Annotated in this window: 50 protein-coding genes (1 of these 50 cut by a window edge); 21 read left to right on the top strand and 29 right to left on the bottom strand. The window is 72.3% G+C overall.

Features of this window, described 5'->3' with window-relative positions:
- Nucleotides 1-512 carry the 5' portion of an amidase gene (locus tag LQ222_RS10950; RefSeq protein WP_230166409.1) on the bottom strand. Its footprint begins 898 nt before the window's first position, so only the first 512 of its 1,410 coding nucleotides appear in the window; the start codon lies at nt 510-512; the stop codon falls past the left edge of the window.
- A 477-nt stretch (nt 513-989) separates the two neighbouring features.
- Between LQ222_RS10950 and LQ222_RS10945 the strand changes: the two genes are divergently transcribed.
- A complete protein-coding gene (locus LQ222_RS10945; protein ID WP_230166408.1) occupies nt 990-1,901 on the top strand; it encodes a polysaccharide deacetylase in 912 nt (303 codons plus the stop codon).
- A gap of 439 nt (nt 1,902-2,340) precedes the next feature.
- Here the strand turns inward: LQ222_RS10945 and LQ222_RS10940 are convergent, their stop codons facing one another.
- From LQ222_RS10940 to LQ222_RS10925, 4 genes are all read right to left on the bottom strand, one after another.
- On the bottom strand, nt 2,341-3,330 hold the full coding sequence (locus tag LQ222_RS10940) for a tripartite tricarboxylate transporter substrate binding protein (RefSeq protein ID WP_230166406.1): 990 nt from the start codon (nt 3,328-3,330) through the stop codon (nt 2,341-2,343).
- Nucleotides 3,331-3,464: 134 nt separating this feature from the next.
- Nucleotides 3,465-3,824, bottom strand: a complete 360-nt coding sequence (locus LQ222_RS10935; protein ID WP_230166405.1) for a hypothetical protein — start codon at nt 3,822-3,824, stop codon at nt 3,465-3,467.
- 60 nt (nt 3,825-3,884) lie between these two features.
- Nucleotides 3,885-4,304 (bottom strand): PilZ domain-containing protein, encoded by a 420-nt coding sequence (locus LQ222_RS10930; RefSeq protein ID WP_230166404.1) that lies wholly within the window; start codon nt 4,302-4,304, stop codon nt 3,885-3,887.
- A gap of 85 nt (nt 4,305-4,389) precedes the next feature.
- Entirely contained in the window at nt 4,390-5,961 is a 1,572-nt protein-coding gene (locus tag LQ222_RS10925; RefSeq protein WP_230166403.1) for a gamma-glutamyltransferase, read from the bottom strand.
- 448 nt (nt 5,962-6,409) lie between these two features.
- On the opposite strand from LQ222_RS10925, the gene LQ222_RS10920 reads away from it, so the two are divergent.
- Nucleotides 6,410-8,554, top strand: a complete 2,145-nt coding sequence (locus LQ222_RS10920) for a malate synthase G (protein ID WP_230166402.1) — start codon at nt 6,410-6,412, stop codon at nt 8,552-8,554.
- Between the two features lie 88 nt (nt 8,555-8,642).
- On the opposite strand, the gene LQ222_RS10915 is transcribed toward LQ222_RS10920, so the two are convergent.
- On the bottom strand, nt 8,643-8,810 hold the full coding sequence (locus LQ222_RS10915; RefSeq protein WP_230166401.1) for a hypothetical protein: 168 nt from the start codon (nt 8,808-8,810) through the stop codon (nt 8,643-8,645).
- Nucleotides 8,811-8,908: 98 nt separating this feature from the next.
- Here LQ222_RS10915 and LQ222_RS10910 point away from each other — a divergent pair, with 98 nt between their 5' ends.
- Nucleotides 8,909-10,144: an Hsp70 family protein gene (locus LQ222_RS10910; RefSeq protein ID WP_230166400.1), complete on the top strand. Its 1,236-nt coding sequence runs from the start codon at nt 8,909-8,911 to the stop codon at nt 10,142-10,144.
- A 60-nt stretch (nt 10,145-10,204) separates the two neighbouring features.
- Complete coding sequence (locus LQ222_RS10905) at nt 10,205-10,984, top strand: enoyl-CoA hydratase/isomerase family protein (protein WP_230166399.1); 780 nt, start codon at nt 10,205-10,207, stop codon at nt 10,982-10,984.
- 113 nt (nt 10,985-11,097) lie between these two features.
- On the opposite strand, the gene LQ222_RS10900 is transcribed toward LQ222_RS10905, so the two are convergent.
- Nucleotides 11,098-11,736 (bottom strand): glutathione S-transferase family protein, encoded by a 639-nt coding sequence (locus tag LQ222_RS10900; protein WP_230166398.1) that lies wholly within the window; start codon nt 11,734-11,736, stop codon nt 11,098-11,100.
- Nucleotides 11,737-11,741: 5 nt separating this feature from the next.
- Nucleotides 11,742-12,737, bottom strand: a complete 996-nt coding sequence (locus tag LQ222_RS10895; protein ID WP_230166396.1) for a tripartite tricarboxylate transporter substrate binding protein — start codon at nt 12,735-12,737, stop codon at nt 11,742-11,744.
- A gap of 153 nt (nt 12,738-12,890) precedes the next feature.
- Here LQ222_RS10895 and LQ222_RS10890 point away from each other — a divergent pair, with 153 nt between their 5' ends.
- Both LQ222_RS10890 and LQ222_RS10885 read left to right on the top strand, forming a co-directional pair.
- Entirely contained in the window at nt 12,891-13,094 is a 204-nt protein-coding gene (locus LQ222_RS10890; RefSeq protein WP_230166395.1) for a hypothetical protein, read from the top strand.
- Between the two features lie 197 nt (nt 13,095-13,291).
- Nucleotides 13,292-13,471 carry a hypothetical protein gene (locus tag LQ222_RS10885; protein WP_230166394.1) on the top strand — a complete coding sequence of 60 codons (180 nt, stop codon included), beginning with the start codon at nt 13,292-13,294 and terminating at the stop codon, nt 13,469-13,471.
- Nucleotides 13,472-13,480: 9 nt separating this feature from the next.
- On the opposite strand, the gene LQ222_RS10880 is transcribed toward LQ222_RS10885, so the two are convergent.
- Entirely contained in the window at nt 13,481-14,467 is a 987-nt protein-coding gene (locus tag LQ222_RS10880; protein WP_230166393.1) for a tripartite tricarboxylate transporter substrate binding protein, read from the bottom strand.
- 325 nt (nt 14,468-14,792) lie between these two features.
- Complete coding sequence (locus LQ222_RS10875) at nt 14,793-15,782, bottom strand: tripartite tricarboxylate transporter substrate binding protein (protein WP_230166392.1); 990 nt, start codon at nt 15,780-15,782, stop codon at nt 14,793-14,795.
- 170 nt (nt 15,783-15,952) lie between these two features.
- Here LQ222_RS10875 and LQ222_RS10870 point away from each other — a divergent pair, with 170 nt between their 5' ends.
- From LQ222_RS10870 to LQ222_RS10830, 9 genes are all read left to right on the top strand, one after another.
- The gene (locus LQ222_RS10870; protein ID WP_230166391.1) at nt 15,953-17,722 is read left to right on the top strand and encodes a glucan ABC transporter ATP-binding protein/ permease; all 1,770 of its coding nucleotides are present in this window, start codon (nt 15,953-15,955) and stop codon (nt 17,720-17,722) included.
- Entirely contained in the window at nt 17,722-17,967 is a 246-nt protein-coding gene (locus tag LQ222_RS10865; protein ID WP_230166390.1) for a hypothetical protein, read from the top strand. Before LQ222_RS10870 ends, LQ222_RS10865 begins: the two co-directional genes overlap by 1 nt.
- Nucleotides 17,968-18,139: 172 nt before the next feature.
- Nucleotides 18,140-18,571 carry a CBS domain-containing protein gene (locus tag LQ222_RS10860; RefSeq protein WP_230166389.1) on the top strand — a complete coding sequence of 144 codons (432 nt, stop codon included), beginning with the start codon at nt 18,140-18,142 and terminating at the stop codon, nt 18,569-18,571.
- Nucleotides 18,572-18,955: 384 nt separating this feature from the next.
- Nucleotides 18,956-19,708, top strand: a complete 753-nt coding sequence (locus LQ222_RS10855) for an SDR family oxidoreductase (protein WP_230166388.1) — start codon at nt 18,956-18,958, stop codon at nt 19,706-19,708.
- A 54-nt stretch (nt 19,709-19,762) separates the two neighbouring features.
- A complete protein-coding gene (locus tag LQ222_RS10850; RefSeq protein ID WP_230166387.1) occupies nt 19,763-20,287 on the top strand; it encodes a DUF1003 domain-containing protein in 525 nt (174 codons plus the stop codon).
- Complete coding sequence (locus LQ222_RS10845; protein ID WP_230166386.1) at nt 20,284-20,454, top strand: hypothetical protein; 171 nt, start codon at nt 20,284-20,286, stop codon at nt 20,452-20,454. Before LQ222_RS10850 ends, LQ222_RS10845 begins: the two co-directional genes overlap by 4 nt.
- A gap of 252 nt (nt 20,455-20,706) precedes the next feature.
- On the top strand, nt 20,707-22,275 hold the full coding sequence (locus LQ222_RS10840) for a Na+/H+ antiporter (protein WP_230166385.1): 1,569 nt from the start codon (nt 20,707-20,709) through the stop codon (nt 22,273-22,275).
- 143 nt (nt 22,276-22,418) lie between these two features.
- On the top strand, nt 22,419-26,948 hold the full coding sequence (locus LQ222_RS10835; RefSeq protein WP_230166384.1) for a DUF4011 domain-containing protein: 4,530 nt from the start codon (nt 22,419-22,421) through the stop codon (nt 26,946-26,948).
- Between the two features lie 213 nt (nt 26,949-27,161).
- The gene (locus LQ222_RS10830; RefSeq protein WP_230166383.1) at nt 27,162-29,477 is read left to right on the top strand and encodes a calcium-binding protein; all 2,316 of its coding nucleotides are present in this window, start codon (nt 27,162-27,164) and stop codon (nt 29,475-29,477) included.
- Between the two features lie 31 nt (nt 29,478-29,508).
- Here LQ222_RS10830 and LQ222_RS10825 read toward each other — a convergent pair whose 3' ends face one another.
- From LQ222_RS10825 to LQ222_RS10795, 7 genes are all read right to left on the bottom strand, one after another.
- A complete protein-coding gene (locus tag LQ222_RS10825; protein ID WP_230166382.1) occupies nt 29,509-29,904 on the bottom strand; it encodes a DUF4150 domain-containing protein in 396 nt (131 codons plus the stop codon).
- 12 nt (nt 29,905-29,916) lie between these two features.
- On the bottom strand, nt 29,917-30,504 hold the full coding sequence (locus LQ222_RS10820) for a DUF3540 domain-containing protein (protein ID WP_230166380.1): 588 nt from the start codon (nt 30,502-30,504) through the stop codon (nt 29,917-29,919).
- 22 nt (nt 30,505-30,526) lie between these two features.
- Nucleotides 30,527-31,582 carry a pentapeptide repeat-containing protein gene (locus tag LQ222_RS10815; protein ID WP_230166378.1) on the bottom strand — a complete coding sequence of 352 codons (1,056 nt, stop codon included), beginning with the start codon at nt 31,580-31,582 and terminating at the stop codon, nt 30,527-30,529.
- Nucleotides 31,579-34,185, bottom strand: coding sequence for a DUF2169 domain-containing protein (locus LQ222_RS10810; RefSeq protein WP_230166376.1), 2,607 nt, complete (start codon nt 34,183-34,185; stop codon nt 31,579-31,581). The genes LQ222_RS10815 and LQ222_RS10810 overlap by 4 nt, the downstream gene beginning before the upstream one ends.
- 63 nt (nt 34,186-34,248) lie before the next feature.
- Complete coding sequence (locus LQ222_RS10805) at nt 34,249-36,489, bottom strand: type VI secretion system Vgr family protein (RefSeq protein WP_230166374.1); 2,241 nt, start codon at nt 36,487-36,489, stop codon at nt 34,249-34,251.
- Nucleotides 36,490-36,517: 28 nt separating this feature from the next.
- Nucleotides 36,518-37,015 (bottom strand): large conductance mechanosensitive channel protein MscL, encoded by a 498-nt coding sequence (gene mscL / locus LQ222_RS10800; RefSeq protein WP_230166373.1) that lies wholly within the window; start codon nt 37,013-37,015, stop codon nt 36,518-36,520.
- Nucleotides 37,016-37,108: 93 nt separating this feature from the next.
- A complete protein-coding gene (locus LQ222_RS10795) occupies nt 37,109-38,422 on the bottom strand; it encodes a TAXI family TRAP transporter solute-binding subunit (protein WP_230166372.1) in 1,314 nt (437 codons plus the stop codon).
- Nucleotides 38,423-38,499: 77 nt separating this feature from the next.
- Between LQ222_RS10795 and LQ222_RS10790 the strand changes: the two genes are divergently transcribed.
- Together LQ222_RS10790 and LQ222_RS10785 are read left to right on the top strand one after the other, a co-directional pair.
- Nucleotides 38,500-38,907 carry a VOC family protein gene (locus tag LQ222_RS10790; protein ID WP_230166371.1) on the top strand — a complete coding sequence of 136 codons (408 nt, stop codon included), beginning with the start codon at nt 38,500-38,502 and terminating at the stop codon, nt 38,905-38,907.
- 201 nt (nt 38,908-39,108) lie between these two features.
- Complete coding sequence (locus tag LQ222_RS10785; RefSeq protein WP_230166370.1) at nt 39,109-39,678, top strand: DedA family protein; 570 nt, start codon at nt 39,109-39,111, stop codon at nt 39,676-39,678.
- A gap of 127 nt (nt 39,679-39,805) precedes the next feature.
- Here LQ222_RS10785 and LQ222_RS10780 read toward each other — a convergent pair whose 3' ends face one another.
- The 6 genes from LQ222_RS10780 to LQ222_RS10755 all read right to left on the bottom strand — a co-directional run bounded on the left by LQ222_RS10780 (nt 39,806) and on the right by LQ222_RS10755 (nt 45,958).
- Nucleotides 39,806-41,137: a TRAP transporter large permease gene (locus LQ222_RS10780; RefSeq protein ID WP_230166369.1), complete on the bottom strand. Its 1,332-nt coding sequence runs from the start codon at nt 41,135-41,137 to the stop codon at nt 39,806-39,808.
- Nucleotides 41,137-41,676: a TRAP transporter small permease gene (locus tag LQ222_RS10775; protein WP_230166368.1), complete on the bottom strand. Its 540-nt coding sequence runs from the start codon at nt 41,674-41,676 to the stop codon at nt 41,137-41,139. Before LQ222_RS10775 ends, LQ222_RS10780 begins: the two co-directional genes overlap by 1 nt.
- A gap of 88 nt (nt 41,677-41,764) precedes the next feature.
- On the bottom strand, nt 41,765-42,763 hold the full coding sequence (locus LQ222_RS10770; protein WP_230166366.1) for a TRAP transporter substrate-binding protein: 999 nt from the start codon (nt 42,761-42,763) through the stop codon (nt 41,765-41,767).
- A gap of 179 nt (nt 42,764-42,942) precedes the next feature.
- Nucleotides 42,943-43,923, bottom strand: coding sequence for a TRAP transporter substrate-binding protein (locus LQ222_RS10765; protein WP_230166365.1), 981 nt, complete (start codon nt 43,921-43,923; stop codon nt 42,943-42,945).
- A 99-nt stretch (nt 43,924-44,022) separates the two neighbouring features.
- Nucleotides 44,023-44,286, bottom strand: a complete 264-nt coding sequence (locus LQ222_RS10760) for a hexulose-6-phosphate synthase (protein WP_230166363.1) — start codon at nt 44,284-44,286, stop codon at nt 44,023-44,025.
- A gap of 250 nt (nt 44,287-44,536) precedes the next feature.
- Nucleotides 44,537-45,958 carry a mannose-1-phosphate guanylyltransferase/mannose-6-phosphate isomerase gene (locus LQ222_RS10755; protein WP_230166361.1) on the bottom strand — a complete coding sequence of 474 codons (1,422 nt, stop codon included), beginning with the start codon at nt 45,956-45,958 and terminating at the stop codon, nt 44,537-44,539.
- 126 nt (nt 45,959-46,084) lie between these two features.
- Between LQ222_RS10755 and LQ222_RS10750 the strand changes: the two genes are divergently transcribed.
- Nucleotides 46,085-46,525, top strand: a complete 441-nt coding sequence (locus LQ222_RS10750; protein ID WP_230166360.1) for a PaaI family thioesterase — start codon at nt 46,085-46,087, stop codon at nt 46,523-46,525.
- A 123-nt stretch (nt 46,526-46,648) separates the two neighbouring features.
- On the opposite strand, the gene LQ222_RS10745 is transcribed toward LQ222_RS10750, so the two are convergent.
- The 3 genes from LQ222_RS10745 to LQ222_RS10735 are packed head-to-tail and all read right to left on the bottom strand — an operon-like array spanning nt 46,649 to nt 49,799.
- Nucleotides 46,649-48,154 (bottom strand): tripartite tricarboxylate transporter permease, encoded by a 1,506-nt coding sequence (locus LQ222_RS10745; protein WP_230166359.1) that lies wholly within the window; start codon nt 48,152-48,154, stop codon nt 46,649-46,651.
- An 18-nt stretch (nt 48,155-48,172) separates the two neighbouring features.
- A complete protein-coding gene (locus LQ222_RS10740; protein ID WP_230166358.1) occupies nt 48,173-48,769 on the bottom strand; it encodes a tripartite tricarboxylate transporter TctB family protein in 597 nt (198 codons plus the stop codon).
- Nucleotides 48,770-48,815: 46 nt separating this feature from the next.
- Nucleotides 48,816-49,799, bottom strand: a complete 984-nt coding sequence (locus tag LQ222_RS10735; protein WP_230166357.1) for a tripartite tricarboxylate transporter substrate binding protein — start codon at nt 49,797-49,799, stop codon at nt 48,816-48,818.
- A gap of 302 nt (nt 49,800-50,101) precedes the next feature.
- Here LQ222_RS10735 and LQ222_RS10730 point away from each other — a divergent pair, with 302 nt between their 5' ends.
- The 3 genes from LQ222_RS10730 to LQ222_RS10720 all read left to right on the top strand — a co-directional run bounded on the left by LQ222_RS10730 (nt 50,102) and on the right by LQ222_RS10720 (nt 53,257).
- Complete coding sequence (locus LQ222_RS10730) at nt 50,102-51,277, top strand: M20 family metallopeptidase (protein ID WP_230166356.1); 1,176 nt, start codon at nt 50,102-50,104, stop codon at nt 51,275-51,277.
- A gap of 104 nt (nt 51,278-51,381) precedes the next feature.
- A complete protein-coding gene (locus LQ222_RS10725) occupies nt 51,382-52,170 on the top strand; it encodes a creatininase family protein (protein ID WP_230166355.1) in 789 nt (262 codons plus the stop codon).
- Between the two features lie 97 nt (nt 52,171-52,267).
- Complete coding sequence (locus LQ222_RS10720) at nt 52,268-53,257, top strand: ketopantoate reductase family protein (protein ID WP_230166354.1); 990 nt, start codon at nt 52,268-52,270, stop codon at nt 53,255-53,257.
- Nucleotides 53,258-53,402: 145 nt separating this feature from the next.
- On the opposite strand, the gene ppk2 is transcribed toward LQ222_RS10720, so the two are convergent.
- The 3 genes from ppk2 to LQ222_RS10705 form a co-directional block, all read right to left on the bottom strand.
- Nucleotides 53,403-54,302 (bottom strand): polyphosphate kinase 2, encoded by a 900-nt coding sequence (ppk2, locus tag LQ222_RS10715; protein ID WP_230166351.1) that lies wholly within the window; start codon nt 54,300-54,302, stop codon nt 53,403-53,405.
- A 35-nt stretch (nt 54,303-54,337) separates the two neighbouring features.
- Entirely contained in the window at nt 54,338-54,790 is a 453-nt protein-coding gene (locus LQ222_RS10710; RefSeq protein ID WP_230166349.1) for a hypothetical protein, read from the bottom strand.
- Between the two features lie 114 nt (nt 54,791-54,904).
- Nucleotides 54,905-55,660, bottom strand: coding sequence for a metallophosphoesterase (locus LQ222_RS10705; RefSeq protein WP_230166348.1), 756 nt, complete (start codon nt 55,658-55,660; stop codon nt 54,905-54,907).
- Nucleotides 55,661-55,840 lie beyond the last annotated feature (180 nt).

Genomic DNA, 55,840 nt, shown 5'->3' with positions numbered 1-55,840 from the left:
AGCGGCCCGAAGCAGGCCGCCCCCGCCGCGCCCGCGCCGGAACTCGACCCGCCCGGCGTGCGCTGCGGGTTCCAGGGGTTGCGCGTGATGCCGTGCAGCGGGCAGTCGCCGGGCGACTTCCAGCCGAATTCGGTCGTGGTCGTCTTGCCGATGATGACGGCACCCGATTCCTTCAGCCCCATCACCGCGGGTGCGTCCTCGGTGGCCGGCGTGGTGTCGGTGGTGCGCGACCCGCGGCGGGTCGGGAACCCCGCCATGTTGAGCAGGTCCTTCACCGTGGCGGGCACGCCATCCAGCGGGCCGATCGGGCGCCCGGCTGCCCAGCGCGCCTCGCTCTCGCCGGCTGCACGCAGCGCCTGCGGGTTCATGGCCGCGAAGGCATTGACCCAGGGGTTGTAGCGCGCAACGCGCTCCATCACGGATTTCAGTGCCTCCACCGGCGAAAGCCGTCGGCGGGCATACAGGCCGAGCAGCGTCTCGGCGGACATCAGGGCGGGATCGGTGTCGGGCATGGCCCATCTAGAGCAGATCCCGGTCGGAGGGAATCACCTGATCGGGTGAAGATGCCCGTGAAAACAACAAGCTACAGCGTGTGCCGCGCGCCGTGGCGATCGGTCCATGCGCCAGCGCCCGCGGTGCGCCGGCGCGGAGCGCTCGCCACCCCTCCGGCCGCGGCCGGCGCGGGAGATCGCGCGCCGCGCCGCGGGCCGGGGTGGCGTTCCGCGCGATCGGCTGCGGCAGGTGGCGTGCGCTCCCGGCTGCGTCCGCCACGGCCTGCACGGCGCCGGGGCTGCCGCAGGTCGCCATCCGCGCGGCAGCGACGCTGCAAGGGGAGGGGTCGCGGTATCGATCGCACCAGCCCGTGCAGGCGCGCGCCCGCGCCCGGTGCGGCTGCCAAGGCCGGAGCCCGCGCGACATGCCCGCCGCCCGCGCCGTTGACGGCGCGCAGGCCAGGGGTAGCGTGCCACGAGCCAACGCGGAGACCACCGATGAGCGATGCGAAGCCTTCCCCCTGGGACTGGAGCGAGCCGCAATGGCGCCACATCGTGGGCCGCGCGCGCGCCGGGCGGTCGCTGGCGCCGTCGACCTGGCCTGGCGGGGCGCGTTGCGCCGTCAGCCTGTCCTTCGACGCCGACCACGAGACCATCCCGCTGCGCGATTCCGACGAGAGCCCCATGCGGATCAGCCAGGGGCAATACGGCGCGCGGCAGGGCATCCCGCGCATCCGCGCGCTGTTGGCCCGCCATGGCGTCAAGGCGTCGTTCTTCTACCCGGCGGTCTCGGCGCTGCTGCACCCGGATGAAATCCGCGCGGTGGCCGATGAGGGCCACGAGATCGGCATCCATTCCTGGATCCACGAGGCGAACACGCAACTGCCGCCGGGTGTCGAGCGCGACCTGACCTTCCGCGCCGCCGACACGCTGGAACGCCTGTCCGGCCGCCGCCCCGTGGGCATCCGCACGGCATCCTGGGATTTCTCGGTCGACACCATGTCGATCATCCAGGAGCTCGGCCTGCTCTACGATTCGTCGCTGATGGCCGATGACGATCCCTACGAACTGGAAGTGCAGGGCGAGCCGACCGGCATCGTCGAGCTGCCGCCCGAATGGATCCGCGACGACGCGGTGTATTTCAACATGCTGCGCTTCTCGGGCCTGCGCCCCTACACGCCGCCCTCGGCGGTCGAGGAGATCTTTCGCGCCGAATTCGAAGGCGCGCTGGCCGAGGGCGGCCTGTTCCTGCTGACCATGCACCCGCACGTGATCGGCCACCGCAGCCGCATTGCGCTCCTCGATCGCCTTGTCACGCACATGAAGGGCACGCCCGGCGTGTGGTTCGGCACGCATGAGGAAGTGGCGCGCTGGTGCGCGCAGCAGGCGGGCATGACCCAGCGCGCCTGACGCACGCGAACTCCCTTCTTCGGATCGCGCCCATGCGCGATCCGGGAGCGCACGGCGCGACCGCGCCCAGACTGCCAGCCGCCGCCCGCGCCGCAGCGCATGGCGCGAAGGCAAGGGCCGCGGATGCGGCCCGCCCGCCGTCTGAGGGCCATCACGAAGACTCGGATCGCGCCCATGCGCGATCCGGGAGCGCACGGCGCGACCGCGCCCAGACTGCCAGCCGCCGCCCGCGCCGCAGCGCATGGCGCGAAGGCAAGGGCCGCGGATGCGGCCCGCCCGCCGTCTGAGGGCCATCACGAAGACTCGGATCGCGCCCATGCGCGATCCGGGAGCGCACGGCGCGACCGCGCCCAGACTGCCAGCCGCCGCCAGCGCCGCAGCGCATGGCGCGAAGGCAAGGGCCGCGGATGCGGCCCGCCCGCCGTCTGAGGGCAGAAAACTACGTCACGACGATGTTGAACTGCCGCGCCACCGCGGTCCATTCGCCGATCTGCTGGTTGATCAGCGCGGTGAAATCCGCCCCCAGCGGCGGCGGATTGCGCGGCAGGGTCTGCAGTTCCTCGAAGCGCACCATCAGGTCGGGGCGCGCGACGATCTGCGGCACCAGGGCCGACAGCCGCTCGACGATCGGCGCCGGCAGCCCCTTCGGCCCCGACAGCCCCAGCCACTGCGCCGAGGTCAGCTTCGGGAAGCCGAGCTCGGCAAAGGTCGGCACGTTCGGGAAGGCCGGCAGGCGCTGCGGCGTGGAGACCGCCAGTGCCCGCAGCACGCCGTCCTTCATCAGCTGCACATTGGTGGTGATCGGGTCGATGAAGGATTCGATCTGGTTCGCCATCAGGTCCTGCATCGCCGGCGCCGAGCCGCGATAGGGCACGTGGTCGAGGTTCGTCACGCCCGTCTCGCCGGTCAGCATGGCACCCAGCAGATGCGGCGCCGAGCCGATGCCCGACGACCCGTAGCGCACCGGCCGCGTGCGCGCCGCCGCGATGTACTGGTCGAGCGTCCGGAACGGCGATTCCGCCTTCACCAGCAGCACGTTCGGCGCTTCCACGAGCTGCCCGATATGCGTGAAGTCGTTGACCGGCTGGAAGGGCAGCGTGGGCATCGTGGCCGCCGAGAAGACATGCACCGAGGCATGGCTGACCAGCAGCGTGTAGCCATCGGCCGGCTGCTTCGCGACGAAGTCGGTGCCGATGACGCCGCCGGCGCCCGCACGGTTCTCGACCACCACGGTCTGCCCCAGCGACTGCGACAGGATCGGCGCCATCAGCCGGCTGATGGTGTCGACCAGCCCGCCCGGGGGAAACTGCGCGACCAGGCGGATCGACCCGCGGGATGGCCAGGCGGCTTGCGCCGAGGCGATGCCCGGCAGCGCGAGGGGGCCGACGGCGCCGGCTGCGGCGAGCCCAAGAAATGCGCGACGATTCATCGATCTGCTCCCTGTTCAGGCGCAAGGAGGATGGAAAGGTCGAAACGCGGGCAATCGCCGCCCGCGCCGGCCCCGTCTCCTGCGATGCCCAGGGTGTTCAGCAAACGCCGTGCCGCCGGCACGGCGACACGCCATCAGGCGGCGCGGAAGCCCCCGTCGGTCATGCCGAGCAGCGCGTGGCGCCATTCCGCCCCGCGATCCGCCGCCCGCAGCTCCAGCATCAGGCCCAGCACGCCGATCCCGGCGATGCGCGCGCGCAGCCGCAGCCCGCCACGGCGCGGCAGCACCAGGTCGACCTCCTGCCCCAGGTCGAGCCCACCGATCCCGGCCACGATCGCGCCCGCGGCGCCGGCCTCGCGCACCAGCCCGTCGCGCACGCGCCCGCCGGCGGATCGCAATGTGCAGGGTTCCGCCACCGGATGCAGCGGCTGCGCGACCGCGGCCGGCGCCTCGACCCCCGCGCCATGCCCGGCCGGTCCCCATCCGCGATCCATGCTGACCTGCCCTCCGACCCCGCCCTGGTGGCGGCGCCGTCGCAGGCTACGGGAGCGGCGTTAACGCGCGGCTTCCGCGCCGTCATCCGGCAGCAGGTCGCCGATCGCCTCGCGCCAGCGCGCCTGCTCCGCGCCCGCGCGGACCGCCAGGTGCACGCCGAGCAGGCTGACGCCACGCACCTGCGCCTGGAACATGTGGTCGGCGAAGCGCGCCAGGCGCAGCCGCACCTGGTCCCCCGCCAGCATCCCGCGCACCCCATGCACCATGCCGCCGCCCGCCGAGACATCGCGCAGCATGCCGTCATGCACATGCGATCCGATGAACACGGTGCAGGGCAGCTGGACCTCGATGCGCGGGCCTTCGCGGCGTTCGCCGAGCCCGTCGAGGATCACCGCCGCCGGGTCGCGACGACCCGCGCCGGCCGCCGCCGACCCGCCTTGCCCCGCCAGGGCCCCCGGCCCCGGAACGGTATCGGACATCCCGCCTCCGTTCTCGCGCGAGTCGAACGGTAGCGCAGCAGGGCGCCTGCGGGATACCAGCCTGATGCGGCCGGCGGCGGCCGCGTTACTCCGCCAGGGCGGCGCTCCAGGGGCTCATGGCGTCGGTGATGCCGTGGCGCGTGCCGTCGGGGGCGATGCGGATCAGGTTGGGGCAGGCGAAGTTCACCGGCAGGACCGCGTGCTCCACCTCGGTCACCGTCGCGTCCTTCGCCAGCGCGGCGAGGGTCTCGGCGCCCAGGCGGATATCGGCTGTCACACCCTCCGGCGCCGAGACATCGAGGCGCGGGTGATGCGCCGCCTGGTCCGGCGTCATGCCGAAATCCGCCACGTAGGACAGGGTCTGGAAGACCGAGGCCATGATGCGACGCCCGCCCGAGGCGCCGGCGGCGATCGAGGGCGTGTCGCCATCCCCGGCGATCACCGGGCACATGTTGGTCAGTGGCCGCTTGCCCGGCGCGAGCGCGTTCATCGCCTCGGGCCGCGGGTCGAACCACATGATGCCGTTGTTCATCAGCACGCCCGATCGCGGCAGCACGACGCGCGAGCCCATCGAGGACAGCAGCGTGGTGGTCATCGCCACCATCATCCCGTCCTTGTCGCAGACGGTCAGGTGGGTGGTGCAGGATTCCGCGGCCTTGGGTTCGGCGTCGCCCAGGCCCGCGAGGCGCTCCGCATAGGCCGCGCGCATCACGCGCGCGAGCTGCGCGTACCAGGCGGGGGAGGGCGCCGCGCCGCTGAAATCCGCGCTTCGCATGCCTTCCAGCACGCGCAGCAGGGTCGGCGCGGCGGTCAGGCCATTGGCCAGGAACAGCCGCTTGCCGCGCCATGCGGCTTCCAGCGCGGGGCGCACCAGCGCCGTGCAGCCCGCCAGGTCGGCGGCGTTGATCGGCGATCCCATGTCGCGGAAATCGGCCAGCAGCTGGCTGGCGATCTCGCCTTCGTAGAAGTCGCGCAGCCCTGCCGTGGCGAGCCGTTCGAGGGTCTGCGCCAGGTTGCCCTGGCGGAAGAAGCCGGGGCTGCCCTGGTAGGGGGCGACCGGCGGCAGGCCATTGGGCAGGTAGATGCGCGCGCTCTCGGCATACATCCGCAGCACGGATGCGCTGTTGGCGACCTTCAGCGTGGTGAACCAGTCCTGCGCCAGGCCGCGCTTGGCCAGCGCCACCGCCGGCTCCATCACGACCTTCAGCGGCAGCCGGCCATGGCGCGCGTGCAGCTCGGCATAGCCGGCGACCGAGGACGGGATGGCGAAGGACAGCGGGCCATGGACGTTGCGGTCCTCGAACACCTCCGGCCAGGTGAACAGGTCGTCCTTCATCTTGCCCGTCATCGGGAAGGCCGAGGGGTCGAGCGCATGCGGCGAGACCGGCCCGAAGTCGAAGGTCTGCGCCGGGATGCCCGGCCCCGCCACCTGGGTAAAGCCGATGCCGCCGAGACCGGAGTTCCAGGGTTCGACCACCGCCAGGGCGAAGGCGGTGGCGACCGCCGCATCCGCCGCGGTGCCGCCTTCGGCGAGGATGGCGATGCCGGCCTCGGCGGCGTCGCGCGCCTGGGAGGCGACCATGCCCCGCTTGCCGGTCGCGCCGGGCTTGGTCACCTGCCAGTGCTGCGTCACATGCGGGGGCGGTGTCCAGGCCATGGGGCGTTCCTTTCTTGGGTTCGGGGGGAAGCGTCGCGCCGGAGGCGCGCAGGGGCAAGGGGTGCCGGAGGCGCGCAGGGGCAAGGGGTGCCGGAGGCGCGCAGGGGCAAGGGGTGCCGGAGGCGCGCAGGGGCAAGGGGTGCCGGAGGCGCGCAGGGGCAAGGGGCGCCGGAGGCGCGCAGGGGCAAGGGGTGCCGGAGGCGCGCAGGGGCAAGGGGTGCCGGAGGCGCGCAGGGGCAAGGGGTGCCGGAGGCGCGCAGGGGCAAGGGGTGCCGGAGGCGCGCCGGGGCAAGGGCTGCCCGCGGTTTGCCCCCCGCCGCCTTTGCCCATAAGACACCCGCCGAGCCGCGCCCCGCCCCGCCGGGGGTGGACACGCCCGCCAGCGCGCCCAGCGGCGCAGACCATCAGCCGCGCGCCGTCCAGGCGCGACGCGACAGGAGAAATTGCCATGCCCGCATCCCAGGGCCTTGTCGTCGCGCCCGTGCTCCGGGCCTTCATGGAGACCGAGGCGCTGCCCGGCACCGGGGTCGAGCCCGCGCGCTTCTGGGCGGCGATGGAGAGCATCCTGCGCGACCTCGCCCCCGCGAACGCGGCGCTGCTGGCCAGGCGCGACGAGCTGCAGGCGAAGATCGACGCCTGGCACGGGGCGAATCCCGCCAAGCCCATCGACCTCGCGGCCTATACCGCCTTCCTCAAGGAGATCGGCTACCTGCTGCCCGAACCGGCCGAGGTGAAGGTCGGCACCGCGGATGTGGACGCCGAGATCGCGACGCTGGCCGGGCCGCAGCTGGTGGTGCCGGTCTCCAACGCGCGCTACGCGCTGAACGCGGCGAATGCGCGCTGGGGCAGCCTGTACGATGCGCTCTATGGCACCGACGCCATCCCGCAGGACGGCCCGCGCGCGAAGGGCTACGACCCGGCGCGCGGCGCGGCGGTGATCGCGAAGGCGCGCGCCGTGCTCGACAGCGCGGCGCCGCTGGCGCGCGGCAGCCACGCCGAGGCCACCGGCTACCGCCTGGACGGCGCGGCGCTGGTCGTCACGCTGAAGGACGGCGCGACCACCGGCCTCGCGAAGCCCGCGCAATGCGTCGGCTACCTGGGCGATGCCGCCGCGCCGACCGCGCTGCTGTTTGCCAACAACGGCCTGCATATCGAGGTGAAGTTCGACCGCACCCACCCGATCGGCAGGACCGATGCGGCCGGGATCAGCGACGTCGCGCTGGAATCCGCCCTCACCACCATCCAGGATTGCGAGGATTCCGTCGCCGCGGTCGATGCCGAGGACAAGGTCGATGTCTATCGCAACTGGCTCGGCCTGATGAAGGGCGACCTGACGGCGGAATTCGACAAGGGCGGCCAGACCATGGTGCGGCGGCTCAATCCCGACCGCGTGTTCCACAGGCCCGGCGGTGGCGAGGTCACGCTGCATGGCCGGTCGGTCATGCTGGTGCGCAATGTCGGCCACCACATGATGACCGATGCCGTGACGCTCGACGGCGCCGAGGTGCCCGAGACGGTGCTCGATGCGCTCTGCACGGTCGCGATCGCGCTGCACGACATCCGCGGCAAGCGGCTGAATTCGCGCGCCGGGTCCGTTTATATCGTGAAGCCGAAGATGCACGGGCCGGAGGAAGTGCGCTGGGCCGACACGCTGTTCGCGCGTGTCGAGGACGCGCTCGGCCTCAAGCGGTACACGCTCAAGATCGGCATCATGGACGAGGAACGGCGCACCACCGTCAACCTCAAGGCCTGCATCGCGGCGGTGAAGGACCGCGTGGTGTTCATCAACACCGGCTTCCTCGACCGCACGGGCGACGAGATCCACACATCGATGGAAGCCGGGCCGGTGGTGCGCAAGAACGACATGCGCGCGCTGCCCTGGATCAAGGCCTATGAGGACTGGAACGTCGACACCGGCCTGGCCTGCGGTCTGCGCGGCCGCGCGCAGATCGGCAAGGGCATGTGGGCGATGCCCGACATGATGGCCGCGATGCTCGACCAGAAGGTCGGCCACCCGAAGGCGGGGGCCAATACCGCCTGGGTGCCGTCGCCGACCGCCGCGACGCTGCATGCGCTGCACTACCACCAGGTCGATGTCGCGGCGCGGCAGGACGAACTGGCGACGGGCGGCCGCCGCGCGAAGCTCGACGACATCCTGACCGTGCCGCTCGCGCGCGACACCAACTGGTCGCCGGCCGACGTGCAGGCCGAGCTCGACAACAACGCGCAGGGCATCCTGGGCTATGTCGTGCGCTGGGTGGACCAGGGCGTGGGCTGTTCGAAGGTGCCCGACATCAACAATGTCGGCCTGATGGAAGACCGCGCGACGCTGCGGATCAGCGCGCAGCACATCGCGAACTGGCTGCGCCACGGCATCGTGACGCGCGACCAGGTGATGGAGACGCTGCAGCGCATGGCCGCGGTGGTGGACCGCCAGAATGCCGGCGATGCCGCCTATGTGGCGATGGCGCCGGGCTTCGACGGCCCGGCCTTCAAGGCGGCCTGCGACCTGGTCTTCGAAGGCACGTCGCAGCCCAATGGCTACACCGAATTCGTGCTGACGCGGCGCCGCCGGGAAGCCAAGGCGGCCTGACGGCGCGCCAGAGGCACCGCCCCGCACCCCCGCGCGAGCACCCGGGGGTGCCGTGGCGGGTGTGCGGGCCGGTGCCGGAATGCGGGGCTCAGCGCAGGCCGAGGAAGCCCAGGATGGCCAGCACGATGACCACGGCGCCGACGATGTAGACGATGCTGTTCATGTTCAATCCTCCGTTACAATCGCCGTAACGCGGCCGCGCCGGGATGGTTGCATCCCGTTTGCGATCGGGGCGCAGGGCGGCGCGGCCTTGCACGCCCGCGCGCTTCGCGCTTCAAGGCGCCCCCCTGTCGCTCCGCACGGTGCGCGCCCATCGCGCGTCACGGCGCGCCCCCGCCCCGGATCGCCGCCCCCATGCGCCCTGCCATCGGCCTCGACTTCGGCACGACCAACTCGGTCGCCGCGCTGCGTGGCGCCGATGGGGTCGTGCGCACGCTCGGCCTGCCGGGGCGCGAGGTGTTCCGCTCCGTGCTGTGCTTCTGGGCCGGCGCCGATGGACGCCCGCGCGACGCGGCCGGGCCGGCGGCGATCGAGGCCTATCTCGAATCCCCGCTCGACAGCCGGCTGATCATGTCGATGAAGTCGTACCTGGCGCAGCGCAGCTTCACCGAGACGCGCATCCTCGGCCGCGGCTTCGGGCTGGAGGCGCTGGTCGCGACCTTCCTGCGCCATTGGCTCGGCCCGCTGGCGCCGCAGATGGCGGGCGCGCGCATCGTCGTCGGGCGCCCCGTGCGCTTCGTGGGGGAGGCCGCCGACGACGCCTTCGGTGCGCAACGCCTGCGCGCCGCCTTCGCGCAGGCGGGCTTCGCCGATGTCACGCTGGCGCTGGAGCCGGCCGCGGCCGGGCATCGCTTCGCGCAGGGGCTGGATGCGCCGGCGACCGTCCTGGTCGCGGATTTCGGCGGCGGCACGTCGGACTTCTCGGTGCTGCGCTTCGAACCCGGGCCGCCGCGACGGGTCACCGCGCTGGGCCATGCGGGTGTCGGCATTGCCGGCGATGCCTTCGACTACCGCATCATCGACCACGTCGTCTCGCCGCGGCTGGGCAAGGGCAGCACGTATCGGGTGATGGGCGGCGACCCGCTGCCCGTGCCGGCGGCCTGGTATGCCGGCTTCGCGCGCTGGCACCAGCTGTCGATGATGCGCGCGCCGCGCACGCTGCGCGACATCGCGGAGGTCGCGCGCACCGCCGAGGACCCCGCCGCGCTGCACGACCTGGTGCGGCTGATCGAGGCCGATGCCGGCTATGCGCTGTATCGCGCGGTGTCCGGCGTGAAGGCGGCGCTGTCGACCCGCGGGGATGCGATGCTCGACTTCCGCCATGGCTGCTTCGCCCTGGCGGCGCCGGTCGCGCGCGCCGACTTCGAAGCCTGGATCGCGCCGGAACTCGCGCGCATCGGCGCCGCGGTGGATGCCGCTCTGGCCGATGCCGGGACCCTGCCGGATGCGGTGGACCGCGTCTTCCTCACGGGCGGGACATCGCTGGTGCCGGCGGTGCGGCGCATCTTCGAAGCGCGCTTCGGGCCCGCGCGCGTGGTGGCGGGCGGCGAATTCGTCTCGGTCGCCGAGGGCCTGGCGCTGATGGGCTGACGCGACGCATGGCCTTCCGCCGCGGCATCGGTGAAACTGCGCCCCAGGAAGGATAACGCCATGACCGAAGACACCCGCCTCGATCCCCCCAGCCTCGAAATCAGCGGCCGCCGCGCCACCATCCGCCTGCACCGCGCGCGCCACCGCAATCGCGTCGAGCCCGGCGACATCATCCGCCTGCTGGACTACTTCGACACCGTCGATGCCAATCGCGACCTGCGCGTGCTGGTGATGGCCGCATCCGGCCCCGCCTTCAGCGCCGGCTTCCACCTGGGCGGCTTCGCCGAGGACAAGGCGGAAGCGGCCAAGGCGCCCGGCTTCGACGTGATGGTGGACCGCTTCGAGAGGCTGCGCGTGCCCACCATCATGCGCCTGCAGGGCGGCGTGTATGGCGGGTCCACCGACCTCGCGCTGACCGCCGATTTCCGCGTGGGCGTGACGGGGATGGAGATGTTCATGCCCGCCGCGCGCCTGGGCGTGCACTATTATCCGGGCGGGCTGCGCCGCTACGTCTCGCGGCTTGGCCTCAACACCGCCAAGCGCCTGTTCCTGACGGCCGAGAAGCTTGGCGCGGAGGAATTGCTGCGCGTTGGATACCTCACGCATCTGGTCGAACCCGCCGCTCTCGACGCCACGGTGGATGCGCTGGCGACGACGCTCGAATCGATGGCGCCGCTGGCCGTGCAGGGCATCAAGCAGGCGCTGAACGAGATCGGCCACGGCATGCTCGATGTCGAGGCGTGCGACGAGCGCGCGCGCATCTGCAAGGACAGCGCGGATATCCAGGAAGGCCTGGCCGCCTTCCGCGAAAAGCGCGCGCCGGTGTTCCGCGGCGCCTGACCGCGCGCGCCACGGCCGCTCGCGCTGGCACCGGCGCGCTGCAGTGCCGCCGCATCATCGTTGTCGCGAGCATCTTCCCCCGATCGGATGGCGCCATCCGATCGGGGTCTGCGCTATTCCAGTCGCGCACCCTGCGGCTGCGCCATGCCGCGCCGCACCGCCGGGCGTGCGCCCACCGTCGCGAACCAGCGCGCGAGGTGCGGCGTGTCCTCGACCCGCCGCGCCGCCCAGGACGCCCGCGCCACCCAGGGATAGGCTGCGACATCGGCGACCGAATACGCCGCCCCGCCCAGGAACGGCACCGCGGCCAGGCGTTCGTCCAGCAGGCGATAGACCCGGTCCACCAGCGCCAGCGCATGGGCACGCGCCGCCGGCGGCTTCTCCGGCGCCAGCTCCGTCCAGTGATGCGCCTGGCCGGTATAGGGGCCGAGCGAGGTCAGCACGACCATCAGCCATGCCATGACCTCGGCCCGCCCGCGCGCATCGCCGGGCAGCAGCACGCCCCGGGTCTCCGCCAGGTGCAGCAGGATCGCGCCGCTCTCGAACAGCACCAGCGGCGGCGTGCCGTCCTGCGGGTCCTCGACCAGGATCGGCACCTTGCCATACGGATTCAGCGCCAGGATCTCGGGCGCGAACTGCTCGCGGCTGCGGATGTTCACGCCGCGCACCGCGTAGTCGAGGCCGCATTCCTCCAGCATCACGGTGACGCGGTTCGAATTGGGCGTGGCCCAGCCGTAGAAGGTGCGTCGCATGGGCGTCAATCGATGCGCGCGCCGGAAGCCCGCACCACCTCGGCCCATTTCGCGATCTCCTCGCGGATGAAGGCTTCGAAGGCCGCCGGCGTCGTGCCGCCATCCGCCGTCAGGTTCGGCGGATCGGCGCCGAGATCCGCCAGCCTGGCGCGCACCGCCGGCTCCTTGCTGATGGCGTCCAGTTCCGCGCCCAGCCGGTCGATGATCGGCCGCGGCGTGCGGGCAGGGGCCTGCATGCCGAACCAGGCGGTCGCCTCGAAGCCCGGCGCCACCGTCTCGGCCAGCGTCGGCACCTCGGGCAGCACCGACGATCGCACATGCCCGGTCACGGCCAGCGGCCGCAGCCGCCCGTCGCGGATATGCCCGATGCAGGACGGCAGGTTGTCGACCGAACATTCCAGCCGCCCGGCCACCGCCTCGATCAGCATGGGGCCGGCGCCACGGAAGGGCACATGCGTGATCTGCAGCCCGCCGGCGCGCAGCTTGAACATCTCCATCGACATGTGCGGCGACCCGCCATTGCCGGCGCTGCCGTAGTTCAGCGCGCCGGGCCGCGCCTTCGCCGCCTCCACCAGCTCCTGGATCGTGCGGATCGGCTGCGAGGGATGCACCATGATCACGTTGGGCACGCGCAGGTACAGCCCGACCGCGGCGAGGTCCTCCGGCTTGTAGGGCATGCGCGCGCCGAACAGCGCGTAGTTGATGGCGGCGGGAGACACCGCCGTGGTCAGCACGGTGTAGCCATCGGGTGCCGCGCGCGCGACCGCCTCGGCGCCGATATTGCCGGTGGCGCCGCCGCGGTTCTCGACCGGCACGGGCTGGCCGATGCGGCTTTGCAGCCGTTCGGCATAGATGCGCCCCGCGATGTCGGTGGTGCCACCCGGCGGGAAGTTCACGATCATGCGGATCGGGCGCGCGGGAAACGGCCCGTCCTGCGCCAGCGCGGGCAGCGGCAGGGCGGCGAGCGCGCCGGCGATCAGCGGGCGGCGGGCGATGGGCATCTGTGTTCCTCCTGGGCCGGGGTTCTGCGCGACCCTTGCGGCGGGCCATCCCGGCGGCGGCCCGCATCCCTTATGCCGCGCCGCGCGCCGGTTGTCGCGGCCATGGCGGCTTGTATGCTTGCCCCTGGCACGCTGCAGGGGGGGGGGGGATTCATGTCGACAGCATCGGCGCCCGGTCCCGACCAGCGCGACCCACCCGCGGCCGCGCCGCGCTTCGCCGGGGATGCCGACGTCCCGCCGCCGCGCCAGCGGCCCCCGGCGCTGCGGCTGCTGGCGATCGGCGTGCTGTCCATCATCGTCTCCGCCCTGCTGTTGCGCGCCGTGGTGGAAGTGGTGCGCTGGGCGGCCGAGCCCTGACGTCGCACTCGCACACGAGAATCCTGAAAAGCGAAACATTCGCAAAATTCCGGTGACATCACGCACCGTGAGTTCTACCTTGGCGCGATGTTGCTGGCGTCTTGGCGCGTGTGCGGCGGTCATCCGCCCGTTCCGCGCCGCCAGCCGGCCCGTCGCGTTGCAGCCGTGGCGGGCCGAGGGGGGGCAGGAGGTTACCCATGGTTGCATCGACCATGACGTCGCCCGCGGTGGCGCCCGCGCCAGCCATGCCAGCCGCCGCGCCGGCGCCGCCGCAGCAGGCCGCATCAAACCCGATCGCCGGCATCGCGACCGCGGCGCTGCTGTCGCTGCCGATCTGGGGCCTAGTCTACCTGGCGGCGTGCCTGGTCACCAGCTGACGGGGCGCGCTACTCCACGCGGATATTGGCGCGGGTCACCACGTCGGCCCATTTCGCGACCTCGGCGCGCAGGAAGGCGGCGAAGGCCTCCGGCGTGGTGCCGCCATCCGGGGTCAGCCCCGGCGCATCGGCGCCCAGCGCCGCCAGGCGCGCGCGGAAGGCCGCATCCAGCGCGATGGCGTTGAGCTCGGTGCCGAGCCGCTGCACCACCGGCGCGGGCGTCGCCGCCGGCGCCAGCAGGCCGAACCAGGCCGTCGCCTCGAAGCCGGGCTGGCCCTGCTCGGCAATGGTCGGCACGTTCGGCATCGATGCATTGCGCGCCGCGCTGGTCACGCCGATGGCGCGGATCTGCCCGTCGCGGATGAACGGCAGGGCGGAGGGGATGTTGTCCATCCCGATCTCGATGCGCTGCGCCACCATCTCGGTCAGCATCGGTGCCGACCCGCGATAGGGCACGTGCGTGATGTCGATGCCGGTCGCCAGGCGCAGCTGCTCCACCACCACATGCGGCGAGGTCGCGATGCCCGCCGTGCCGTAGTTGATCGCACCGGGCCGCGCACGCGCCGCCTGCACGAGGTCCGCCACCGACCGGATGGCGGTGTTGTTCGCCGCCATCAGCACATTCGGCACGCGCGTCATCAGCGCGACGGCGGCCAGGTCCTCGGGCCTGTAGGGCATGCGTTCGCGGAACACCGCGAAGTTGATCGCGCCGGTGCCGATCGTGGTCAGCAGCAGCGTATGCCCGTCGGGCTCGCTGCGCGCGACGAACTCCGCACCGACATTGCCCGAGGCACCGGGGCGGTTGTCGACCACCACCTGGTGGCTGAGCCGCCGGCCCAGCATCTCCGCCGTCAACCGCCCGACCAGGTCGGTCGTGCCGGCCGGCGTGAACGGGATGACGATGCGGATCGGGCGCGACGGGAAGGCCTGCGCCAAGGCCGGGCGCGCCAAGACCAACAAGGGTGTCGCGAACAACCCGCGGCGGTCGAACCTCATGACGCTTCCCTCCATCCCGGATCAGGGCGCACAGCCCCGTTGGCCACGACCCTACGGGCCGGTCCGCGACCGGTCCATGCCCGCGACAGGGCGGTGGCAGAAGTGGGGGGCCAGCCCCCCGGACCCCCCGCTGGGAGGCGACCGCCTCCCAGACCCGGGGTCAAAGGGCTGGTGGGGAGGAGGGGCATGGCGCACCCTGCCCACCGGTACCACCGACAAGTCCCTCCTCCCCACCAGCCCTTCTGTTTCCGCGGGTCCGGGGGCACGTATGCCCCCGGCGGGTGGGTCCGGGAGGGCAGAGCCCTCCCGCCTCCGCCCTCCGCGGTCAGTCGACCGTGATGTTCCCGCGGCGGACCACCTCGGCCCATTTCACGATTTCCGCGTCGATGAAGGCCTGGAAGGTGGCTGGCGTGGACAGCCCGTCCGGCGTCAGGCCCGGCTTCTGGCCGCCGAGGTCCTCGATCCTGGACCACACCGCCGGATCGGCCAGCGATGCGTTGATGGCGCCGGCCAGCCGGTCGATGATCGGCTGTGGCGTGCGCGCGGGCGCGGTCACGCCGAACCAGGCGGTCGCTTCCACCGCCGGGAAGCCTGCTTCGGCGCAGGTCGGCACGTCGGGCAGCGCGGCGCTGCGCGTGGCGGTCGTGACCGCCAGCGGCCGCAGACGTCCCTCGCGCAGGTGGCCGATCACCGAGGGCAGGTTGTCCACGCCGACCTCGACGCGACCGGCGATGATTTCCTGCAGCATCGGCCCGGCGCCGCGGAACGGCACGTGGGTCATGTCGATGCCCGCGGCCTGCTTCAGCAACTCGCCGGTCATGTGCAACGAGGTGCCGACGCCGGAGGAGCCGATATTGAGCCGCCCGGGCCGTGCCTTCGCGTAGTCCACCAATTCGCGCAGCGTGCGCACCGGCAGCGCGTTGGTGACGTAGATCGCGTTGGGCACCTTCACGACCAGCGCCACGGCGCTCATGGCGTCGGGCCGGTGCGGCATGCGTTCGCGGTACAGCCCGTGGTTGATCGCGCCGCTGCTCACGGTCTGCATCAGCACCGTGTAGCCATCGGGGTCTGCCTTCGCGACGACATCGGCGCCGACATTGCCGCCGGACCCGCCGGGGCGGTTCTCGACCACCACCGATTGGCCCAGGCGCGTGCTCAGCGGTTCCAGCAGCACGCGCGCCGCGAGGTCGGTGGTGCCGCCCGGCGGGAAGCCGACCACCAGGCGGATGGGGCGCGCCGGCCAGGCCTGGGCGACGGCGGGCGTGGCGAGGCTGGCGGCGGCGATTCCGCTGAGCAGGGCGCGGCGTTCGATCATTGGTTGTTTCTCCCCGGCGCCCGCGGTGGCGGGCATGGTCACGTTGGCACTGGCAAACTGGCCTCTCGGCGCTGCGGGATCAACCGGCGGCGCGGCGATACCGCCCTGGCGCGAAACGCACTAGCATCCGCGACGTGACTGGGGTTGTCGCGTTCAGGGGGCGCGCGCGCATGGGGTTCCTGAGACTGTACTGGCGCGTCCTGTGGATGCTCGGCAGCGACCGGCCGATGGCGCTCGGCCTGGTCATCGCGGCGCTTGGCCTGGCGGGGCTGCAGTTCCTCGAACCCGTGCTGTTCGGGCGGGTGGTCGACCTGCTCGCGCGGTCCGAGCGGATGGAACCGGCGGCGTTGTGGACCGAGGCGACGCAGCTCCTGGTGGTCTGGGGCATGGTGGGGCTGGCGGGCATCGCGGGCAATGTCGCGGTCGGGCTGTTCGCCGACCGCATGGCGCACCGCAACCGGCTGCGCATCATGCACGACTATTTCCAGCATGTGCTGGCGCTGCCGCTGTCCTTCCATGGCGACACGCAGTCGGGCCGGCTGATGAAGGTCATGCTGGTCGGCACCGACAACCTGTTCGGCCTGTGGCTCGGCTTCTTCCGCGAACACGTCATCACCTTCGTCTCGCTAGTCGTGCTGCTGCCGCTGACCATGGCGATGAACTGGCGGCTGGGGCTGCTGCTGGTGGCGCTGGTGGTGATCTTCGCGGTGGTCTCCACGCTGGTGATCCGCCGCACCCAGGAAGCCCAGGCGAAGGTCGAGGCGTTCCATTCGCGGCTTGCCGGCAATGCCCAGGACGCGCTGTCCAACGTGGTGGTGGTGCAGTCCTTCACGCGCCTGAATTCCGAGGCGCGGCTGTTCGGCGACATCATCCGCCAGGTGCTCGACCACCAGTTCCCGGTGCTGAACTGGTGGGCGATCGTGTCGGTGCTCACGCGCGCGGCCAGCACGATCTGCGTCATCGCCATCTTCGTCTACGGCACCGTGCTGCATGTGCGCGGCCTGGCGACGGTCGGCGAGATCGTGTCCTTCATGGGCTTCGCCACGCTGCTGATCGGGCGCATGGAAGGCGCGGTCGGCTTCGTCTCCCACATGGTGTTCGTGCAGCCGCGCATCGCCGAGCTGTTCGGCGTGCTGGACGCGCGCTCCAGCGTGCCCGAGGCGCCGGACGCGCAGGACATCGGCCGCGCGACCGGCGAGGTCGCCTTCGATGCGGTCGGCTTCGCCTATCCCGCGGGCCCGCCCATCCTGCGCGACGTGTCCTTCACCGCGCGGCCTGGCCAGACCATCGCGCTGGTCGGCCAGACCGGGGCGGGCAAGTCCACCGCCATGGCGCTGCTGCAGCGGCTGTGGGACCCCTCGGAGGGCCGCATCACGCTGGATGGCCACGACCTGCGCGCGCTCTCGCTGGAATCGCTGCGCGCCAATATCGGCGTAGTGTTCCAGGAATCGATGCTGTTCAGCCGCACCATCCGCGAGAACCTGCTGGTCGGCCGCCCCGACGCCACGCAGGAGGAGATCGAGACCGCCTGCCGCGAGGCCCAGGCGCATGACTTCATCACCCGCCAGCCGCAGGGCTACGACACGGTGGTGGGCGAACGCGGGTCGAACCTGTCGGGCGGCCAGCGCCAGCGCCTGGCGATCGCGCGCGCGCTCATCAAGAACCCGCCGGTGCTGATCCTGGACGAGGCGACCTCGGCGCTCGATGCCGCGACGGAAGCGCGCGTGCAGAAGGCGCTGGCGGCGCTGATGGCGGGGCGCACCACCTTCATCATCGCGCACCGCCTGTCCACCGTGCGCGAGGCCGACGAGATCCTGGTCTTCGAAGGCGGGCGGGTGGCCGAACGCGGCCCCTTCGCCACGCTGGTCGCGCAGGATGGCCGCTTCGCGGAACTGGTGCGCACGCAGCTGGCTGGCGGGGCGGCGGCGCCGGCGCATTGATGTCGCGCCGCATCGATCGGTCCTGGGTGGTGCTCGCCAGCCTCGAAGACGCCGAGGCGATGCGCTGCGTCGATGTCTTCCGCCGCACCGACGGCAGCTTCGGCTTCGAGGAATTCCGCCGCGATGTCGAGGATCGCGGGACCTGGACCCCGGTGCAGTACTTCTCCACGCAGTCGTTTGCCACGCAGGACGCGGCGCTGGCGGCGGCGCACCGCGCCGTGCGCTGGCTGGCGGAACGTCACTGATCCGCGACCAGGCGCGCTTCTTCCTTGCATCGCGCGCGGCGATCCTGGCACGCTCGCGCCCTGGTTGCGTCGACCGGGAATGCCGGACCCCTCGCGTCGCTGCTGTGCCCCGGCCTTGTCCCGGTCGCGCCCCGCAGGCCCCCCGGCCTGCGCCACGAAGGAGGGAACGGGCATGACCATCGGTGCGATCCTGCGCGACAAGGGCGGCGACGTCTTCACGGTCGGACCTGGCGAGGACGCCACCGCGATCGCGCAGGCGCTCGCGCAGCACCGCATCGGTGCCGCGCTGGTGCGCGACAACCAGGGCAATATCCTCGGCATCGTCAGCGAGCGCGACATCGTCCGCGCGGTGGCGCGCGAAGGCGCCGCCGCGCTGTCGCGCACGGCGCGCGACCTGATGACGGCCGACCTCATTACAGTGCGCGGCGAAACCCAGGTCTCCGATGCGCTGGGCGTGATGACCAACCACCGCTGCCGCCATCTGCCGGTGATGGAGGATGGCCGGCTGACCGGCATGGTCTCGATCGGCGACCTGGTGAAGGCGCGCATCGCCGAGGCCGAGCGGGAAGCCGAGAACCTGCGCGCCTTCGTGACGGCGGCGTAGTTTTACGCCCTCAAGCGCCGGGCGCGATCCGTCTTTTTTTGCCCTCAAGCGCCGGGCGCGGCCTCCGGCCGCTTGGCTGCGCGCCGTGCACTGGCGCGCCGGGCGCGGCGGGCAGGTTGGGCGCGGTCGCGCTTTGCGCTCCCGGATCGCTGCGCGATCCGTCTTTTTTTGCCCTCAAGCGCCGGGCGCGGCCTCCGGCCGCTTGGCTGCGCGCCGTGCACTGGTGCGCCGGGCGCGGCGGGCAGGTTGGGCGCGGTCGCGCTTTGCGCTCCCGGATCGCTGCGCGATCCGATTGTTTGGCCGTCACGCGCCTGCGCCTGCCACCCCATCGCCGCGCGGCGCCGGCCATGCAACCTTGCCCGCAACCCCATCGCGGAGCACCCCATGGACCTCCACCTCACCGGCAAGGTCGCCCTCGTCACCGGCGCCTCCATCGGGCTCGGCCGCGCCATCGCGAAAATGCTCGCGGCCGAGGGTTGCCGCCTCGCCATCCTGGCGCGCCGGCGCCACCTGCTCGACACCCTCGCCGCCGAACTCCCCGCCAGCGCCACCCCCTTCATCATCGAACAGGACATCACCGCGCCCGACGCCGCCCCGCGCATCCGCGATGCCGTGCTGAACCACTTCGGCCGCTGCGACATCCTGGTGAACAATGCCGGTGGCTCCCGCCCGCAGACCGACCTCGGCACCGATGACGTCTGGGGCGAGGCCATGCTGCTCAACTTCGAAGCCGGCCGGCGCATCACCCATGCCCTGATCCCGTCGATGCAGGCCAACAAATGGGGCCGCATCGTCAGCCTGACCGGCACCGACGAACCCTTCTCCATCAACCCCGCCAATGCCCCGAACGGTGCCGTGCACATCTGGTCGAAGGCGCTGTCGCGCACGCTGGGGCGCGACGGCATCACGGTGAACTGCGTCCCCCCCGGGCGCATCCATTCCGAACAGATCGACACCCGCCTGATGCCCACCGAGGAGTCCCGCCGCGCCTGGGCCCAGAAGGAAGTCCCGGTCGGCTACATCGGCGAGCCCGACGACCTGGCGGTGCTGGTCGCCTTCCTGTGCTCGCCGCGCGCGCGCTACATCACCGGCCAGGTGATCCATGTCGATGGCGGGACCCTGCGATCCAGCCATTGAGCAGCGGCGCATCCGGCTCCAGGCTGACCGGCACCCATCGACCAGGACGCGCCCATGACCACCAGCACGACATCGCATTCGCACCACCGTGGCGGCGGGGTGGCCGGCACGCATCTGCGCGCCGCCCTGGCGCGGTCGCGCCGCCGGCGCCGCGCCGGCAAGCCGCCTGAACCGCCCACGCTCGGCGCGCGCCTGGCGGATGGCGTCGCGGCCACCGTCGGGTCCTGGCGCTTCATCGTGGTCCAGAGCGGCCTGCTCGGCGCCTGGATCATCGGCAATGCGCTGGTCGGCAGCGGCGCCTGGGACCCCTATCCCTTCATCCTGCTGAACCTGATGCTGTCCTTCCAGGCCGCCTATACCGCGCCCATCATCATGATGAGCCAGAACCGCTCCTCCGATCTCGACCGCGACCGCGCCACCGCCGACTACCAGGTCAATATCCGCGCCGAGGCCGAGATCGCCCTGCTGCACGAGAAGGTGGACCTGCTGCGCCAGCGCGACCTGGACGAGCTGGTCGGGCTGCTGAAGGCCGCGCTGGCGCGGCTCGACGCGCGCGACGCGCCGGGGGTGCCGGCATGATCAACCTGGTCGTCCGCGGGCTGCTGGCGATGGGCGGCGCCCTGGCGGCGCTGTTCGTGGCGCGCGACAGCGCGAATTTCGGCGTGGTGCAGGGCATGCTGACCACCATCGTGCTGGTCTGCGCCGTGCTGCTGGTGGTGCTGTGGCGCTGGCGGAAGGACGAATGACGCCCTGCCGCACAGGGCCGCAAGCCCTGCCGGCGCTGCCGACCCACGGCCTCCCCGGGCACGCCCCCGCCGGCTGTCCGCGCGGTGCCGGCAGCCGGCGCCGGGCCGGCCACCGCTCGGCAGGCTTCGCGCCATGACGGCGCGCGCAGCCGCATTCGCCCGCCCGCGGCGCGCCCGGCCGGCCTGGACACCTGCCGCGCCGCAGGCCCCGCGGCCGGGCTTCGGCGCGCGCGGCGCCGCCATCGGCGCCGCATGAGCCTGCTCCATGTCCTGCTGGCGCTGATGGCGGCCTGTGTCGGCTTCGCGCTGGTCGCGCGCCGCGTGAAGCTGCCCTATCCGGTGGTGCTGGTGCTGGGCGGCATGGCGCTCGCGTTCATCCCCGGCATGCCGGAGATCGAGCTCGACCCCGAGTTCGCCCTGGCCTTCTTCCTGCCGCCGCTGCTGCAGGTCAGCGCCATCCGCACCGACTGGGCGGCCTTCCGCACCAGCCTGCGGCCCATCCTGCTGCTGGCCGTCGGCGCGGTGCTGTTCACCGCGCTGTGCATTGCCGCCGCGGTCAAGCTGATGATCCCGGGCTTTCCCTGGGCGGCGGCGATCGCGCTCGGCGCCATCGTCGCGCCGCCCGACGCGGTGGCCGCCGGCGCGGTGCTGCAGAAGCTGCGCCTGCCGCGCCGCATCGTCACGGTGCTGGAGGGCGAGAGCCTGATCAACGACGCCACCGCGCTGGTGCTCTACCGCTTCGCGGTGCTGGCGACGATGGCGGGCACCTTCTCCTGGTCGCAGGCCGGGCTGACCTTCCTGGTGGTGGCGGTCGGCGGCGCGCTGGTGGGCTGGGCGGTGGGGCGGCTGGTGGTGCTGGCCAGCGCCCGCCTGCAGGATACGCTGCTCGAGACCGCCGCATCCTTCATCGCCTGCTACGCCGCCTTCTTCGGCGCCGAGGCGCTGCACCTGTCGGGCGTCATCGCGGTGGTCATGACGGGGCTGGTGCTGGGGCGCGCGCAGAACAGCCTGTCCGCGCGCACGCGCCGGGAATCCCGCGCGGTCTGGACCTTCATCGAATTCGTGCTGAACAGCCTGGTGTTCATCCTGATCGGCCTGCAGCTGAACGGCATCCTGGACCGGCTGCACGACTATCCCGCCTGGCACCTGGCGCTGCTGGCGGTGACGCTGTCGCTGGTGCTGATCGTCTCGCGCTTCGTCTGGCTGTTTCCCGCCAGCTGGCTGCCGCGCCAGATCCCGGCGGTGCGCCGGCACGACCCGATGCCGCCCTGGGGGCACATCACCGTGCTGTCCTGGGCGGGGATGCGCGGCGTGGTCTCGCTGGCTGCCGCCCTGGCCCTGCCGGTGACCTTCCCCGAGCGCGACCTGCTGGTGTTCCTGTCCTTCGCCGCCATCCTGGCGACGTTGGTGGTGCAGGGCACGTCGCTCGAATGGCTGATCCGCCGGCTGGGCGTGGAGGAACCGCGCCGCGCCGCCATGTCGATCGACGAAGCCGCGGCACGCACGCTGGTCGCCCATGCCGCCCTGCGGGAGATGGAACGGCGCGCGGAGGACCTGCTGGCCGGCGCCATCGCCAAGGACCTGCTGGCGGAATATCGCGACCGGGTGCGGCTGCTGGACGGCATCAACCAGGGCGCCATCGCGGCCGAGCGCGCGTCGCGGCTGGACCATCGGCTGCACGCGCTGCGCGCCGGCCGCGCGAGGCTGCTGCGCCACCACGCGGAGGATGGGGTGGACGAGGAACTGATGACGCGCCTGGTGGAGGAACTGGACCTCGAGGAACTGCGCCTGCGGCGGCTGCTGGGGGCGGTGGATCGGTAGCGCGGCTCCCGGTCGGACGGACTCCTCCGGCCGGGTCAGGATGCCCATGAAATCAATGGCCTGGAGGCATCGACGCGCGCCGGTGCCAGCAGAACTGGCGCCCGGCCGCGCGGGACTCGGGCCGGCGCGCTATAGGGGGACGCATGACGCAGCTAGGCCAGGCCCTGGAGGAAGCGCGCCGCGCGCTCCTCGACCTCTCCACCCGCAACCGGCTGCTGTCGCTGCCGAAGCCCGGGCGGTCGCGCGGCGTGGTCATCCTGGACGACGAGGACGCGGATTTCGTCGCCGCCGCGCTCGGTGCCGGCCGCGCCTTCGGCTTCGAGGCGGCGGGCGAGGAAGCGCCGCCCGAGGACACCCCCGCCGAGGGCAAGCCGAAGCGCACGCGCAAGCGCACCACCAAGGCCGCCGCCAAGGCGGAAGGCGTCGCGCAGGCCGACGGCAAGGCGACGCGCGAGGACTGGCAGCGCGACGACCTGCTGCGCGTGCGCCTGGCCGCCGCCGACCTGGCGCGCCGCCTGCGCGACCTGATGACCGATGCGCGCACCGCGCGCGAGGAAACCGGCGTGCCGACGCTGTATCTCGCGCTCGGCGTGCTGTCCTGGCGCGACCCCGCGACACCCACCACCGAACGCCGCGCGCCGCTTGCGCTGCTGCCCGTCACGATCGAGCGCGAGGGCGTCTCGCAGACCTTCCGCCTGCGCGCGGGGGCGACCGAGATCGCCGAGAACCTCAGCCTGCGCGAAATGCTGAAGGTGCAATTCGGCACGACGCTGCCGGCCTTCGACGAGGCCGCCTACAACCCGACCGCCTGGGCGGCCGCCGTGGCTGGTGCTGTGAAGGATCGCGCCGACTGGTCGGTCGATGCCGACGCGCTGGCGCTCGGCCTGTTCTCCTTCGCGAAATTCCTGATGTGGCGCGACCTCGGGCCGGAGGAGAATCCCGGCCTGGCCGACCACCCGCTGGTGCAGGCGCTGGTCGGCGGCGCGCCGCTGACCACGCAGCCGACCTTCCCCGACGATGCCGATGTGGACGAAGCGATCCCGGTCGAGCGCCTGGACCACGTGGTCGACATGGACGGGTCTCAGGCGCTGGCCGCGGAGAGCGTGCGGCGCGGCGGCCATGTCGTGATCCAGGGACCACCCGGCACCGGCAAGTCGCAGACCATCGCGACCATCCTGGCGCAGGCCGTGCTCGATGGCCGCTCCGTGCTGTTCGTGGCGGAGAAGCTGGCGGCGCTGGAGGTGGTGAAGCGACGGCTCGAGAACATCGGCCTCGGCGCCGCCTGCCTCGAACTGCACAGCGAGAAGCAGTCCAAGCGGGCCGTTCTCGATGAACTGCGCGCGACGCTGGCGCTGCCGCCGCCGCCCAAGCCCAACCGCGCGGCGGTGGTGGAACGCCTCGCGACGCTGCGCGGCCGGCTGAACCGTCACGCCGCGGCGATGCGCGCGCAGGCGGGTGTCTCCGGCATCCCGCTGCACCAGGTGATCGGCACGCTGGTCGGCCTGCGCCGCCGCGGCGCGCCGGTGCCGGATTTCACGCTGGAGGCCGGCGGCTGGGACGGTGCGACCATCGCCGCGAAGCGCGACGCGGTGCGCGACCTGGCGGCGCGCGCGGTGGAAGCGGATGGCGCGCAGAACCCCTGGCGTGGCGTGGGCGCCGACCTTGGCCCCGCCGATGCCGACCGGCTGATGGCGCGGCTGCCCGGCTGGATCCGCGCCTTCGCCGCGGCCGGCGCCGCGGCGGGTGGCGTGGCGGGGCCGGCCGGCATCGCCGCGCGCCTGAAATCCGCCGCCGCGCTGCGCGAGGCACCAGCGCATGACAAGGCGGCGATGGCCAGCGCGGCCTGGCGCGCCGACCCTGCGCCGCTCGTCTCCCTGACCGAAGCGGTCGCGCAGCTCGCCATCGCGAAGCGCGACCCGCGGCTGAAGCCCGGCGCGCTGGATGTCTCGGGGCTTGAGGAAGCACGCGCGGGGCTCGCGTCGTCAGGCGGCTTCTTCGGCTTCCTCAATTCGGGCAAGCGCGCGGCGCAGGAGGTCGCGGCGCGCGTCGCGCGCGACGGCGCCGATCCGCTCGGCGCGATCGAGGCCGCCATCACCGGCCAGGCCGCGCGCGGGCGCGTGCGCAACGGCAATGCGCTGGGTGCGGCCGCCTTCGGCCGGCTGTGGAAGGGCGAGGACACCGACCCGTCCACCATGTCGGCGCTGATTCTCTGGCGGCAGAAGCATGGGCCGGAGGCGGCCGTTGCGCTGGCGGCCGAGGCCCCGACCGGCGATGCCGCCGTGCTGGAGGCCGGCGCCGCGGCCTGGACCGACCTGAAGCAGGCGACGCGCCTCGACCCGCTCGCGGCCTTCGGCACCGCGGACCCGCCCTTCGCCGCCATCGCCGACCGGCTGGGTGCCTGGGCGGAGCGGCCCGAGGCGCTGGCACCCTGGCAGGGCTGGCGGCGCGCGCTGGCGGCCGCGCAGGGGCTCGATCCCATCGTGCAGCGCCTGCAGGATGGGCGCCTGGCGCCCGAAGCCGCCGAGGATGCCTTCGCCTACGCGCTGCATGAGGGCCTGCTGCGCGCGGCCTCCGTGCAGCATCCCGACCTCGCCGCCTTCGATGCCGCCGCCTATGACCGCCTGGTCACCGAATTCCGCGACGCCGACCGCGCGCGCGTAGCACTCACGCGCACCGAGGCCGCGCGTGCCCATGCCGACCGCGTCAAGCAGGTGCGCGACGGCGCGCCCGGCATGACCGTGATCCGCGGCGAGATGGAGAAGAAGCGCGGGCATCTGCCGGTGCGCGAATTGCTCACCCGCGCCGCAGGCGCGGTGCAACAGGCCAAGCCGATCTTCATGATGTCGCCGCTGTCCGTCGCGCAGTTCCTGGCCCCGCCGCACGGCCTTCGTCCCGGCCTGTCCTTCGACCTGCTGGTGATCGACGAGGCATCCCAGGTCGAACCCGTCGATGCGCTGGGTGCCATCGCGCGCTGCCGCCAGGTGGTGGTGGTGGGCGACGACCGGCAGATGCCGCCGACCCGCTTCTTCCAGCGCATGACCGAGGAGGAGGGCGACACGCCGCCCGAGGAGGCACCTGACGCCGTGGCGGCGCGCGATGTCGAATCCATCCTGGGCCTGTGCAATGCGCGCGGTGTGCCGCGAGCGATGCTGCGCTGGCATTATCGGTCGCGGCACGAGAGCCTGATCGCGACGAGCAACCAGGAATTCTACGAGAACCGATTGCTGGTGCTGCCCAGCCCGCGCCCGCGCTCGGCGCTGCTCGGTCTGTCGCTGGTGCGCGTCGATGGCGCCTGGGAAACCGGCGAGGGCACCAACCGCGCCGAGGCCGCCGCCGTCGCCGAAGCCGTGATGCGCCACGCGAAGGAAACCCCCGGCGACACGCTCGGCGTCGCGGCGTTTTCCATCAAGCAGCGCGACGCCATCATGGATGCGATCGAGGCCGCGCGTCGCGCCGACCCGTCCGCCGACGCCTTCTTCGCCGACCACGCGGACGAGCCCTTCTTCGTGAAGAACCTCGAGAACGTGCAGGGCGACGAGCGCGACGCGATGATGATCTCGGTCGGCTATGGGCGCGACAAGGACGGGCGGCTCGCGATGCGCTTCGGGCCGCTGTCGGCCGAGGGCGGCGAGCGGCGGTTGAACGTGCTGATCACGCGCGCCAAGAAGCGTTGCGTGGTGTTCTCCGGCATCGGCGCGGATGACATCGACCTCGCACGCGCCTCGGGCCGTGGTGTCGCCGCGCTCAAGACCTTCCTCGCCTTCGCGGCCGCGCCGGCCGTCGCGCCGCGTGGTGGCGGCGACGCAGCGAGCGGCGCGCTGACCGACGCCATCGCCGAAGCCGTCACCGCCGCCGGGCGCGAGGCCGTGCCGCATGTCGGCCTGGCTGGCCTGTTCCTCGATGTCGCCGCGCGCGGCGAGACGGGCTACGACCTGGGCATCGAGGCCGATGCCGGCGACTGGGCCGCGCTGCGCTGTGCGCGCGACCGCGAGCGCGGCCGCCCCGGCGCGCTCGAGATGATGGGCTGGAAGCTTGCCCGCGCCTGGTCGCTCGCCTGGTATGCGCGGCCCGAGGCCGAGGCGGCGAAGGTGATGGCGGCGCTCGGCGCCACGCCCGCCGCGGCACCGGCCGCACCCGCCGCGCCACCACCCGAACCCGGCCTGGCCGAGCCCTATCGCGAGGCCGCGCCGGCCCTGCCCCAGGGCACGCTGGACGCGCTGCCCGCCGCCACGCTGGCCGCCGCGATCGGCGAGATCGTCGCGGTGGAGGCGCCACTCACCCCCGACAGCCTGGCCGAACGCTTGCGCCTGCTGGCTGGGCGCGAGGCGCTGGCGCCGAAGGAGAAGGACGCGATCCGCCACGCCATGGCGATGGCCCGCGCGCATCATGGCGTGACCGAGGCCGCCGGCGCGCTGGCCACGGCCGCGACGAAGGTGGTGCCGCGCGACCGGCGCGCCGCGGCCGCGCATCTGCGCCGCGCCGCCGCCGTGCCGCCGGCCGAGATTGCCGCGACCGCGCAGGCGCTGCTGGCGGCGCGGCCCCTGCTGACCGAAGCCGAGCTTGCCGCGGGCGTGCTGGCGGTGCTGGGGCTGGATGCCTCGGCGCAGGTGGCGGTGGCGGCGCGCCTGGCCGCGCTGGTGGGCGCCGGGACGCTGCGGCTCGGCGTGTCCTGACCGGGCGCTGCGCCGCGGGGTGATCCAGCGCACCGCGTGGCGCGTCGCGGGCTGCGTCGGGTGTCGTTGCAGCAGCGGCGCAATTCCCTCGGGCGCCGCGGCGCGCTACGCTCGCGCATCCGATGTCCGGCGGACCTCCCCGCCGCGCCGCCAGCGGCCGGCGGGGTGGCACGACACCGCGCCCGGACAGGCATCCCGTGCCGGAGGCATCGCATGGCCGTTCCCGCCCGCCAGGGCGCCGTCACGCGGCTGAACGCCAGCATTGCCGGCGCGCAGGACGCGCCCTCGGTCGCCGTGCTGCGCGACGGCAGCATCGTGGTGACCTGGACCGACCTCGCGGCGAATGCCGGCGATATCCGCTACCGCCAGTTCGATGCGCGCGCCGCGCCCACCACGGCCACCGACCGCACCGCCAATACCGCCACCGCCGGCCTGCAGGAGGATGCCGAGGTGGCGGCCCTGACCGGCGGCGGCTTCGCCGTGGTCTGGACCAACAGCCTGGTCGGCAATGCCGATGTCACGGCGCGCGCCTTCGCCGCCGGCGGGGCGGGCAGCACGGCCGAGGTCGCCGTCGCCACCGCTGCCGGCAACCAGCGCCAGGGCGCAATTGCCGGGACATCGAATGGCGGCTTCGTGGTGGCGTGGGAGGATGCCAGCCAGGCGGTCACCGGCGTCAGCAACACCGCCATCATGGCGCGCGGCTATGGCGCGGGCGGCGGTGCGCTCGGCGCCGGGCCCACGCGGATCAGCGGTGCGACGGGCGGCGTGGGTGGCGATGCGGCGCCGGCGCTGGCGGCCGGCGGCACCGCCCTCGTGGCCGCCTGGCAGGACGCGCTGCCGCCGGATGCGGCGATCGACGGCATCTATGGCCGTGGCTTCACCGGCGCGCTGCCGGCCGCGGTGGCGGGGCAGCCGGCGCAGCTCGATGGCGGGCCGCTCACCGCCTTCATGACCGATGCCGATGTCGCGCTGCTGACCAACGGCGTGCAGGTGACCGTGTGGGAACGGCGCGTGCAGAACGCCCCTGAGTTCACCGAGATCATGCTCCGCCGCGGCGCCGCCGTGTCGCAGGTCAACACCACCACCGCGGCGGACCAGGTCAATCCCGCCGTGGCCGCGCTGGCCGGCGGCGGCTTCGTGGTGGCGTGGGAGGACTACAGCAACGGCAATGCGAACGCCGACATCCGCGCGCGCGTCTATGACGCCGCCGGCGTCGCGACCTCGGTGGATTTCCTGGTGCCGACCACGGCGGCCGCGGTGGGGCAGCAATTCAGCCCCGATGTCGCCGGCCTCATCGACGGGCGCTTCATCGTCACCTGGTCGACGCTGACCTCGCCCGGCGGCAACAACCTCGATATCGCGGCGCAGGTCTTCGACCCGCGCAGCGCGGCACAGACCTGGCTCGGCAAGGCGTGGGGCGAGCAGTATGTCGGCACCGCCTTCGCCGACAGCCTCAATGGCGCCGCCGGCGACGACACGATCGGCGGCGAGGCCGGCGCCGATACGCTGGCCGGCGGGCAGGGCGCGGATACGCTCGATGGCGGGGCCGGGATCGACCGCCTGGTCGGCGGCGCCGGCGACGACGTGCTGGTCACCGACGCGACCGGCGATGTCGCCTATGAATTGCTGAACCAGGGCATCGACACGGTGCGGACCACGGCGGCGACCTACACCCTCGCCGCCAATGTCGAGAACCTTGAGGCGACCAGCGCTGCGGCGCATCTGCTGACCGGCAATGCGCTCGCCAACCGGATCACGGGGAATCTCGGCGCGGACACGCTGTCGGGCGGCGCCGGCGCCGATATCCTGGACGGCGGCGCCGGCGGCGACCGCATGCTGGGCGGCGCCGATGGCGATATCTATGTGGTCGACAGCGCCGCCGACGTGGTGGTCGAAGCCGCCAACCAGGGCGTCGACCTGGTCGTCGCGACCTTCGGCGCGGCCTATACGCTGGCCGCCGCGCAGGTCGAAGGGCTGCTGCTGGCCGGCGCGGTGGTCACCGGGCGCGGCAACGCCTTGGCCAACAGCATCGGCCAGCTGGCCGGCGAGGGGCTGCCCGGCGTGGCCGCCAGCACCGCCCCCGGTGTCATCCTGTATGGGCTGGGCGGCGACGACACGCTGCATGGCGGCGAGGGCGGCGACGTGCTGGTCGGCGGCGCGGGCGCCGATGTGCTGATCGGCGACTTCTTCGAAACGCCGGGCGGCGGCGACCGCTTCGTCGTCTCGCTCGCTGCCGACAGCGCGCCGGAGGCGCCCGACATCGTCGCCGACTTCCACTTCGGCCCCGCCACCGGGAATGACCGCATCGACCTGCGCGGCATCGACGCCGATCCGCTGCAGGCCGGCAACCAGGCCTTCGGCTGGATCGGCGACGCGGCGCTCGGCGGCGCGGCGGGGCGGCTGCGCGTGACCACCACCGCGCCCGGGACGCACCTGGCGGAAGGCGACATCGACGGCGACGGCGCCGCGGACGTCGCGATGCTGATCCTGACCGACGCCACCCCCGCCGCCGGATGGTTCCTGCTGTAGCGGCCGCGTGCCGAGGCGCGCGGAGACCCCGCTACGGCGCCAGCACGATCACCTTGGTCTGGCTCGGCACGATGCGCGCGCCGACGATGTTCGTGCTGTTCTGCATGGACATGGATGTCAGCCGCGTCGCCGGCGAACCGCTCACCAGCACGGTGAAGGCGCCCAGCATATGGCGCGACGGCCCCATCACCGTGCCCGACGCCACGCCCATCGCGACGCCCGCGTTGTCGCCGTTGGTCATGGGCGTGACGGTGCCCATGTTGTGCATCGGGCCGACGCCGACGATGGTGGTGAACTGGTGCGGCACCGCCGTGGGCCCCTCGGCGATGTTGGGGTAGGGGATCGGCAGTGGCGCCGGCACCGCGGGCGTCAGGCAGACATCCGGGAAGGCCATGTCCATCCCGCCCATCTGGCAATTGGCGAACATCCTGCCTGCCCTTCAGCCGAGGTGGATCTGGTCGGCGCGCAGCTTGACCAGCGCGCTGCCCTGCACCGTCACGGCATCGCCGCGCAGGTGCATGTGGCCGCTGGCGCGGTGGTCGATGTCGCGCGCGCGCACCTGGTCGCTGTCCTCGACGATGCGGATCGACCGGCGGAAGCGGCCGAGGATGCGCTGCGCCAGCGCCTCGATGGTCTCCGCCAGCAGGCTGACGCGCCCCAGGCTGGCATCGGTGCGCGCCGCCGTGACATCGAGCACGCGCGTGGTCACCTCGGTCGCGCCGGCGCGCAGGTCGAGCGTGCCGGCATCGAGGGTGAGCCGCCCGTCCGGCGCGGCGATGGTCGCATCGCCCGGCAGCGCGACGCGCATCGGCGCATCGCCCTGCCGCGCCAGCACCGCGAGGATGAAGGTCTCGCCCTCCGCACGACCGACCAGCACCAGGTCGCCGGGTGCGGGTTCCACCAGGCAGGAGAAGGCGCGCTGCGCGGCTTCCTCGTGCCCGTGGCGCAGGATGGCGAAGCCCCCGCCCTGCGGCGCCACCACGCGCGCGCTGTCGGTGAGCGGCGCGAAGCCGGTCATGGCGTTCATGGCAGGGTCTCCGGGGCGGCGGTCATGTGAAGCGCTGTTGCCATTGCTCGGCCTCGATGCGGTCGCGGTCGGGGGGCAGGGCGTGGCGACGGCCGGGGATCAGCGCGTCGCGGTCGCGCAGCTGGTGCAGGTTGGCCCGCGCCAGCGTGGCGCCGGTCAGGTCCGCCGCCTCCAGGTCGGCATGGCTGAGATCAGCATAGGTCATGTCGCAATCGACGAAGCGCGCGCGCGGCGCCGTCATGCCGGTGCAGGTGGCCTGCACCAGGATGGCGCCCTGCGCATCGGCATCGGACAGGTCGGCCCCTTGCAGGATGGCGCTGGTCAGGTCCGCGCGGCGCAGCACCGCCCGCGTCAGCACGCCGCCCAGCAGCACCGCGCGAGCCATCCGCGCGCCTTCGAAGACGGCGCCGGCCGCCTTCACCTTGGCCATCACCGCCTGCGTCAGGTCGGCCCCCGACAGGTTGCAGCCGGTCAGGTCGCAGTCGTTGAAGTGGCACAGCGCGGCGACCAGCCCGCGCAGGTTCATGCCCGCGAAGCTGGTCTTGACGAAGTTGGTGCGGAGGAAGCGCGTGCCCTCCAGCAGGGCGCGCGTCAGGTCGGCCTCGACCAGCGCGGCCTCCGTGCAATCGGCGCCCGACAGGTCGATGCCGTCGGTGCGGCACTGCACGATGTTGGCGCGCAGCAGCGACGCGCCGGCGAAGGATGCGCGCGTCAGCCGGCATTGCGCGATATTCGCCTCCGACAGGTTCGCCCGCGCGAAGATGGCACCGCGCAGGCCGGTGCCGGTGGCGGCCCAGCCGGTGCAGTCGGCCCCGGTGAGGTCGGCGCGCGACAGGGCGCAGTCGTGGAAGCTGGCCTTGGCCAGCCTGGCGCCGCACAGGTTCGCGCCGTCCATCCGCACGCCATGCAGCAGGGCCTCGGTGAAATCGGCGCCGCGCAGGTCGCAGCCCGACAGCCCGGCGCCGTCGAAGATGCCGCCGGACAGGTCGGCGCCGGACAGATCGATGCCCGTCCAGGCACGGTCGGCGCCGATCACCTCGCCGCCCTGCACCAGCGCCTCGATCTCGGCGCGGCTCATGTCGGCGTCCGGCGCGGATGGATGCGCGTGCGGGTGCGCTGGACGCGTTCGATGCGCGTCGCCTCGTCGCTGTGCACGCGGGCGATGTCGGCCTCGTACAGGCTGGTGTCGCTGAGGTTCGCCGCGCGGATGTCGGCGCGCGCCAGGCTGGCCTGCGCGAGATCCGCGCGCGTGAGGTGCGCGCCGTGCAGCGCCGCCGCGGTGAAGCGCGCGCCGCGCCCGCGCGCCAGGTCGAAGGACGCACCATGCAGGCTGCAGTCGGACAGGTCGGTGCCGGCCAGCGAGGCACCGTCGAACACCGCGCCGTCCAGCACCGCGCCGCGCAGGTTCGCGCCGTCGCAGGTCGCACCGGCGAAGCGCGCGCCGCGCAGCACGCAATCCTGCACGAAGACCGCCTGGTCCAGATGCGCCTGTTCGAAGCCCACCCCGTCGCCCGTCACGCCGATGAACGCCGCCGAGGTCAGCCTGGCGCCGGTGAAGTCGGCGCCATCCAGCGTGGCGCGGATCATCACCGCGCCGGACAGGTCCGCATGGGCGGCGCGCAGCCCGGCCAGCGACGCATCCTGCACGAACAGCCGCGGCACATGCGCCTCGCTGATGTCCGCCCCTTCGAGGATGGCGCCGGCCAGGCTGGCGCCGGCGAGATCGGCGCGATGGAAGCGGCCTCGCCGCAGGTCGGCTTCGCGAAGCACGGCATCGCGCAGGTTGGCATCGGACAGGTCCGCGCCTTCGAAGCGCGCGCGGCCGAGATTGGCGCCCTGGAGCGACGCGCCGACCAGTCGCGTGCCATCCAGCCGCGCATGCGCCAGCACCGCGCGGTCGAGCGTGGCGCCCGTGAGGTCCGCGCCGGACAGGTCGGCGCCGTCGAGCCAGGCTTCCGTCAGGTCGAAGCCCGCGAGGTCCATGCCCGACAGGTCGGCGCCGCACAGGTCGACGCGCGCGGCCTTTCCTGCGCAGGCCGCCAGCCGCGCGCGTGCCGCCGCATCCCCCGCGGCATCGCGGCGCGGCGCCGGGTCCTGCATGTCGGCGCCCATCAGGTAGCTGCGCCGCGCGGTCTCCTCGGATTCGGCGGCCTGGCGTGCCAGCGTCGGGTCGTCGAGCAGGCGGCGCTCATCCTCGGCCGGCAGGCCGCGGGCCTCGAGCTCGGCGATGCGCGCCGCCAGCCGCGCGCGCCCTTCGTCTGGGCCAAGGCGGGGCGGGCCGCTGGGCTTTGCCGACAGGTCGGGCGGCGTACCGCCGGCGGCGGCGATGCGCGGGGCCTGGGCCTGCGTGTCGCGCTTCGACTGGGCCTCGGCTTCGGCGCGCTTCTCGTCGGCCTCGCGCGCCTTGGCGGCGAGAAAGACCGGGACGTCCTTCAACGACGGCAGCGGTTCGAAGGGCGGCGGCGGCGCCAGGCCATGCGCGTCGGGGTCGATGCCGCGTTCGATCAGGTGGGCGCGGCGGCGTTCGTGCTCGCGCTGCGCGCTGGCGCGCGCCCGGCGCTGCGGCAGGCCTTCCTCGGCCAGCTTGCGGCGGAGCTCCTCGGCCGCGGGGTCGGGGCGCAGCATCTCGGCGGGCACCAGCGCCGCCTCGTCGAGCGAGGCGATCATGCCGCCTTCGGGATCGCGCCGCGCGGCGTAGGCTGCCTCGAATTCCGCGACGGCGCGCGGCGCGCCGAGGCGATCGGCCCCCAACAGCAGCGCCATGAGGTCGCGCGCATCCTCCTCCTCGGTGCGGACGCGGCCGTGGTGGACCATCACCAGCCGCTCCTGCGCCGGGAAGAACCATACGGTGGTCAGGTTCAGGGGCACGTCCTCGAAGGCATCGCTGCCGCGGCGCTGCACCAGGATGCGCGGCTGCAGGCCCGGCAGGCGGCCGGTCAGCTCCGGTTGGTCGGGATGCATGTTGGTGAAGGCGTAGTCCTCGTCGCCGGCGAGGAAGCCGGCGAAGCGCTGCTCGGGCTGCGCGGCCATGGCCATGCGGAAATCGACATCGCGCGCGAAGCCGGGGAAGTCGTTTTCCAACCAGGCCTGGTCGTGCGTGCCCGCGAGGCGCGCGCGCTGCGGCCAGGCGATGTCCATGGCGCCGAGATTCACCGGATGCGGCGCGCCATGCGGTACGCTGCCGGCCGGCAGCACGATGTTGGGCAGCGCGACGCGGAAGCCGATGCCCGGCAGCGGCATTTCCACGATGCCGCGCCCGAGCGGGTTCTCGCCGAAGGACGGCCCGCCATAGGCGCGCTCCCAGCCCATCGGCATCTCGGTGAAGGGCGCCGGTTCGGTGGGCAGCCCGTCCTCGATGTGATGGTCGCCGACCACGCCCAGGCGCCGCGTGACCGTGCCGAGCCGCGCGCCCACGCTCAGCGCGCGCACCGGCACGCCGCCGGGGGCGAAGGCGCTGCCGGTCACCAGGAATTCCGCCGTGGGCTTGGGCAGCACGATGTCGATCGGCTGGGTGGGCGGCAGCACCTGCGGCAGGAACTGCCACATCGCGACCTCGCCGAGCAGCGCCGGCGCCTCGCCCATCGGGCAGAAGCTGAGCGCGGCGACGCTGAGGTAGTGGCGCCGGCGGAACTCCGAGGGCCTGGTCATCAGGCCGAGGGCGAGCGGCTTCTCGACCCTCATGCGCGGATCGATCCTGTCGGGCAGCGGCGATCGCGGCGCGTCATGTACGGCGTGCTCATGATGTCACCGGAAGATCGTCATCAGCCCGGTCTGGATATAGGTCGCGTAGGTGCCGAGCTGCGTGACGACATCCTGCATGGAGACCACGTGATTCTCGTCCGAGAACTGCTTGTTCGACACCTGCGCGACGCCGACATTGGCCACGAAGGGGACGAAATTCATCGTCACGAAGCCGACATTGATGGTGTAGCCGGCGACGTTCACCACGGTCGCGAAGGCGTTGGTCGCGAGCAGCGCCTGGTAGTTCACGGTCAGGTAGAAGCTGCCGTAGCCCGACCCCTGGTCCCAGTCATAGACCTTGGTGTAGCGGTTGTGCGCGGTGCTGTCGGTGGTGACGGTGGGCGCCTTCAGCGTGATCTCGCTGTCCGAATTCACCAGCACCGCGCCGGACACGTTGATCGTGACCGCGCCGCTGACGGATTCGTTCACGTCGCCGCGCACGGTGCGCGTTTCGCTGCCGTCGATCGTGTCCATCGCATGGCCGGTGATGGTGACCTTGCGGTCGCCGCCGATCGTCACCGTCTCGTGGCGCTTGATGGCGGTGGTGCGGTCGCCGGTCCCGCCGCCGATGCCCACCGTGCGGGTCTCGCTGTTCTCGACCTCGACCACGTAGTCGCGCTCGGCATGCAGCAGCACCTGCTCGGCGCCGATGGCGTCCTCGAAGCGCAGCTCGTTGTAGTTGTCCGCCGTGCCGCCCGGCGTCGACCGGGTGCGGATGCCCGATTGCGTGGCGCCGGCCGGCAGCGCATAGGGCGGCATCTCGTCGGTGTCGTAGACCCGCCCGGTGATGATCGGCCGGTCGGGATCGCCGTTGAGGAAATCGACGATCACCTCCTGCCCCACGCGGGGCACATGCACCTGGCCAAAGCCCGCGCCGGCCCAGCCCTGCGAGACGCGGATCGGCACCGCGGTCGAGACCACCGGCGCGCCGGCGGGCGCGCGGTCCCACTGGAACTGCACCTTCACCCGGCCGTATTCGTCGGTGTCGATCTCCTTGCCGTCGTCGCCCACCACCAGCGCGCTCTGCGGCCCCGGCACCTTCGGCTTGCGCGTCACGCGGTCGGGCCGGAACGGCACCACATGCGGCACGCAGTCGAAGTCGTTGGTGCAGGACGGCGCGGGCGGGGCGGTGCCGTCGGGATGGCGCAGCGCCCATTCCTCGGTCGTCCAGTTGGAGTGGTCCTGCACGTGGTGGCGGATGCCGATGACCAGGTAGTCGGCGGCCGCGGCCTCGGTGTCGGGCTGGACGCGCAGCTTGGTGCCGGCATCCAGCCCCGCCGCCACGCCGGCGCCGCTCCAGCGTTCCCAGTGCGATTCCTCGATCTCGATCAGGCGTGTCGCCATCAGGTCCGCATCGTGCTGGCCGACCTGGCCCTCGGCCGAACCATTCCCGTGGCTGCGCAGCCGCGCCATGTAGTTGCCCGGGAAGCGGTAGCGTTCGAAGCGCGTGAACTGGTCGACCACCGCGGCATCGGCGCCGGCCACGCCGGCGAAGCTTTCGGTCTTGTCCCAGGCGCGCTGCGGGCGCGTCAGGTTGTGGTCGCGCACCGTCCAGGTGCCGGTGCGGAAGGTATAGGCCTCCGAGAAGCTCTCGGTCACGCCGTCGCCGGGCACCAGCGTGTCGAAGGCCGGGTGCGGTATGCGCACGTTGTTGTTGTTGTCGGTGAAGCACAGCGTATGCGCGATGTCGGTGTGCTCGTGCCAGTAGAAGATGCCGGCGTGTTCGAGCAGCCGGGAGACGAAGTCGAGCGCGGTCTCGTCGTACTGCACGCAGTATTCCAGCGTGCCATAGGCCTCGGGCACCACGATCCGGTCGGAAAACGCGATGTGGTGTTCGTTCAGCACGGTGGCGACGATCTGCGGGATGGTCTGGTCGTGGAAGATGCGGAAGTCGGAGGTCTGCGACAGGAACCACAGCCGCGGCACCACCTCGGCCTCCCATTCCAGGATCCGGCCGTCGCGCCCGATCCGCCCGGCGCGCGCGATGCGCCGGAAATGCCCGTTCAGCGGCCGTCGCCGCAGCAGGTCCGGCGCCGTCGCCCCCGGCAGGCCGAAGAACAGCGTCACGTCGGTGCCGATCAGCGCCTTCACCGCCGCGACCGGCGCCTCGGTCGCGAAGCGGATGCGATACACGAAGGGCGCGCAGAGCCGGTCCTCGCCATCCAGCGAGGTCAGCATGGCCGGCCAGGCGCCCAGCGCCGTGCGCATCGCGAGCAGGCAGTTCGACTGGTCGTAGGTCGGCACCGTGTCGGCTCCTCGGCTGGTCGGGGCGTCAGGCGGGCGGCGGTGCGGCCCCGCGCGCCGCCTTCAATTCGTCGCGGATCTCCGCCAGCAGCTTCTCCGACGCCGTGGGCCCCGGTGCGGTGGTGGCCTTCTCCACCGCCTGGGAGGCCTGCAGCTTGCTCAGGATCTTGACCAGCCAGAACACCGCGAAGCCGACGATGACGAACTTGATCACCGCGTTCAGGAACGACCCGATCGCCAGCACGGATGCGCCGCCCTGGCGCGTCGCCTCCAGTGATGCACGGCGTTCGCCGAACAGCACGACGAACAGGTTCGAGAAATCGATCCCGCCCATCAGGATGCCCACGATCGGGTTCAGCAGGTCCTCGACCAGCGATGTCACGATGGCGGTGAAGGCCGCGCCGATCACCACGCCCACCGCCAGGTCGATGACGTTGCCGCGCATGATGAAGGCCTTGAATTCCTTCAGCCAGGCCGGCTCCTTGATCGGGATCTGGCTGGTGATCTTGTTCGCGAGGTCGCTCATAGGCCCCTGTCTCCCTGGCGTGGCGAATCCGGCATGGCGTGCAGGCTGGCGCGATCGTGCCGGGAACTCAACGGCCGGATGCCCCGCCCAGCCTCACGCATCGTCGATCCCGCCCGCGGTGGCGGGCGCGAGCAGCGCGCGGACATAGGCGATGTCCCGCCGCAGCGCGAAGACATGCCGCCGATACGCGACCGGCAACGTCATCCGCGCCACCCGCGCGTCCAGCGCCTCGAGCCGGCCGCGCAGCGCCGCGCGCGCCGGTCCGTCGCCGTCGCGCTCGGCCTCCGCCTCGATCCGCCGCAGCGTCTCGTAGTGCCGCCACACCCGCGTCTCCATCTGCCAGGCGTACAGCGTGGGGCCGAAGCGGATCAGCGGCAGCGCCAGGCCCAGCACCGGCAGCAGCACGAACAGCAGGCGTTCGACCCAGACCGCGACCCAGAAGGGCAGCCAGCGCTGCAGCGCGCTGCGCCCGCGCGCGTAGTAGCGCTCGGCATCCGCGTTCATCGGCAGGTCCTGCGCCAGCGCATTGGGGAAGGCGCCCTCGGCGGCGAACAGGGTGCGGGGCCGATGGACCTCCTGCATGATGCCGACCAGCAGGGAGACCACCTGCGGGTGGATGTCCTCATGCGCCACCACCGAGGCCACCGGGGCGAGCAGCGTGGCGCTGCGCCCGGGCAGGTCGGCGGCCAGCGACACCCCGCCGCGCGGCAGTCGCACCGTCGACAGGAAGGGCAGGTGGACGCCATAGGCCTCGGCGCGTTCGCCGAAGTCGAGCAGCCGCACGCCCGCATCGCCGCGCATCAGCATCGCGACCCCGCCGCCGATGCGCGCCGAAACCAGGATGGCGGCATCGACGCTGCCCTCCATCAGCGCCTGCGCCGCGGCGGCGCCGCCCAAGGCCTGGGGTTCGACATCCGCCGGGCCCAGGTCGTTGGCCGCCAGCATGGCCAGCGCCAGCACCCGCGTGCCGCTGCCCTCGGTGCCGACCGCCACGCGGCGCCCGCGCAGGTCGGCCAGCCTGTCGATGCCGCGGTCGGTGCGCAGGAAGGCCCAGACCGGCTCGGCGAAGACCGCGCCGAGGGATTCGAGCCCCGCATCGCGCCCCGGATCGGCGGTGCCGCCCTGCACCAGCGCGATGTCCACCTGGCGCGCGCGCAGCAGCGCCAGGTTCTCGACCGATCCCTGGGTCGGCACGCGCTGGACCCGGAAGCCGGTCGCCGCCAGGCGCTGGGCATAGGCCTCGGCGGCCAGGGTATAGGCGGAATCGGGCACGGTGCCGGTGGCGATGCGGATCTCGCGCGGCGGCGCCGGTGCCGCCAGCGAATAGCCGAGCCCCCCGCAGGCCAGCAGCAGCGCCGTCGCGCTGAACGCCCAGTGCCGGATCAGCCAATGGAGGACACGCTGCATCGCGCCGGACCATGCGATGCCCGCGCCGCGCCGTCCATGCGGTTGGCAGGCGGGCGCGGCGGCGGCATCCTGCGCGCATGACCGCACCCTTCGACCAGCACGTCACCTTCCTCTATGCCGAGGACCCCGAGGCGTCCTGGCGCTTCTACGAGGATGTGCTGGGCCTGGAGCTGGCGCAGGACCAGGGGTCGTGCCGCATCTACGCGGTGGCCCCGGGCGGGCGGGCGTATCTGGGCGTGTGCCGCGCGCGCGGGCCGCGCGTGAGCGACAACCCGCGCGTGCAGGGCGGCGCCGTCATCACCTTCGTGGCGCAGGACGTGGAGGGCTGGCACGCGCGCCTGGTCGCCGCCGGGGTCACGCCGGACAAGGCGCCGGCCTATTCCGAGACCTACCGCGTCACCTCCTTCTTTTTCCGCGACCCGGCCGGCTACACGCTGGAGGTGCAGCGCTTCGAGCGCCCCGACTGGCCGCCGCCGGGCGCCTGAGCGGCGCTGCGCCGCCGACGCGCCGTCCTCCGCAGCGCGACGGCGGCCCGCCCACCCTGCTGATGCGCGTGGCCGCATCAGGGAGAGTGCGGTGCCGTCATGCGCGAACGCGATCTGAGCGGCCGCAGCACAGGATTCCCATTCCCCTGCGCCGCCGGACAGGGCAGTCTCCCGCCCAACGAACCTGGGAGACTTCCGGACTTGGCCGAATTCTGGGCCGAATGGGGCGACTACGCATATCTTGCGGCTGCGCTCTGGGCATTCTTCGAAGGGGAAACCTTCGTCCTCGCAGCATCCGCCATCGGCGCCACGATGGGGCTGGTCGACCCGTGGATGCTGATGTTCTCGGTGTGGATCGGCTCCTACCTGGGGGACCAGACCTGGTTCTACCTGGGGCGACGCTACGGGCCCGCCATCCTGCGGCGCTTTCCCAAGTCGCAGCCGCGGGTCGAACGCGCCAATGCGCTGCTCGAACGCTATGGCACGCTGTTCATCCTGTCCTTCCGCTTCCTGTACGGCGTGCGCAATGTCGCCTCGGTGGTGTGCGGGCTGGCGGGGTATCCGAAGCTGCGCTTCGCGGTGCTGAACTTCATCGCGGCCGGCGTCTGGGCGGGGTCCTTCGTCGCGGCGGGATGGTTCCTGGGCGCCTGGCTTGGGGTCGAACGGCTGTTCTGGTCGATCTGCGCCATCGCCGCCTCGGCGCTCGCGTTCTTCGTGGTGCGGCATTTCTGGCAACGCGCGCGCGCCACGCCGGGCGTCACGCCGGGCTGAAGGCGGGTTCGCGGGCCGGGCACGCCCGCGGCATGGACCCGCCGGGTCGCCGGTATCCGGCGGCCCACCGCCATGCACTGCCGGTCGTGCGGAACCGGGCTGCGGCCCCGAGCGACCGGATGGCGCGCTACCGGGCCAGCATTGTCGTCGGCAGCCAGGTCACGATGCCCGGGAACACCGTGACCATGGCCACGCCCACCAGCATCAGGAAAAAGAATGGCATGGTGTTCTTCGCGACCTCGAAGATGCCCTTGCCGGTCAGCCCCTGCAGCACGAACAGGTTGAATCCGACCGGCGGCGTGATCTGCGCCAGTTCCACCACCAGCACGATGAAGATGCCGAACCACACCAGGTCGAAGCCGGTGCTGGCGATGATCGGCAGCACCACCGACACGGTCAGCACGATCATGCTGATGCCGTCGATGAAGCAGCCCAGGATCAGGTAGATCACGGTCAGGCAGGCGATGATCATGAAGGGGCTGAACCCCTGCGCGCCGACCCAGGCCGCCATCGCCGCCGGGATGCCGGAATAGGCCATGGCCTGCGTGAGAAACGCCGCACCCGCCAGGATCAGGTTGATCATGCACGACAGCCGCACCGCGCCCATCAGGCTGGCGGCGAAGGACCCCCAGTTCAACGACCCGCCCCAAGCCGACAGCGCCAGCGCGCCGATCACGCCGAACACCGCGGCTTCCGTGGCTGTCGCCCAGCCCGCATAGATGCTGCCCATCACGAAGGCGATCAGCATCACCACCGGGATCAGCTGCCCGCTTTCGCGCAGCTTCTTCGCAAACGGCATGGGCGGGTCGGCCGGTGGCGTCAGCGTCGGGTTCATCAGCGACCAGATCGCGATGTAGCCGCTGAACAGCACCATCAGCATGATGCCCGGCAGCACGCCGGCGATGAACAGCCGCACGATGCTGACTTCCGCCGCCACGCCATAGACGATCATCACGATGGATGGCGGGATCAGCAGCCCCAGCGTGCCGGCGCCCGCCAGCGACCCGATCGCCATCGGCACGTGGTAGCCGCGCTGCGTGAGCGCGGGCAGCGACATCTTGCCGATGGTCGCCGCGGTGGCGGCGGAACTGCCGGACACGGCGGCGAAGATGCCGCAGCCGATCACGTTCACATGCATCAGCCGCCCCGGCAGGCGCTGCACCCAGGGTGCCAGGCCGCGGAACATGTCCTCGCTGAGCTTCGTGCGGAACAGGATCTCGCCCATCCAGATGAACAGTGGCAGCGCGGCCAGCGTCCAGGACGCCAGCGACTGCCAGATCGCGGTGCCCATCACCTTCTCGGCCGGGAAGGTCGGCATGGACGGGATCAGCATGGGCAGCACGACAATGCCGCACAGCCCGACCAGCGCCAGCGCCAGCCCGATCCACACGCCGAGCCCGAGGAAGACGAACAGAAGCCCGAGCAGCAGGATACCCGCTTCGGTCTGGGCGAGTTCCATCAGATTTCTTCCCCGGCACGGGCCAGCGCATCGGCTTCCGCCGCCCGGCGATAGGACGGCGTGCCGCCCGACAGATGCACCACCAGGTCGTCCAGCAGGCAGATCGCGAACAGGGCCACGCCCGCGCCGACCAGCCCCTGCGGCACCCACAGCTTCCACGCGACCGACCCCTGCGCGACATCCTCGAAGGCGAAGCTGTCGGTCGCCAGGTCGATCATGGCGTAGGCGAAGAAGCAGCACAGCGCCGCCGAGATGCCGATGGCGATGGTCTCCATCACGAAGCGCGCGCCGCCGCGCAGCCGCCCGATGATCAGGTCCACGCGGATATGCGCCCCATGGCGGAAGGCATAGGCCAGCGGCAGCGTCGCCGATGCCGCGACCGAAAACGCCGTCAGGTCATCCGCCCCGAGCACCGTGGCGCCGAACTGCCGCCCGATCACCTGGGTCGCGATGATCGCGCCGATCGCCGCGAGTGCCACGCCGCCGGCGATCCCGCCCAGCAGGTACAGCGCATCGAGTGCGCGGCGCAGGCCGGTCATGGCGCGCACCGCCGGCCGTCAGGGCGAATCATCATGCTGCTTCCAGTCTTGCTGTGTCGGGGCCCGCGCGCCGCGGGCCCCGGCCGTGTCAGGCGATCGCGGCGCGATAGGCGTCGATCAGGCGCTTGCCCTCGTCGCCGGCCTTGGCCACCCATTCATCGGCCTGCGTCGCGCCGATCCGCATCAGCCCCTGCATCAGCGCAGGCGAGGCAGTGCCGATGGTCATGCCGCGCTGCTGGAGGGTGTTCTGCTGGTTCACCGTCTCGGTGTCCGAGGCTTCCCAGCCGCGCGCCTCGGCCGCCGCGGCGGCGGTGCGGATCGCCGCCTGCACATCGGCCGGCAGGCCCTGCAACGCGCGGGTCTGCACGAAGATGGCATTCTTCGTGCGGGTGAAGCCGATCGGCGTGAAGTGGCGGCAGAAATCCCAGGCCTGCACATCGACGCCGGTGGCGGCGGAGGTGACCATGGCGTTCACCACCCCCGTGGCGAAGGCCTGCGGGACTTCCGCCTGCTGCACCAATGTCGGTGTCGCGCCGCACAGGGTCGCGAAGCGGTTGGTCAGCGCGTTGAAGGTGCGCATCTTGGTGCCGCGCAGCGTCTCGACGCTTTCCACCGGCACGTTGGTGTACAGGCCCGAGGGCGGCCACGGCACCCAATACAGCAGCGACAGGCCCTGCCGCTGGAAGCGCGCTTCCACATACTGCTTCTGCAATTCCGCCAGCTTGCGCGCCATGGTGGTGCTGGTCACCAGCATCGGCACGGAATCGACCTCGAAGAACGGGTCCTCGTTGCCATAGGCCGACAGCAGGATCTCGCCGATCTGCGCCTGGCCGGTCTGCACGCCGCGCTTGATCTCGGGCATGCGCAGCAGCGAGGCGTTGGAATGCACCTGGACCTGCAGCCGCCCGCCGGAGGCCGCCTGCACCTGCTCCACGAAGGTCCGCATGTTGCGCGTGTGGAAGTTGCCGTCCGGATAGGCGGTGGCGACCTGCCAGCGCGTCTGCGCCTGGGCGGCGCCGGCGCCGAGCGACGCGGCGGCGAGGCCGCCCGTGGCCGCGAGGATGTCGCGGCGGCGAAGGTTGGTCATGGGCAAGCCCCCTTGTTGTGCTTTTTCCTGAGCCATCTTCGGCGCGCTGTGCGGCCGGGCGCAAGGGGGGCGGGGGCCGCGCGCGGCCTGCGCGGCGACGCAATGCCCGCCGCCTGGGCGCCGCCTGCATGGCGCGCGGGCAGGCCAGGCCGCCCGCGCCGCGCCCGATGCGCCGCGGATCAGCCGGCGCGATACTGTTCGAGCAGCCGGCGCCCGTCATCCCCGGCGCGCGTCACCCATTCATCCGCCATGGTGCGCCCGACCCGTGCGAGGTCATCGAGCAGCTGCTGGGAGGGCGGGCCCACCTGCATGCCGCGCGCGGCGAGCGTCGCCTCGGTCTCGCGCATCGCGGCTTCCGAGAGCTCGTAGCCGCGCGCCTCGGCGCGTGTCGCGGCGGCGCGCACCGCGGCCTGGAGGTCGGCCGGCAGTGCTTCCAGCGCACGGCGCGACACCAGCACGGCGTTCTTCGTCATGGAGAAGCCCAGCGGCGTGAACACCCGCGCATAGTCCCAGGCCTGGGTATCGACGCCGGTGGCGGCCGAGGTGATCTGCGCCTGCACCACGCCGGTGGCGAACGCCTGCGCCAGTTCCGCCGACTGCACCAGCGTGGGTTGCGCGCCGATCAGCTGGGCGAAGCGGTTGGTCATGGGGCTGAAGGTGCGGAAGCGCTGCCCGCGCAGCTGCTCCAGCGAGGTCACCGGCGCCTGCGCGTATAGTCCCGCCGGCGGCCACGGCACCATGTACAGCAGGCTGAGCCCCTGGCGGGCGAAGCGCGCCTCGATGAACGGCTTCTGCAGGTCCGACAGCTTGCGGGCCTGGGCGTAGTTGGTGACCAGCTGCGGCAGGGCGTCGGCGTCGAACAGCGGGTCCTCGTTGGCATAGGCGGTCAGCAGGATCTCGCCCAGCTGCACCTGGCCGGTCTGCACGCCGCGCTTGATCTCGGGCATGCGCAGCAGCGAGCCGTTGGAGTGCAACTGGATCGACAGCCGCCCGCCGGCCGCCTGCTCCAGGTCCTGGAGGAAGGCGCGGATGTTGCGCGTCTGGAAATTCCCGTCGGCATAGGGGCTGGCCATCTGCCAGCGCGCCTGGGCGGAGGCCGCGGCGGGGGCGAGGGCGGCAAGGCCGGCGGCGCCGAGCAGGGCGCGGCGGTGCAGGGTCATGATGGTGGTGTTCCTCTCCCGTCGCCGCGGCACGGCCCGCGGCGTTGCCCGAGAGGTTACCGCAGGAATGCGCGGGAAGATCAAGCCAGCGCGCTGGCGTCAGTCCGGGTAGGTGGCGGGATCGACGCCGGCTTCGGTCAGGAAGTGGCGGATCGCCACGACCTCGTCCTTCGACAGGCTGTGGTGCGAATCATGGAAGGCATGGGCGTGGCCGTTCAGCGTCACGGCGACGCGCCCCGAGCCGTTGTGCGACACCTCGGCGCCTAGTTCCGCGAAGACCGCGTGCACGGCCTTGGGGTCGATATTGGCGCTGACGGGGTGCGCAAAGATCGCGTGCAGCACCTTGCGGTGACGATGGTTCATGGTGGGGCCCTTCGTGGCGCGGTGACGATGCACCGCTATCGCGCGTGACGCCGACCGCCGCCTTGCGCGGGATCAAGGACGCTGCGCGCCGCCCGAGGGGCCATGACAACGGATCGCGCCGGCGCGATCCGGGAGCGCCGCGCGCGACCGCGCCCGGACCGTCAGCCGCGCCGGGCGCACCAGTGCGTGGCGCGAAGGCAAGCCGGCCGGATGGCCGGCGCCCGCCGCCTGAGGGATCACAAAAATCCCGCTATGCGCGCCCGTAGGTGTCTTCGTAGCGCACGATATCGTCCTCGCCGAGATACGAACCCGACTGCACCTCGATCAGCACCAGCGGGATCATCCCGGGATTCTCCATCCGGTGCACGCAGCCGAGCGGCAGGTACACGCTCTCGTTCTCGCGCAGCAGGATCTCCTCGGCGTCGCGCCGCACGATCGCGGTGCCCGAGACCACCACCCAATGCTCGGCGCGATGGAAGTGCTTCTGCAGGGACAGCTTCGCCCCCGGGCGCACCTGGATCTTCTTCACCTGGAAGCGGTCGCCCAGGATCAGCCCTTCGTAGTGGCCCCAGGGGCGATAGGCGCGGCGGTGCTCGGTCGCTTCCTTGCGGCCCTTCGCCTTCAACTGCTCGACCAGCTTCTTCACGTCCTGCGCGCGGTCGCGATGCATGGCCAGCACCGCGTCGTCGGTCACCACCACGATCGCGTCCTGCAGGCCGACCACGCCGGTCAGGATGCCCTCGCTGCGCACCAGGCAGTTGCGCGCATCCACCAGCTCGACGGGGCCCGTCGTCGCGTTGCCGGCACCGTCCTGCGCGCTGATCTCCCACAGCGCGGCCCAGGAGCCGATGTCGGACCAGCCGATCGCGGCCGGCACCACCGCGGCGTTGCCCGTGCGCTCCATCACCGCATGGTCGATGCTGACCGACGGCGCCGCGGCGAAGGCCGCGGCATCGAGCCGCACGAAATCCATGTCGCGCTTCGCGCCCGCCACCGCCTGGCGCACGGTGGCCAGCAGCGCGGGCTCAAGGCGTTCGAACTCCGCCAGCAGCGCGGACGCGGTCGCGACGAACATGCCCGAGTTCCACAGATGCGCGCCGCCGGCGACGAAGGCCGCGGCGCGCGCCGCATCGGGCTTCTCGACGAAGCGGGCGATCGCGCGGGCGCCGGGCAGGCCGGGCAGGTCGGCGCCGGCCTCGATGTAGCCGTAGCCGGTCTCGGGCGCGGTCGGCGCCATGCCGAAGGTGACGATGCGCCCGGCGCGCGCCGCCGCGGCCGCCTGCGCCAGCGCCGCGTGCAGGGCGGGCAGGTCCTCGATGGCGGAATCGGCCGCCATGATCCACATGACGGTGCCGGGGCTCGCTTCCTCGGCCAGCAGGGCGGCGGCGGCGATGGCGGGGCCGGAGTTCCGCCCGGCCGGTTCCAGCACGATGCGCGCGCCGCGCCCGCGCAGTTGTTCCGCGACCAGGAAGCGATGCGCCTCGTTGCAGACGACCATGGGCGGCGCGAAGCCCGGCCCCTCGGCGCGCGCGGCGGTCTCGACCAGCATCGGGCGGTCGGAGGCGAGCGGCCAGAACTGCTTCGGATAGCCCTCCCGCGAGAGTGGCCACAGGCGCGTGCCGGTGCCTCCCGAGAGGATGACGGGCAGGATCGGCTGGTGGTGTTCGGTCATGGCGTCCGAGGGTCTGGAACGGGTGCGGCCCGACCTATGCGATGCAAACACGGCGAAGGGAAGGCGTCTCGGCAGCGGTGCGAAGGCGCCCTATCGTGCCGCGGGCAGCCGGAGGCCGGGGATTCGATGGATGGCGCGACCGATGGCGGGATCCTCGCCGGCATCCCCGAGGGCTTCGCGCCCCGCCATGCCGGCGGGCCGTTCCTGGAACCCATCGGCCCGGTCTTCCGCCGGCCCGAGGACGCCGGGGCGCGCTTCGGCATCCGCATCGAACGGCGGCACTGCAACAACCAGGCGGTGGCGCATGGCGGGATGCTGGCGACCATCGCGGACATCGTGCTGGGCATCGGTGGCGCCGAGCAGGCCGGCACGCCGGGGCATTTCGTGACGATCAGCCTGGTCACGGACTACCTGGCGCCCGCGCCGCTGGGGGCCTGGCTGGAATGCCACCCGGTGCTGCTGCGGCGCACGTCGCGGATGATGTTCGTGGAAGGGCGGTTCACCGCGGATGGGGTGATCGTGCTGCGCGCGAGCGGGGTGTTCGCGCTGCCGCGGCCGAAGGGCTGAGCAGGGAACCGGCCGCCCGCCTGGCCGCGCCGACGCTTGCGGCACCCCAAAAAGCAGGAAGGCGGGTCCCCCAAGGAACCCGCCTTCCCAAACCAATCCCGACCTACGTGGCCAGGACGACCCTCAGCCGCCTTCCTGCAGGGCGCTGTCCTTGCCCTTGCGGATGTTGGGCAGGAGCATCGCGACCAGCGCGACGGCGGCGATGCCCAGCATCACCGCGCTGATCGGGCGCTCGATGAAGACCATCGGGTCGCCGCGCGACAGCAGCATCGCACGACGCAGGTGTTCCTCCATCATCGGGCCGAGCACGAAGCCGATCAGCATCGGCGCCGCTTCCAGCCGCAGCTTCGAGCAGAGGTAGCCGAAGATGCCGAAGACCACCGTCTGGTACACGTCGAACACGTTGTTCTGCAGCGAGTACACGCCGATCGCGCAGAAGATCATGATGGACGGGTACATGTGGCGGTAGGGCACCGCGAGCAGCTTCACCCAGATGCCGATCATCGGCAGGTTGATGACCAGCAGCATCAGGTTGCCGACCCACATCGAGGCGATCAGGCCCCAGAACAGGTCGGGCTGCGCTTCCACCATGCGCGGGCCCGGCTGGATGCCCTGGATGATCAGCGCGCCCACCATCAGCGCCATCACGGCATTGGCCGGGATGCCGAGCGTGAGCAGCGGGATGAACGAGGTCTGCGAGGCGGCGTTGTTCGCCGACTCCGGACCCGCCACGCCCTCGATCGCGCCGGTGCCGAATTCGTGCCGGCCCTTCGAGATCTTGCGCTCCATCATGTACGAGCCGAACGAGGACAGCGCCGCGCCGCCGCCGGGCAGGATGCCCAGCAGCGAGCCCACCACCGTCCCGCGCAGCACCGCCGGGACGGCGCGCTTGAACTCCTCGCGCGTCATCATCAGCGAGCCGACCTTGCCCGACATGACCGACCGCGCTTCCGGCCGCTCGAGGTTCAGGATGATCTCGGCGATGCCGAACATGCCCATGGCGATCGAGACGAAGCCGACGCCGTCCGACAGTTCCGGGATGCCGAAGGTGAAGCGCTGCTGGCCGGTCTGCACGTCGGTGCCGACCATGCCGAGCGAGACGCCCAGCGCCACCATGCCGATCGACTTGATGACCGAGCCCTGCGCCAGCACGGCCGAGATCACGAGGCCGAGGAACATCAGCGAGAAGTAGTCGGCCGGCCCGAAGGACAGCGCCACCTGCGTCAGCAGCGGGCCCGAGGCGGCGACCAGGATGGTCGCGACCGTGCCGGCGAAGAACGACCCGAGCGCGGCGATGGACAACGCCGCGCCGGCGCGCCCCTTGCGGGCCATCTTGTAGCCTTCGAGCGTGGTGACGACCGAACTGACCTCGCCTGGCAGGTTCAGCAGGATGGCCGTGGTCGAACCGCCGTACTGCGCGCCGTAGTAGATGCCGGCGAGCATGATGATCGCGGTGGTGGCGGGCTGGCCGAAGGTGATGGGCAGCAGCAGGGAGATGGTGGCGACCGGGCCGATGCCCGGCAGCACGCCGATCGCCGTGCCGATGACGCAGCCGATCAGGCAGAACAGCAGGTTGTTGAAGGTGAGCGCGACCGCGAAGCCGTGCCCGAGATTCGTGATGAGATCCATGTCAGCCGGTCCCTTCGGTCAGAACTGCGGCCAGACCGGCACGCGGATATCGAGCTCGTAGATGAACACGGCGTAGCAGAGCACACAGAGGAAGGCGACGAGCCCCACCACGCCGACCGGCTTGTGCGTCTCGTCGGCGAAGGCCGACAGGATGACCGACAGCGCGATCGCCGCCATCAGGCCGAGCGGCTCCAGGATCAGCCCGAACAGCGAGAAGGCGGCGCTGATCAGGAACAGCGGTCGCCACGACTTCACGATCGACGGCACCAGGCAGCCGACGAACAGGCCGATGCCCAGCGAATTCCATCCCGCCGCGGGCCAGCCGCCCATCCGCGCCGCCACCAGCCCGGCCGCGGTGCCGGCCACGGCGCCGCCGATCAGGAAGATGATCTCCTGCGAGGTCCAGCGCGCCAGCGGGTCGGGCCCGTTGAACAAGCCGAAGAACAGCGCCAGGGCGCCCAGACCGCCCAGGATCGCGAGGGCGAGGAAGGGCATGTAGCCCGGCCCCATGCGCCGCGCCGATCCCATGTTGTGGTCCATGTTGAGCCACAGGCCGACCACCGCGATGGCGATCAGGATTGCCCCGGAGATGATGTCCTTGGTGTTGAGCTTCATGCTTGTTCGTCCACCCCAGTCAAAATGCCTGCCCCAAACGTCGAGATCAGTCCGGCGTCGCGCCGGAAGCCTGCACCAGCGGCGCCCAGAGCGCCACCTCCCGACGCACGAATTCGCCGTAACCCTCGGCCGTCATGTCGCCGGGCGTCCCGCCCAGCTCCGCGAAGCGTGCCCGGATGGCGGGGTCCGCCAGGACGGCGCGCGTCTCGCGGTTCAGCCTTTCGACCACCGCGGGCGGCGTGCCGGCCGGCGCCGACAGCCCGAACCATGAATCGCTGGCCAGGTCGAAGCCCTGCTCGCGGAAAGTCGGCACGTCCGGGAAGGCCGGGTGGCGCTGGGCCGAGGCCATGGCGACCGCGATCACCGACCCCTGCCGGATGTGATTGACCGACGACGGCAGGCTGTCCGACATCATCGGCACCTGGCCGGCGATCACCGCCTGCATGGCCGGGCCGGCGCCGCGGAACGGGATGTGGTTCAGCTCGCGGCCAACCAGCTGGCCCATGCGCACGACCATCAGGTGGTTCGACGACCCCGCGCCCGATGTCGCGACATCGAGGCCGCTGGCGCTGCGTGCCCGGGCGGCGGCATCGGCCAGCGTGCGGATGCCGGCGCGCGGATTGGCCACCCACACGGTCGGGTTCGACACCACAAGCGCGACATGCGCGAAGTCGGTCACCGCGTCATAGCGGATGCGCCCGCGATAGACGGCGGGGCTGATCGCGTGGCTCGCGATGTTGGACATCACCAGCGTGTAGCCATCGGGCGCGGCGCGCGCGACCATCTCGCTGCCCACGGTGGCACCGGCGCCGGCGCGGTTCTCGACCACCAGGGACACGCCGAGGCGTTCCTGCAGCCCGGCCGCCAGCAGGCGCGCGACCAGGTCGGTCGTGCCGCCGGGCGCGAAGGGAACCACCAGGCGGATCGGCTGCGACGGCCACGCACCGGATTGCGCGCGCGCCTGCTGCGCTGCCGCCACAGCCAATGCGGAACCGGCCAGCAGCGAGCGCCGGCGGAGCGTCCAGGACATCTTGCCTCCCAAGTGTCTGGCTGCCCTATGGCATGGGGGATGTGTCGTCGCAAGCGGCGCGGGAACAGGGTTCGCAAGCGGCGCGGGAACAGGGTTCGCAAGCGGCGCGGGAACAGGGTTCGCAAGCGGCGCGGCAGCAAGCTTCGCAGGCAGTGGTCGCCGGCGGCGCGTGCGCAATCCTCGCGCAGCATGCAGGATGCAGCTGGGCAGCGCCGACGCGTTGCGGGCAGGCTGCGACGGCGCTTGCCCGGGCGCGGCGCAGGCCCATGCCTTCTCACCTTTCACGGCAGCGGATACCGACCATGATCCCGAACGACCCCCAGCGCATCATCCGCGACGCCGCCGCCGCCATCGCGCCGCATCTCGTCGAACTGCGCCGCGACATCCACCGCGTGCCCGAACTCGCCTTCCAGGAGACACGCACCGCGGGCATCGTCGCCGCCGAACTCGCGCGGCTGGGCATCGCGCATCGCACCGGTGTCGGCATCACCAGCGTGGTCGGCGAGATCGCCGGCGGCCGCCCCGGCCCGACCCTGCTGATCCGCGCCGACATGGATGCGCTGCCGATCCACGAGGAGACCGGCATCGCCTTCGCCAGCACCATCGACGGCCAGATGCACGCCTGCGGCCACGACATCCACACCGCCACGCTGCTCGGCGTCGCCGCCGTGCTGCGCGACCTCGCGCCGCAGATCGCCGGCACCGTCCGCCTGGTGTTCCAGCCCGCCGAGGAAGTGCTGGAAGGCGCCGCCGCCATGATCGCCGACGGCGCCGCCGATGGCGCCGACATGGCGATCGGCTTCCACAACCACCCCGACATGCCGGTCGGGACCTTCGGCTTCGTGCGCGGCGCCTGCCTCGCGGCCTCGGACCGCTTCGACCTGGTGGTGCAGGGCAAGTCGGGCCACGCCGCGCACCCCTACGCGGCGGTCGACCCCATCGTCGCCGCGGCGCAGTTCATCGCGCAGGCGCAAACCGTCGTCAGCCGGGAGATCAAGCCGCTGCACCCCGCGGTCGTCACCGTCGGCATGATCGCCGGCGGCACCACCTACAACATCATCCCCGAGCGCGTGCAGCTGAAGGGCACCGTGCGCACCCTGCACCCCGCCGCGCGCGACACCGCGGAAGCCGCGCTGCAGCGCCTGGCCGACGGCATCGCGCTCGGCCTGCGCGTGACATGCGCCATGACCTACGTGCGCAAGGTCCCGCCGCTGGTGAATGACGACCGCGTGCTGGACCCCGTCATCGCCGCCGTCGCGCGCCAGATGGGCGCGGCACCGCAGGAAGGCGAACCGTCCATGGGCGCCGAGGACTTCGCCGAATTCGCCGCCCGCGCGCCGGCCTTCCAACTCCGCATCGGCTCCGGCGCGCCGGGGCGCGACGACCGGCTGCACAACGCCTTCTACCAGCCGGATGAACGCTGCATCGAACTGGGGGTGCAGGCGCTGTCGCGGGCGGCGCTGGACCTGCTGGCCTAGGTGAAGGAAGGTCGGGGGAGGGAACTCCCCCGAACCCCCTCCTTTTTCTGGGACCTGGGGACTGACGTCGGGGGGCAGCCCCCGCCCAACTTCCAGGAGCCGCGATGACCCATCGCATCGCCGAGATCACCGCCCCCGAGGTCGCCGCGCGCCTCGCCGCCGGCGCCGTCGCCATCCTGCCCATGGGCAGCCTGGAAACCCACGGGCCCGCCCTGCCGATGGGCGACTACCTGGTGGCGGAGGAGATCGCCGCGCGCATCGCCGCCGCAGCCCTGGCGCTGGGGGCCGACGCCCTGGTCGCCCCCGCCATCCCCTTCGGCGGCGAGGATTTCTTCGCCGGCGTGGCGGGCGGCATCACCCTGTCGATCCCGACACTCACCGCCGTCATCGAGGAAACCGCCGAGGCCTTCATCCGCACCGGCACGCGATCCATCCTGATCGTCAACGGCCATGCCGGCACGATCGGCCCGGCGGAGGCCGCCGCCCGCACCGCGCGCCACCGCCACGGCGTCATCATCCCCGCCCTGCACCTGTGGCGCGAAGCGGGCAAGCTGCACGCCGAACTCGGCGGCGCGGCCGAGCGTTTCGGCCATGGCGGCGACCCCGTGGCCTCCGTGACGATGCACCTGCGCCCCGACCTGTGCCGCCCCGACCAGGCGCGCCCGCGCCAGCCCACCGGCCCCTATCTTGGCCTGCCGCCGACCGGCTTCGGCGCCGTCCGCAGCCATGGCGTGGATTTCGCCGTGCCGATGTGGGTCGAGGAAGTCGCCCCCGGCGGCGTCGCCGCGCCCGACCCGCGCGCCGCCAACGCCGCGCATGGCCGCGCCATCACCGACCGCCTGGTCGCCGCCGGCGCGGCCATGTGCATGCAACTGCGCGACCACGCGGCGTGACACCCCGGCCGCGCCGCGCCACCGCCGCCCCGCGCGGCGCGGCGGCGGCATGCCCGCGCGGCACCGCGCCGCCCTCCCTCCCGCCAAGGACCACCCCATGACCCGCATCTGCGTCTTCGGCGCCGGCGCCATCGGCAGCCACCTCGCGACCCGCGCCGCGCTCGGCGGGGCCGATGTCGCCGTCGTCGCGCGCGGCCCGCACCTCGATGCCATGCGTGAACGGGGCATCACCCTGCACGCCCATGACGGCACCCGCACGGTGCGCGTGGAGGCCTTCGCCACCGCGGCCGAGGTCGGCCCGGTCGATGCCGTGCTGGTCACCACCAAGGTCCCCGCGCTGCCCGCCGCGGCGCGCGCCATCGCGCCCCTGCTCGGCCCCGACACGCCGGTCGCCTTCGTCACCAACGGCATCCCCTGGTGGTACTTCCTGCGCCATGGCGGCGAACGCGACGGGGAGCGCATCCCGCTGCTCGACCCCGGCGCGCGGATCGAGCGCGAGATCAGCATCCACCGCACGCTGGGCGGCGTCGTGTATTCCGCCAGCGCCGTCATCGAGCCCGGCGTGGTGAAGTCCGAGCACGCCGACATCCGCCTGTTCCTCGGCGAACCCGACGGCACCGTCACGCCACGCGCGCAAGCCATCGCGCAGGCCATCGAGGCCGGCGGCATGCCCTGCCCGGTGGTCACCGATATCCGCCATCGCGTGTGGGGCAAGCTGATGGGCAACCTGACCAGCGGGCCGCTGTGCATCCTCTCGCGCTCGGACATGATGACCACGCTGGCGGACCCCGCGGTCTATGCCGCGGCCATCGCGATCGCCGAGGAAGGGGCGGCGCTGGCGCAGGCCCATGGCCACGACCTCGCGACCTCGGCGCAGGCGCGGATGCAGCGCTCGGCGATGATCGCGCACAAGCCGTCCATCCTGCAGGACCTCGAACTGGGCCGCGCGATGGAGATCGACGCGCTGTTCACCGTGCCGCTCGACCTGGCGCGCCAGGCGGGCGTGCCGATGCCGGTCTTCGAACTGACGGCGCGGCTGGCGACGCAGGCGGCGCGCGCGGCGGGGCTGTATTCACCGGCGGGCTGAGCGTCGGTCCGGGACACCGTTTGAGACTGCCGGCACCGGCCGTCCATCCCCCCCGGCCACCCATCCAGCTTACCCTCGCCGGGTCGCCGGGGCGGGCCGGCGCCGGAGGTCAGGACGCGCCGCCCGGCGCGACCCCTGGCCGGGTTCAGGTCGGCGCCGCGCCCAGCGTGTCGGCCACCAGCTTCCACGGATACGCCGGTTCGACGTAGTCGCCCTGCTTCTGGCGCCGGGGCAGTTCGATCCTGTCGCGCCGGGGCGCCTCATAAGGGATCTGGCGCAGCAGGTGGCGGATGATGTTCAGCCGCGCGCGCTTCTTGTCGTCCGAATGCGCGACGAACCACGGCGCCCAGGCGGTATCGGTGGCGTGGAACATCGCATCCCGGGCGCGCGAATAGTCGTACCAGCGGCTGTAGGACTTCAGGTCCATGGGCGAGAGCTTCCACAGCTTCCGCCCGTCCTCGATGCGCGCCTCGAGCCGGCGCGTCTGCTCCTGCATGCCGACCTCCAGCCAGTATTTCAGCAGGATCACGCCGGACTCCACGATCGCCTTCTCGATGGCGGGGGCCATCTGCAGGAAGCGCGTGACCTGCTGTTCGGTGGCGAAGCCCATGACGCGCTCGACGCCGGCGCGGTTGTACCAGGACCGGTCGAAGATCACGACCTCGCCCGCCGCCGGCAGATGCGGGATGTAGCGCTGGACGTACATCTGCGACTTCTCGCGCTCGGTCGGCGCGGGCAGCGCCATCACGCGGAACACGCGCGGGCTGACGCGCTCGGTGATGGCCTTGATGGTGCCGCCCTTGCCGGCGCCGTCGCGGCCCTCGAACAGGATGCAGACCTTGGCGCCGGTCGCCTGCACCCAGCGTTGCAGCGACACCAGCTCGACATGCAGCGGGCGCAGCGCCTGCTCATAGGCCTTGCGCGACAGCCGTCCATCCGCCCTGAAGGGCGAGGGTTGCGCCGGCGCCTCGGCCGCGGTCGCGCGGCGCTTGCGCGCATCCTGCTTGCCTGCGTCCTGCCTGCGCGCGTCCTGCTTGCGCCCCATCGCCGCCTCCCGTCCCTGCCGCGCCTCGCGCCGCCTCAGCCTTCCGGCTGTTTCCAGCTCAGGAACCATCCGACCTCGCCGGGCATTCCGCCCGGCCAGTCGAGGATCTCGACCTGCAGCTGGAAGCCGCGCGGGGCGAGTTCCGCCTGGTAGAAGTCGAAGGCGCGCCGGGGGAAGCCCTCCAGCCGCTCGTGCCAGTTCGGGTCGTGCGAGGTGATGCCGCGCCCGGAATCGGGCAGCCATTCCGACGGAAACTGCAGCACCAGCACGCGCTTGTCGCCATTCGCGACGGCGCGCCGCACCGCCGTGGCGATGCGCTCCATTGCCTCGGGCTGCACCTCGCGGTCCTTGAAGGCCTCGCGGATCGCCTCCCGCTCGGCCTTGGCGGCGGCCTCATGCGCAAGGGCCTCGTCCTGCGCCGCCTTGCGGGTCTGCGCCATCATGTCCCAGATCGCCTGGGCGCTGAGATTGTCCGCCGTGAGGTTCATATCCTTGCTCCCCTGCCGCTGGCCGCGCCTGCCGGGCGTTGCGTCCGGCCAGCATCTTGCGCGCTGCGTGGGCGCGGCGTCTTGACCTGAATCAAGACGCCGCGGCCGCGCGGTTCACGCGCTCTCGGGCAGCAGGCCGGTGCGGATGACATGCGGCCAGGCGGCGCCGAAGCCCAGTTCCTCGGCGCGCCGGGCCGCGGCATCCCAGTCGTAGCGCAGCGCCAGCAGCTCGACGCCGACCGCCTCGCCATCCAGGTGCAGCACGGCGTAGCGCGCATGTGGCGTGCCGGCTTCCTGGCGGTGCGCCGGTTCGCGCGAAATGCGGAAGCCCGGCAGCCCGCAACTGCCGGGGTTCACCACCAGCGGCCCGCCGGGCACCTGCACCATCGCCGCGCGATGGCTGTGCCCGCACAGCACCACGCGCGCGGCCATGCCCGCTTCGCCCAGGCGTTCGCGGAGCACCGCCATCGGCGCCTCGCGCAACCGCCCCTCGACGACTTCCTCGATCAGGTTCTGCACGTCGGAGTGCGGCGTGCCGTGGCAGGCCAGCACGCCGGGGGCAGGTTCCAGCAGCGGCGGCAGCGCCATCAGCCAGTCGCGCTGCGCTGCCGAGAGCTCGGCATGGGCGTGGCGGTCCTGGCCGGTCAGCGCATCGCCCTCGCGCTCGCTGATCCAGCGGTCGTGATTGCCGCGGATGGATGGCACGCCACGGTCCTGCAGCAGTTCCACCGTCTCGCGCGGCCAGGCTGCGCCGGAGGCGATGTCTCCCAGGCAGACCACGTTGTCGATCCCACGCGCCGCGATATCCGCCAGCGCCGCCCGCAGCGCGGCGACATTGCCATGGATGTCGGTGATGACCGCCAGCTTCATGCGCGCCCTCCGGGGATATGCGTCCTGACGGTGCGGCGTAGAGCAGTTCCCGTCCGGGGGGAATCATCCGATCCGATGAAGATGCCCGCGACGGTGCGAAGCGGCCGCCGCCGTCGCGCCGGCATCGGCGCGCGGCGCGCCGGCGCATGCCCGGCCGCCCGCGCGGCGCCAGGCCGCGCC

It is taken from the genome of Roseomonas sp. CECT 9278, assembly GCF_918698155.1.
In the GTDB taxonomy this organism is placed as follows: Bacteria; Pseudomonadota; Alphaproteobacteria; order Acetobacterales; family Acetobacteraceae; genus Neoroseomonas.
The sequence above is the reverse complement of the archived record's forward strand: the minus strand, read 5'-3'. Positions and strand labels throughout refer to the sequence as shown.

Coding starts and splice junctions, on each gene's coding strand:
- LQ222_RS10765 (WP_230166365.1), bottom strand. CDS start 43,923: ATGACCCTGCACCGCCGCGCCCTGCTCGGCGCCGCCGGCCTTGCCGCC.
- LQ222_RS10780 (WP_230166369.1), bottom strand. CDS start 41,137: ATGGAACTCGCCCAGACCGAAGCGGGTATCCTGCTGCTCGGGCTTCTG.
- LQ222_RS10900 (WP_230166398.1), bottom strand. CDS start 11,736: ATGCGACGCACCTTCTACGGCTGGGCCACGCCCAATTCGAACCGCGTC.
- LQ222_RS10790 (WP_230166371.1), top strand. CDS start 38,500: ATGACCGCACCCTTCGACCAGCACGTCACCTTCCTCTATGCCGAGGAC.
- LQ222_RS10845 (WP_230166386.1), top strand. CDS start 20,284: ATGATCAACCTGGTCGTCCGCGGGCTGCTGGCGATGGGCGGCGCCCTG.
- LQ222_RS10865 (WP_230166390.1), top strand. CDS start 17,722: ATGTCGCGCCGCATCGATCGGTCCTGGGTGGTGCTCGCCAGCCTCGAA.
- mscL (WP_230166373.1), bottom strand. CDS start 37,015: ATGAGCGACCTCGCGAACAAGATCACCAGCCAGATCCCGATCAAGGAG.
- LQ222_RS10720 (WP_230166354.1), top strand. CDS start 52,268: ATGACCCGCATCTGCGTCTTCGGCGCCGGCGCCATCGGCAGCCACCTC.
- ppk2 (WP_230166351.1), bottom strand. CDS start 54,302: ATGGGGCGCAAGCAGGACGCGCGCAGGCAGGACGCAGGCAAGCAGGAT.
- LQ222_RS10935 (WP_230166405.1), bottom strand. CDS start 3,824: ATGGATCGCGGATGGGGACCGGCCGGGCATGGCGCGGGGGTCGAGGCG.
- LQ222_RS10815 (WP_230166378.1), bottom strand. CDS start 31,582: ATGAGCCGCGCCGAGATCGAGGCGCTGGTGCAGGGCGGCGAGGTGATC.
- LQ222_RS10850 (WP_230166387.1), top strand. CDS start 19,763: ATGACCACCAGCACGACATCGCATTCGCACCACCGTGGCGGCGGGGTG.
- LQ222_RS10830 (WP_230166383.1), top strand. CDS start 27,162: ATGGCCGTTCCCGCCCGCCAGGGCGCCGTCACGCGGCTGAACGCCAGC.
- LQ222_RS10910 (WP_230166400.1), top strand. CDS start 8,909: ATGCGCCCTGCCATCGGCCTCGACTTCGGCACGACCAACTCGGTCGCC.
- LQ222_RS10925 (WP_230166403.1), bottom strand. CDS start 5,961: ATGGCCTGGACACCGCCCCCGCATGTGACGCAGCACTGGCAGGTGACC.
- LQ222_RS10855 (WP_230166388.1), top strand. CDS start 18,956: ATGGACCTCCACCTCACCGGCAAGGTCGCCCTCGTCACCGGCGCCTCC.
- LQ222_RS10930 (WP_230166404.1), bottom strand. CDS start 4,304: ATGTCCGATACCGTTCCGGGGCCGGGGGCCCTGGCGGGGCAAGGCGGG.
- LQ222_RS10755 (WP_230166361.1), bottom strand. CDS start 45,958: ATGACCGAACACCACCAGCCGATCCTGCCCGTCATCCTCTCGGGAGGC.
- LQ222_RS10875 (WP_230166392.1), bottom strand. CDS start 15,782: ATGATCGAACGCCGCGCCCTGCTCAGCGGAATCGCCGCCGCCAGCCTC.
- LQ222_RS10860 (WP_230166389.1), top strand. CDS start 18,140: ATGACCATCGGTGCGATCCTGCGCGACAAGGGCGGCGACGTCTTCACG.
- LQ222_RS10940 (WP_230166406.1), bottom strand. CDS start 3,330: ATGAATCGTCGCGCATTTCTTGGGCTCGCCGCAGCCGGCGCCGTCGGC.
- LQ222_RS10710 (WP_230166349.1), bottom strand. CDS start 54,790: ATGAACCTCACGGCGGACAATCTCAGCGCCCAGGCGATCTGGGACATG.
- LQ222_RS10770 (WP_230166366.1), bottom strand. CDS start 42,763: ATGACCAACCTTCGCCGCCGCGACATCCTCGCGGCCACGGGCGGCCTC.
- LQ222_RS10735 (WP_230166357.1), bottom strand. CDS start 49,799: ATGTCCTGGACGCTCCGCCGGCGCTCGCTGCTGGCCGGTTCCGCATTG.
- LQ222_RS10835 (WP_230166384.1), top strand. CDS start 22,419: ATGACGCAGCTAGGCCAGGCCCTGGAGGAAGCGCGCCGCGCGCTCCTC.
- LQ222_RS10920 (WP_230166402.1), top strand. CDS start 6,410: ATGCCCGCATCCCAGGGCCTTGTCGTCGCGCCCGTGCTCCGGGCCTTC.
- LQ222_RS10795 (WP_230166372.1), bottom strand. CDS start 38,422: ATGCAGCGTGTCCTCCATTGGCTGATCCGGCACTGGGCGTTCAGCGCG.
- LQ222_RS10730 (WP_230166356.1), top strand. CDS start 50,102: ATGATCCCGAACGACCCCCAGCGCATCATCCGCGACGCCGCCGCCGCC.
- LQ222_RS10745 (WP_230166359.1), bottom strand. CDS start 48,154: ATGGATCTCATCACGAATCTCGGGCACGGCTTCGCGGTCGCGCTCACC.
- LQ222_RS10760 (WP_230166363.1), bottom strand. CDS start 44,286: ATGAACCATCGTCACCGCAAGGTGCTGCACGCGATCTTTGCGCACCCC.
- LQ222_RS10750 (WP_230166360.1), top strand. CDS start 46,085: ATGGATGGCGCGACCGATGGCGGGATCCTCGCCGGCATCCCCGAGGGC.
- LQ222_RS10775 (WP_230166368.1), bottom strand. CDS start 41,676: ATGACCGGCCTGCGCCGCGCACTCGATGCGCTGTACCTGCTGGGCGGG.
- LQ222_RS10885 (WP_230166394.1), top strand. CDS start 13,292: ATGGTTGCATCGACCATGACGTCGCCCGCGGTGGCGCCCGCGCCAGCC.
- LQ222_RS10825 (WP_230166382.1), bottom strand. CDS start 29,904: ATGTTCGCCAATTGCCAGATGGGCGGGATGGACATGGCCTTCCCGGAT.
- LQ222_RS10810 (WP_230166376.1), bottom strand. CDS start 34,185: ATGAGGGTCGAGAAGCCGCTCGCCCTCGGCCTGATGACCAGGCCCTCG.
- LQ222_RS10705 (WP_230166348.1), bottom strand. CDS start 55,660: ATGAAGCTGGCGGTCATCACCGACATCCATGGCAATGTCGCCGCGCTG.
- LQ222_RS10880 (WP_230166393.1), bottom strand. CDS start 14,467: ATGAGGTTCGACCGCCGCGGGTTGTTCGCGACACCCTTGTTGGTCTTG.
- LQ222_RS10740 (WP_230166358.1), bottom strand. CDS start 48,769: ATGAAGCTCAACACCAAGGACATCATCTCCGGGGCAATCCTGATCGCC.
- LQ222_RS10945 (WP_230166408.1), top strand. CDS start 990: ATGAGCGATGCGAAGCCTTCCCCCTGGGACTGGAGCGAGCCGCAATGG.
- LQ222_RS10840 (WP_230166385.1), top strand. CDS start 20,707: ATGAGCCTGCTCCATGTCCTGCTGGCGCTGATGGCGGCCTGTGTCGGC.
- LQ222_RS10905 (WP_230166399.1), top strand. CDS start 10,205: ATGACCGAAGACACCCGCCTCGATCCCCCCAGCCTCGAAATCAGCGGC.
- LQ222_RS10820 (WP_230166380.1), bottom strand. CDS start 30,504: ATGAACGCCATGACCGGCTTCGCGCCGCTCACCGACAGCGCGCGCGTG.
- LQ222_RS10895 (WP_230166396.1), bottom strand. CDS start 12,737: ATGCCCATCGCCCGCCGCCCGCTGATCGCCGGCGCGCTCGCCGCCCTG.
- LQ222_RS10725 (WP_230166355.1), top strand. CDS start 51,382: ATGACCCATCGCATCGCCGAGATCACCGCCCCCGAGGTCGCCGCGCGC.
- LQ222_RS10870 (WP_230166391.1), top strand. CDS start 15,953: ATGGGGTTCCTGAGACTGTACTGGCGCGTCCTGTGGATGCTCGGCAGC.
- LQ222_RS10890 (WP_230166395.1), top strand. CDS start 12,891: ATGTCGACAGCATCGGCGCCCGGTCCCGACCAGCGCGACCCACCCGCG.